The organism is Halalkalicoccus paucihalophilus (assembly GCF_001593955.1).
GTDB classification, from domain to species: domain Archaea; phylum Halobacteriota; class Halobacteria; order Halobacteriales; family Halalkalicoccaceae; genus Halalkalicoccus; species Halalkalicoccus paucihalophilus.
The window spans coordinates 1-54,956 of sequence record NZ_LTAZ01000007.1; the positions used below are offsets into that span (position 1 = coordinate 1).

The 54,956-nt window shown below is 62.6% G+C and carries 59 protein-coding genes, 1 tRNA gene and 3 pseudogenes (1 of these 63 running past the window's edge); 31 read left to right on the forward strand and 32 right to left on the reverse strand.

All coding sequences use genetic code 11. The features are described 5' to 3' along the window. Positions 1-409 (forward strand): annotated as a pseudogene (locus tag HAPAU_RS12810) (hypothetical protein); the annotation flags it as partial. Positions 410-422: 13 nt separating this feature from the next. Further along, complete coding sequence (locus tag HAPAU_RS20945; protein ID WP_157078461.1) at positions 423-773, forward strand: DUF7344 domain-containing protein; 351 nt, start codon at positions 423-425, stop codon at positions 771-773. 47 nt (positions 774-820) lie between these two features. Here HAPAU_RS20945 and HAPAU_RS20950 read toward each other — a convergent pair whose 3' ends face one another. Both HAPAU_RS20950 and HAPAU_RS12820 read right to left on the reverse strand, forming a co-directional pair. Continuing rightward, the gene (locus HAPAU_RS20950; protein WP_157078462.1) at positions 821-1,075 is read right to left on the reverse strand and encodes a HalOD1 output domain-containing protein; all 255 of its coding nucleotides are present in this window, start codon (positions 1,073-1,075) and stop codon (positions 821-823) included. Between the two features lie 1,045 nt (positions 1,076-2,120). Next, entirely contained in the window at positions 2,121-2,909 is a 789-nt protein-coding gene (locus HAPAU_RS12820; RefSeq protein ID WP_157078463.1) for a polysaccharide deacetylase family protein, read from the reverse strand. A gap of 1,156 nt (positions 2,910-4,065) precedes the next feature. On the opposite strand from HAPAU_RS12820, the gene HAPAU_RS19730 reads away from it, so the two are divergent. Then, positions 4,066-4,896, forward strand: a complete 831-nt coding sequence (locus HAPAU_RS19730) for a heptaprenylglyceryl phosphate synthase (RefSeq protein ID WP_245634101.1) — start codon at positions 4,066-4,068, stop codon at positions 4,894-4,896. On the opposite strand, the pseudogene HAPAU_RS23230 reads toward HAPAU_RS19730, so the two are convergent. Continuing rightward, positions 4,890-5,395 (reverse strand): annotated as a pseudogene (locus HAPAU_RS23230) (ABC transporter substrate-binding protein); the annotation flags it as partial. The gene HAPAU_RS19730 and the pseudogene HAPAU_RS23230 overlap by 7 nt on opposite strands. A gap of 363 nt (positions 5,396-5,758) precedes the next feature. On the opposite strand from HAPAU_RS23230, the gene HAPAU_RS12825 reads away from it, so the two are divergent. The 3 genes from HAPAU_RS12825 to HAPAU_RS12835 all read left to right on the forward strand — a co-directional run bounded on the left by HAPAU_RS12825 (position 5,759) and on the right by HAPAU_RS12835 (position 7,915). Beyond that, the gene (locus HAPAU_RS12825) at positions 5,759-6,295 is read left to right on the forward strand and encodes a metal-dependent hydrolase (RefSeq protein ID WP_066383365.1); all 537 of its coding nucleotides are present in this window, start codon (positions 5,759-5,761) and stop codon (positions 6,293-6,295) included. A 318-nt stretch (positions 6,296-6,613) separates the two neighbouring features. Then, positions 6,614-6,928, forward strand: coding sequence for a DUF7268 family protein (locus tag HAPAU_RS12830; protein ID WP_245634102.1), 315 nt, complete (start codon positions 6,614-6,616; stop codon positions 6,926-6,928). 147 nt (positions 6,929-7,075) lie between these two features. Beyond that, positions 7,076-7,915, forward strand: coding sequence for an ABC transporter permease subunit (locus HAPAU_RS12835; RefSeq protein ID WP_066383368.1), 840 nt, complete (start codon positions 7,076-7,078; stop codon positions 7,913-7,915). Positions 7,916-8,083: 168 nt separating this feature from the next. Here the strand turns inward: HAPAU_RS12835 and HAPAU_RS12840 are convergent, their stop codons facing one another. Continuing rightward, on the reverse strand, positions 8,084-8,530 hold the full coding sequence (locus tag HAPAU_RS12840; protein ID WP_066383370.1) for a universal stress protein: 447 nt from the start codon (positions 8,528-8,530) through the stop codon (positions 8,084-8,086). Between the two features lie 156 nt (positions 8,531-8,686). Between HAPAU_RS12840 and HAPAU_RS12845 the strand changes: the two genes are divergently transcribed. After that, the gene (locus tag HAPAU_RS12845; protein ID WP_066383372.1) at positions 8,687-10,096 is read left to right on the forward strand and encodes a GntP family permease; all 1,410 of its coding nucleotides are present in this window, start codon (positions 8,687-8,689) and stop codon (positions 10,094-10,096) included. A 53-nt stretch (positions 10,097-10,149) separates the two neighbouring features. Beyond that, the gene (locus tag HAPAU_RS20960; RefSeq protein WP_157078465.1) at positions 10,150-10,365 is read left to right on the forward strand and encodes a hypothetical protein; all 216 of its coding nucleotides are present in this window, start codon (positions 10,150-10,152) and stop codon (positions 10,363-10,365) included. A gap of 11 nt (positions 10,366-10,376) precedes the next feature. Here HAPAU_RS20960 and HAPAU_RS12850 read toward each other — a convergent pair whose 3' ends face one another. The 3 genes from HAPAU_RS12850 to HAPAU_RS12860 are packed head-to-tail and all read right to left on the reverse strand — an operon-like array spanning position 10,377 to position 12,726. Beyond that, positions 10,377-11,381 (reverse strand): AAA family ATPase, encoded by a 1,005-nt coding sequence (locus HAPAU_RS12850; RefSeq protein ID WP_066383374.1) that lies wholly within the window; start codon positions 11,379-11,381, stop codon positions 10,377-10,379. After that, a complete protein-coding gene (locus tag HAPAU_RS12855) occupies positions 11,374-12,450 on the reverse strand; it encodes a DUF4350 domain-containing protein (RefSeq protein WP_066383376.1) in 1,077 nt (358 codons plus the stop codon). Before HAPAU_RS12855 ends, HAPAU_RS12850 begins: the two co-directional genes overlap by 8 nt. Beyond that, positions 12,451-12,726 carry a hypothetical protein gene (locus HAPAU_RS12860; RefSeq protein ID WP_066383383.1) on the reverse strand — a complete coding sequence of 92 codons (276 nt, stop codon included), beginning with the start codon at positions 12,724-12,726 and terminating at the stop codon, positions 12,451-12,453. A 190-nt stretch (positions 12,727-12,916) separates the two neighbouring features. Here HAPAU_RS12860 and HAPAU_RS22310 point away from each other — a divergent pair, with 190 nt between their 5' ends. Both HAPAU_RS22310 and HAPAU_RS22315 read left to right on the forward strand, forming a co-directional pair. Next, a complete protein-coding gene (locus tag HAPAU_RS22310) occupies positions 12,917-13,078 on the forward strand; it encodes an arginase family protein (protein ID WP_245634103.1) in 162 nt (53 codons plus the stop codon). 86 nt (positions 13,079-13,164) lie between these two features. Continuing rightward, on the forward strand, positions 13,165-13,341 hold the full coding sequence (locus HAPAU_RS22315) for a hypothetical protein (protein WP_157078466.1): 177 nt from the start codon (positions 13,165-13,167) through the stop codon (positions 13,339-13,341). Between the two features lie 159 nt (positions 13,342-13,500). Here HAPAU_RS22315 and HAPAU_RS12870 read toward each other — a convergent pair whose 3' ends face one another. Together HAPAU_RS12870 and HAPAU_RS12875 are read right to left on the reverse strand one after the other, a co-directional pair. Further along, positions 13,501-13,905: a carboxymuconolactone decarboxylase family protein gene (locus HAPAU_RS12870; RefSeq protein WP_066383384.1), complete on the reverse strand. Its 405-nt coding sequence runs from the start codon at positions 13,903-13,905 to the stop codon at positions 13,501-13,503. Between the two features lie 239 nt (positions 13,906-14,144). After that, positions 14,145-14,966 (reverse strand): alpha/beta fold hydrolase, encoded by an 822-nt coding sequence (locus HAPAU_RS12875; RefSeq protein WP_066383385.1) that lies wholly within the window; start codon positions 14,964-14,966, stop codon positions 14,145-14,147. A 315-nt stretch (positions 14,967-15,281) separates the two neighbouring features. Here HAPAU_RS12875 and HAPAU_RS12880 point away from each other — a divergent pair, with 315 nt between their 5' ends. Genes HAPAU_RS12880 through HAPAU_RS12890 form a run of 3 tightly spaced genes read left to right on the forward strand, consistent with a single transcriptional unit; the run spans position 15,282 to position 19,489 of the window. Then, complete coding sequence (locus HAPAU_RS12880) at positions 15,282-16,325, forward strand: hypothetical protein (RefSeq protein WP_066383387.1); 1,044 nt, start codon at positions 15,282-15,284, stop codon at positions 16,323-16,325. Between the two features lie 2 nt (positions 16,326-16,327). Beyond that, positions 16,328-18,046, forward strand: a complete 1,719-nt coding sequence (locus HAPAU_RS12885) for a GMC family oxidoreductase N-terminal domain-containing protein (RefSeq protein WP_066383390.1) — start codon at positions 16,328-16,330, stop codon at positions 18,044-18,046. 15 nt (positions 18,047-18,061) lie between these two features. Continuing rightward, complete coding sequence (locus HAPAU_RS12890) at positions 18,062-19,489, forward strand: tetratricopeptide repeat protein (RefSeq protein WP_066383393.1); 1,428 nt, start codon at positions 18,062-18,064, stop codon at positions 19,487-19,489. 3 nt (positions 19,490-19,492) lie between these two features. Here HAPAU_RS12890 and HAPAU_RS12895 read toward each other — a convergent pair whose 3' ends face one another. Beyond that, positions 19,493-20,152, reverse strand: a complete 660-nt coding sequence (locus HAPAU_RS12895; protein WP_066383396.1) for a helix-turn-helix domain-containing protein — start codon at positions 20,150-20,152, stop codon at positions 19,493-19,495. Positions 20,153-20,400: 248 nt separating this feature from the next. After that, a pseudogene (locus tag HAPAU_RS21725) lies at positions 20,401-20,973 on the reverse strand (GDP-mannose 4,6-dehydratase); the annotation flags it as partial. Between the two features lie 4 nt (positions 20,974-20,977). On the opposite strand from HAPAU_RS21725, the gene HAPAU_RS12905 reads away from it, so the two are divergent. Then, positions 20,978-21,301, forward strand: coding sequence for a glycosyltransferase (locus tag HAPAU_RS12905; RefSeq protein WP_066383398.1), 324 nt, complete (start codon positions 20,978-20,980; stop codon positions 21,299-21,301). Positions 21,302-21,332: 31 nt separating this feature from the next. Here HAPAU_RS12905 and HAPAU_RS21730 read toward each other — a convergent pair whose 3' ends face one another. Beyond that, entirely contained in the window at positions 21,333-21,503 is a 171-nt protein-coding gene (locus HAPAU_RS21730; protein WP_169802657.1) for a hypothetical protein, read from the reverse strand. Between the two features lie 154 nt (positions 21,504-21,657). On the opposite strand from HAPAU_RS21730, the gene HAPAU_RS12910 reads away from it, so the two are divergent. Next, positions 21,658-22,044 (forward strand): thiol-disulfide oxidoreductase DCC family protein, encoded by a 387-nt coding sequence (locus tag HAPAU_RS12910; RefSeq protein ID WP_066383400.1) that lies wholly within the window; start codon positions 21,658-21,660, stop codon positions 22,042-22,044. Positions 22,045-22,056: 12 nt separating this feature from the next. Here HAPAU_RS12910 and HAPAU_RS12915 read toward each other — a convergent pair whose 3' ends face one another. After that, on the reverse strand, positions 22,057-23,526 hold the full coding sequence (locus HAPAU_RS12915; protein WP_066383404.1) for a lipase maturation factor family protein: 1,470 nt from the start codon (positions 23,524-23,526) through the stop codon (positions 22,057-22,059). 141 nt (positions 23,527-23,667) lie between these two features. Between HAPAU_RS12915 and HAPAU_RS12920 the strand changes: the two genes are divergently transcribed. After that, entirely contained in the window at positions 23,668-25,032 is a 1,365-nt protein-coding gene (locus tag HAPAU_RS12920) for an E3 binding domain-containing protein (RefSeq protein WP_066383408.1), read from the forward strand. Positions 25,033-25,044: 12 nt separating this feature from the next. On the opposite strand, the gene HAPAU_RS12925 is transcribed toward HAPAU_RS12920, so the two are convergent. The 5 genes from HAPAU_RS12925 to HAPAU_RS12945 all read right to left on the reverse strand — a co-directional run bounded on the left by HAPAU_RS12925 (position 25,045) and on the right by HAPAU_RS12945 (position 29,731). Continuing rightward, positions 25,045-25,554 (reverse strand): VOC family protein, encoded by a 510-nt coding sequence (locus HAPAU_RS12925; protein ID WP_066383410.1) that lies wholly within the window; start codon positions 25,552-25,554, stop codon positions 25,045-25,047. 70 nt (positions 25,555-25,624) lie between these two features. Beyond that, positions 25,625-26,611 carry an NAD(+)/NADH kinase gene (locus HAPAU_RS12930; RefSeq protein WP_066383411.1) on the reverse strand — a complete coding sequence of 329 codons (987 nt, stop codon included), beginning with the start codon at positions 26,609-26,611 and terminating at the stop codon, positions 25,625-25,627. A gap of 3 nt (positions 26,612-26,614) precedes the next feature. Then, positions 26,615-27,616 carry an alpha-ketoacid dehydrogenase subunit beta gene (locus tag HAPAU_RS12935; protein ID WP_084383725.1) on the reverse strand — a complete coding sequence of 334 codons (1,002 nt, stop codon included), beginning with the start codon at positions 27,614-27,616 and terminating at the stop codon, positions 26,615-26,617. Beyond that, on the reverse strand, positions 27,616-28,662 hold the full coding sequence (locus tag HAPAU_RS12940; protein WP_066383414.1) for a thiamine pyrophosphate-dependent dehydrogenase E1 component subunit alpha: 1,047 nt from the start codon (positions 28,660-28,662) through the stop codon (positions 27,616-27,618). The genes HAPAU_RS12935 and HAPAU_RS12940 overlap by 1 nt, the downstream gene beginning before the upstream one ends. Before the next feature lie 106 nt (positions 28,663-28,768). Then, complete coding sequence (locus HAPAU_RS12945) at positions 28,769-29,731, reverse strand: alpha/beta hydrolase (protein WP_066383415.1); 963 nt, start codon at positions 29,729-29,731, stop codon at positions 28,769-28,771. 516 nt (positions 29,732-30,247) lie between these two features. Here HAPAU_RS12945 and pdhA point away from each other — a divergent pair. Beyond that, on the forward strand, positions 30,248-31,360 hold the full coding sequence (pdhA, locus tag HAPAU_RS12950) for a pyruvate dehydrogenase (acetyl-transferring) E1 component subunit alpha (protein ID WP_066383416.1): 1,113 nt from the start codon (positions 30,248-30,250) through the stop codon (positions 31,358-31,360). Positions 31,361-31,364: 4 nt separating this feature from the next. Here the strand turns inward: pdhA and HAPAU_RS12955 are convergent, their stop codons facing one another. Then, positions 31,365-31,862, reverse strand: coding sequence for a redoxin domain-containing protein (locus HAPAU_RS12955; RefSeq protein WP_066383418.1), 498 nt, complete (start codon positions 31,860-31,862; stop codon positions 31,365-31,367). A gap of 94 nt (positions 31,863-31,956) precedes the next feature. On the opposite strand from HAPAU_RS12955, the gene HAPAU_RS12960 reads away from it, so the two are divergent. Continuing rightward, on the forward strand, positions 31,957-32,946 hold the full coding sequence (locus HAPAU_RS12960) for an LLM class flavin-dependent oxidoreductase (protein ID WP_066383420.1): 990 nt from the start codon (positions 31,957-31,959) through the stop codon (positions 32,944-32,946). Here HAPAU_RS12960 and HAPAU_RS12965 read toward each other — a convergent pair. The 4 genes from HAPAU_RS12965 to HAPAU_RS12980 all read right to left on the reverse strand — a co-directional run bounded on the left by HAPAU_RS12965 (position 32,943) and on the right by HAPAU_RS12980 (position 38,795). Then, positions 32,943-35,078 (reverse strand): acetate--CoA ligase family protein, encoded by a 2,136-nt coding sequence (locus tag HAPAU_RS12965; RefSeq protein WP_066383423.1) that lies wholly within the window; start codon positions 35,076-35,078, stop codon positions 32,943-32,945. The genes HAPAU_RS12960 and HAPAU_RS12965 overlap by 4 nt on opposite strands. A 56-nt stretch (positions 35,079-35,134) precedes the next feature. After that, entirely contained in the window at positions 35,135-36,604 is a 1,470-nt protein-coding gene (locus HAPAU_RS12970) for a hypothetical protein (protein ID WP_066383425.1), read from the reverse strand. Between the two features lie 313 nt (positions 36,605-36,917). Further along, on the reverse strand, positions 36,918-37,442 hold the full coding sequence (locus tag HAPAU_RS12975) for an Lrp/AsnC family transcriptional regulator (protein ID WP_066383427.1): 525 nt from the start codon (positions 37,440-37,442) through the stop codon (positions 36,918-36,920). A 72-nt stretch (positions 37,443-37,514) separates the two neighbouring features. Beyond that, positions 37,515-38,795 carry an MFS transporter gene (locus HAPAU_RS12980; RefSeq protein WP_066383729.1) on the reverse strand — a complete coding sequence of 427 codons (1,281 nt, stop codon included), beginning with the start codon at positions 38,793-38,795 and terminating at the stop codon, positions 37,515-37,517. Positions 38,796-38,906: 111 nt separating this feature from the next. Between HAPAU_RS12980 and HAPAU_RS12985 the strand changes: the two genes are divergently transcribed. The 3 genes from HAPAU_RS12985 to HAPAU_RS12995 all read left to right on the forward strand — a co-directional run bounded on the left by HAPAU_RS12985 (position 38,907) and on the right by HAPAU_RS12995 (position 40,185). Then, positions 38,907-39,413 (forward strand): OsmC family protein, encoded by a 507-nt coding sequence (locus tag HAPAU_RS12985; RefSeq protein WP_066383430.1) that lies wholly within the window; start codon positions 38,907-38,909, stop codon positions 39,411-39,413. 185 nt (positions 39,414-39,598) lie between these two features. Beyond that, positions 39,599-39,865 (forward strand): hypothetical protein, encoded by a 267-nt coding sequence (locus tag HAPAU_RS12990; protein ID WP_066383431.1) that lies wholly within the window; start codon positions 39,599-39,601, stop codon positions 39,863-39,865. Then, positions 39,865-40,185: a hypothetical protein gene (locus HAPAU_RS12995; RefSeq protein WP_245634104.1), complete on the forward strand. Its 321-nt coding sequence runs from the start codon at positions 39,865-39,867 to the stop codon at positions 40,183-40,185. Before HAPAU_RS12990 ends, HAPAU_RS12995 begins: the two co-directional genes overlap by 1 nt. Before the next feature lie 12 nt (positions 40,186-40,197). Here HAPAU_RS12995 and HAPAU_RS13000 read toward each other — a convergent pair whose 3' ends face one another. Beyond that, positions 40,198-41,532 carry an acetyl-CoA carboxylase biotin carboxylase subunit gene (locus tag HAPAU_RS13000; protein ID WP_066383432.1) on the reverse strand — a complete coding sequence of 445 codons (1,335 nt, stop codon included), beginning with the start codon at positions 41,530-41,532 and terminating at the stop codon, positions 40,198-40,200. A gap of 114 nt (positions 41,533-41,646) precedes the next feature. On the opposite strand from HAPAU_RS13000, the gene HAPAU_RS13005 reads away from it, so the two are divergent. Further along, a complete protein-coding gene (locus HAPAU_RS13005; RefSeq protein ID WP_066383434.1) occupies positions 41,647-42,549 on the forward strand; it encodes a 5-oxoprolinase subunit B family protein in 903 nt (300 codons plus the stop codon). Beyond that, entirely contained in the window at positions 42,546-43,517 is a 972-nt protein-coding gene (locus HAPAU_RS13010; protein WP_066383436.1) for a 5-oxoprolinase subunit C family protein, read from the forward strand. Before HAPAU_RS13005 ends, HAPAU_RS13010 begins: the two co-directional genes overlap by 4 nt. A 5-nt stretch (positions 43,518-43,522) precedes the next feature. On the opposite strand, the gene HAPAU_RS13015 is transcribed toward HAPAU_RS13010, so the two are convergent. Next, positions 43,523-44,284: a LamB/YcsF family protein gene (locus HAPAU_RS13015; RefSeq protein ID WP_066383440.1), complete on the reverse strand. Its 762-nt coding sequence runs from the start codon at positions 44,282-44,284 to the stop codon at positions 43,523-43,525. Positions 44,285-44,407: 123 nt separating this feature from the next. Here HAPAU_RS13015 and HAPAU_RS13020 point away from each other — a divergent pair, with 123 nt between their 5' ends. After that, a complete protein-coding gene (locus tag HAPAU_RS13020) occupies positions 44,408-45,910 on the forward strand; it encodes an amidase (protein WP_066383443.1) in 1,503 nt (500 codons plus the stop codon). Positions 45,911-45,942: 32 nt separating this feature from the next. On the opposite strand, the gene HAPAU_RS13025 is transcribed toward HAPAU_RS13020, so the two are convergent. The 4 genes from HAPAU_RS13025 to HAPAU_RS13040 all read right to left on the reverse strand — a co-directional run bounded on the left by HAPAU_RS13025 (position 45,943) and on the right by HAPAU_RS13040 (position 48,323). Further along, positions 45,943-46,191 (reverse strand): acetyl-CoA carboxylase, encoded by a 249-nt coding sequence (locus HAPAU_RS13025; RefSeq protein ID WP_066383444.1) that lies wholly within the window; start codon positions 46,189-46,191, stop codon positions 45,943-45,945. A gap of 357 nt (positions 46,192-46,548) precedes the next feature. After that, the gene (locus tag HAPAU_RS13030) at positions 46,549-47,148 is read right to left on the reverse strand and encodes a class I SAM-dependent methyltransferase (protein ID WP_066383445.1); all 600 of its coding nucleotides are present in this window, start codon (positions 47,146-47,148) and stop codon (positions 46,549-46,551) included. A gap of 77 nt (positions 47,149-47,225) precedes the next feature. Beyond that, positions 47,226-47,432 carry a hypothetical protein gene (locus HAPAU_RS13035; protein WP_245634105.1) on the reverse strand — a complete coding sequence of 69 codons (207 nt, stop codon included), beginning with the start codon at positions 47,430-47,432 and terminating at the stop codon, positions 47,226-47,228. Positions 47,433-47,555: 123 nt separating this feature from the next. After that, positions 47,556-48,323: a creatininase family protein gene (locus HAPAU_RS13040; protein WP_066383450.1), complete on the reverse strand. Its 768-nt coding sequence runs from the start codon at positions 48,321-48,323 to the stop codon at positions 47,556-47,558. A gap of 98 nt (positions 48,324-48,421) precedes the next feature. On the opposite strand from HAPAU_RS13040, the gene HAPAU_RS13045 reads away from it, so the two are divergent. Beyond that, entirely contained in the window at positions 48,422-48,625 is a 204-nt protein-coding gene (locus tag HAPAU_RS13045) for a DUF1328 family protein (RefSeq protein ID WP_066383451.1), read from the forward strand. A gap of 38 nt (positions 48,626-48,663) precedes the next feature. Further along, a complete protein-coding gene (locus tag HAPAU_RS13050) occupies positions 48,664-49,290 on the forward strand; it encodes a pyroglutamyl-peptidase I family protein (protein ID WP_066383454.1) in 627 nt (208 codons plus the stop codon). A 424-nt stretch (positions 49,291-49,714) separates the two neighbouring features. Here HAPAU_RS13050 and HAPAU_RS13055 read toward each other — a convergent pair. The 3 genes from HAPAU_RS13055 to HAPAU_RS13065 form a co-directional block, all read right to left on the reverse strand. After that, positions 49,715-49,788: transfer RNA gene (locus HAPAU_RS13055), tRNA-Ile, on the reverse strand. A gap of 50 nt (positions 49,789-49,838) precedes the next feature. Continuing rightward, positions 49,839-50,333, reverse strand: coding sequence for an FxsA family protein (locus HAPAU_RS13060; RefSeq protein WP_066383457.1), 495 nt, complete (start codon positions 50,331-50,333; stop codon positions 49,839-49,841). Between the two features lie 67 nt (positions 50,334-50,400). After that, on the reverse strand, positions 50,401-50,655 hold the full coding sequence (locus tag HAPAU_RS13065) for a hypothetical protein (protein ID WP_245634106.1): 255 nt from the start codon (positions 50,653-50,655) through the stop codon (positions 50,401-50,403). A gap of 126 nt (positions 50,656-50,781) precedes the next feature. Here HAPAU_RS13065 and HAPAU_RS13070 point away from each other — a divergent pair, with 126 nt between their 5' ends. The 5 genes from HAPAU_RS13070 to HAPAU_RS13090 all read left to right on the forward strand — a co-directional run. Then, positions 50,782-52,380 carry a DUF255 domain-containing protein gene (locus HAPAU_RS13070; RefSeq protein WP_066383460.1) on the forward strand — a complete coding sequence of 533 codons (1,599 nt, stop codon included), beginning with the start codon at positions 50,782-50,784 and terminating at the stop codon, positions 52,378-52,380. 59 nt (positions 52,381-52,439) lie between these two features. After that, a complete protein-coding gene (locus HAPAU_RS13075; protein ID WP_066383461.1) occupies positions 52,440-53,243 on the forward strand; it encodes a TrmB family transcriptional regulator in 804 nt (267 codons plus the stop codon). 22 nt (positions 53,244-53,265) lie between these two features. Further along, complete coding sequence (locus HAPAU_RS13080; protein WP_066383462.1) at positions 53,266-53,448, forward strand: DUF7576 family protein; 183 nt, start codon at positions 53,266-53,268, stop codon at positions 53,446-53,448. Positions 53,449-53,485: 37 nt separating this feature from the next. Next, entirely contained in the window at positions 53,486-54,490 is a 1,005-nt protein-coding gene (locus HAPAU_RS13085; protein WP_066383464.1) for an AAA family ATPase, read from the forward strand. A 159-nt stretch (positions 54,491-54,649) separates the two neighbouring features. After that, positions 54,650-54,956: the beginning of a short-chain fatty acid transporter gene (locus tag HAPAU_RS13090; protein ID WP_066383467.1), read on the forward strand. 1,109 nt of this gene lie beyond the right edge of the window; the window shows 307 of its 1,416 coding nt (coding positions 1-307); it begins with the start codon at positions 54,650-54,652; its stop codon lies off the right edge, out of view.

The window sequence follows — 54,956 nt, forward strand, 5'->3', positions numbered from 1 at the left end:
GAACGGGGATGAAGGGAATTTGACGGCGGGTGATCGGGTGGAAGTCCGGCGGTGTACGTTTGCGTTCACGCACAATATCGATGGGCAGAACGCCCAAGCGATCGTGTTCCGGGGGTATCCGGAAGACGAGTATGTAACGGAGAACAACCGGTTCATGCATGAGATCGATGGGGCGGAGCCGGTGGCGAACGTCGCCAACGAGGGGTATGAGCCGGTGCCGTATCGGCAGGTGAACGTGGGTACTGAGTGGGTGGATTGGACGTTCGCGAACAATCAGTACGGGGTAGGTGAGCCACACGAGCCGGGGGTGGGTGCGCCGGTGAATTTGGATGCGCCATTGGCGGGCAAGCCGTTGGTGGATGCGGAGCGTCGGCGGGGGTTGCGCATCGCCCTTCGACCGCTCGAATAAAAGGAGGGAAATAATGACAAACACAATTAAAGACACAGAGCTTGACAATGTGCTACGAGTGCTGACATCGCACTACCGACGATGGATTCTCCATCTATTGATAGAACAAAAGGCAACCACGATTGATGAGCTAGTTATAGAGCTCTGTACTCTCGGTGAAGGGGTCGATGAAGACATAACAGAAGGAGGAATATCGACACGACTCCATCATGTCGATCTCCCAAAACTCGTCGATATAGGCGTTATTAACTATGATTCGGAAAGAGAGAAAATTGTGTTGATAGAATACCATGAGGAGTTACAAGATCTGTTAGCAACAACCAAAAAGTGGGAAGATCCTGTTGTCCAAAGTCAACTGCCATGAAATACTGAACGATTACAGACAGAAATCGACCGACCCCGACCGATGACTTACAACAGTGACGAGGTGAGTTCAACCGTCCCATCACCAGTCACCGTAATCTCGTGTCCATCAATTGAAAAGCAAACCATGACGTTAGATGGTCCTGATTCAATCAATCTATCAAGGGCTTCGAGATCGATTATAGGAAAAAGAGGTGGGAAATCACGGGGATCGGTGTTCTCTGCAGCAGCGAGCTGTTCAACCACTTCTATACTCACACTATTAATGTTGTCAGAACTGTAGTCATCTTCGAAATTCCCCATTACTGAATTATATACCAACACGATACAATTCTAAATAAATCTTTGGTAGGAAGTGACCGACTCACACGGTCTCAATCAATGTCCGCGGTCGTTTTCTATTCAATTGATATAGTAACGATAAGTGCAGAATAGTCGTCGCACTGGATGACTCATGGTCATCCAGTATCTCAATTATCTATTAGATACTACGAAGAAGTTATAATTTGCAGTAACATTATTCTTAACCAAAGTATAAATACTAAGAAATTATAATGGTATATGACGGCCATGTACGAATGTAATCAGTGTGGGAAGGTGTTTCTCACAGCTTGCGCCGAGTACGGTCATCGATCAATGTGTCCTAATAACTCTGAACAGTCGGTTCGAAACGATCAAGATCAGAACAAAATATATAATTAAACTATTATTCAAATTATAAATTCTATTTAATATCTAATATTTTCATTAATTGTCAGTGATTTTATTCCTCAGAAGTAATTTATGTCTGTTGGTAATAAGAGACGCTAATAACAAAGTTAACAATCTCCAAGGCGAAGTAAATGTTTGTTATGGCGGAGTGTGCACTATGTGGGAAGAAATTTCTGACCAGACAGGCGGTATATGGCCACCAAGCAATGTGTCCTAAAAACACTGATCGCAAAATTCCCGATGAATGGGCACCAGCTACTCACGGCCGTTGGGGGCCAGATGAAGACCGTATACAAGACGAAAATCAGACATGAGAAGGATAGCGCTTCGCTTAGTATCGATTAAATAAGAAGACATCTGACTTCGAAGGATCGGATGTAGATGCGTTATGGGAGTCGAACAGGGCAGCGGACTAACCGATTTCATGTGGAAGAATAACTTCGATCTCATCGTGACGTTCACGTTGGGCTATGTACTCGCAGATCGCTCGAAAATCATGTTCTGTGATCTCTCTATCAGGCCCCGCAGTATGCCAGTAGGCGGTATATGCTGCTCCGTAGTCGATAGCCCGGTCAATCATTACTTTTCCTTCCTCAAATATAGAGGGCCGTGAACGATTAATGAACCGTGGTGACTCCTACAGGGTAACCGAGGGAGCTATCCCCTTATATGGGCTTGTGAATGCAAGAAATCCATATTGGTTATTCTCGGCAGCTACTTCAAGTGTCGCTCGATCGCATTGCCCACCAGGATACATGATCGACTTCGGATCAAACCCCTGATCGCGCAAGATTTCGTTCGCCGTCCCAATCGTGTCCCGCTGATCGGCTTTAGATAGGCCATGTAACGTTGATAAGCCGTGAGTGTGATTGTCAATGCTCCAGCCAGCTTCAGCGAGCTCGTCTATTTTCGTAAGTGTGAGGCGTCCAGATTCGCCAATTTGGTCAGTAATTATTGCGTCTGAGCCAGAGGAACCAAATTCTCTCATAATTGGGTAAAAAGTCTCGTACACATCTCGTGTATTATCGTCAAATGTGAACGAGAACTGGGCCGTATTACTGGTCCGTTGTGGAAATCGGAGGTCGTCAAGCCAATACAATGGCGCTTTATCACCGCCATCAAGACTGATGAGAATATTCTCGATCGACGAGAGATCTGCCTCAGCCTCCGCAACGGATAACGTAAACGTGAGCCATCCAGTGGGATGAAGATCTCGATGATATTCACTCACGAGTGATAGCGTCTCGCCATCGGTATCGGTAAGTCTCATACGGAGATTCGTCCGTTGAGGCTGATCAATCCGGGCGACAATCGAAATATCCCGCATCGAGAGATCGAAATTCGGGTCAATAGTCATCTCGATCGATCCGGGATTGCCGCTAATACGTGCAATTGCCCCCGACTCGTAGTACGTCTCAATACTCACATTACCGTGTGTCGACCACTGATTGACAGTCTGGAATGTCGCAACATCAGTTCCAAGTGGTTCATAGATGTCCTTTTCGTTATCACCATCAGAGTCTTCACTTGGAAGTCCAGGGGAGAACTATTGCCCGACTCATCACTGCTATGGGTTAAACAGCCAGCTACCGTTCCGAGCACCCCCGTGCTCATCATCTTACAGAGCACTCGTCGATTGATCGGCTGGTAAGACGAGGCATCATCATCCAAGTGAAGTGTCACAGCCAGTATTAGTCAGAGGGTATTAAGAATCCGATCATATACAATGGATAATAGATATGAAAGAGATGATTGCTATAAAAAATAGAAGTATAGAGTTATCTCGATTAGAAGAAAATCAACGATAACGATTGACGTCCAATACGATATAGGGATCATCCAATCGAATCGTCAAGCGTGATTCCCAGCCGCCATTACGGGTATCGTAGATGACGAGGCGACCTTGATAATTCTGGGAAAGTATCTCATCAGGTGGTCCTGGTGCATCAGCGGGGACTTCAATGTCATCAAGACTCATGGTTCGAAAGAAAGCTCTGATGAGATCGTTGGTTAATCAGCAAGTCACTCTGGCGATAGTGGAGGCAGGCCGCCTGACAAACCGGTGACAGAGTGTCGTGTTTCTGGAAGGGTTGTGGAGCCAAGATAGGGCGATCATCCCAGAGTAGCAATATGTTGTTCTGAATAGCTGACCACTTGGCGTTAAATCGCTTATGACTTACCACCACATTTCTATTCCTTATTATCTATTAAATCTTTTTCTAGATTAGTTAGGTAAAATAAACCTGTTCTATACTCAAACCTAATGCACCCTCACGGAATCACGGGCTATTGAACCCAGCTAAGATGGTGCTAAATGTAATATTATTAACTTTTCTCGCATTACTTGGCGCACTCATCGTTGCGAGAACAATAATATGATTTTATTGGCAAAAAGACAGATATTGAACACAGCAGAAAGCTAGATCCTACATTCGATTACCCTCTATCTGGATTTGGAACTGGAGTTACTCTACTGATTTTTAATCAATTATATATCATGAATGGGCCTCCTCCTGTTAGCTATTGAAAGAATAGAATGGAGTTTTTGACTGAAGAGACAAATATGATTTCGTCGTCAATAAATGTTCTATATTGGTAATTTAATATTCTTAGGAAATTACTACTCAGCAATATATAATATGCTACAGAATAAACAAGATCACATGAATATTAATTGGAAGACGACTAACCATATAACTAAAATCGATCCTGCAAAGTCGTTTCCGACAGATATTGGGGTCTTAGAAGACACGGATTTAGTGATTATTGGCGGTTCTGATGGCGTCACACGGGCGGATACAGAGACAACCATCCAGCAAATAAGAGAATCGTTTCCAGACCTCCCACTCGTTCAAGAACCCTATGCACCAGTCCAAATTTCGAGTGAGACGACTGCCAACGTTGATTGGATCATCGTGCCGGTGGTTTTTAATGGTGATCGCGATCATTTCGTCGGCAATCACGTGCGGATGCTTTCACAACTCGGTTCGGATCTTGAAGGACTGCTTGGGCAAGATATCTCGGTTATGGATGTGGTCGAAAAGCTTGTCCCAGTAGGTTATGTAATCCAGAACATAAATTCGAAAGCAGCAACTATCGCTGGAGTTTCTGAGCCACTCTCGGTAGCACAGGTTCGGGGAGCGGCACTCGCAACCGAAATCCTCTATGATTTTCCTGTATTCTATGTAGATTATGCAGAACGATTTGGAGGGACGGCAGATACCGTAGCAGCTGCCACCTATTTTGAAGATACTGCACTACTCTATAGTGGAGGAATCGATTCCGCACAGAAAGCAACAGATGTACTGGCTGCTGGCGCTGATGGGGTAATTGTTGATAAGTGCTTTCATGAGGATGTCGAGGCATTCACCCGAACCACACGTATATCACCATCACAGAGAACCCTTGAATAATCAGCGTAGTCGTGCCAGTCGTACACCCGTAAGAAGATCGAGTTCCCGAAGAAGGGTGTGACGTTTCTTCGATCTCAGCGACGTCGTTTTGGGTCCACTGAAGGCGGTTTACCATGAAATCCGGATCGATAACGTGAACCTCGACATCTGGTTCGTAGTAGATCTCCTTCTAGTGTCGTCCTGGTAGAATTTGGTAAGTTCGCCTTGTCAACGGAGACGTTCGGTAGTTCGTCGTATAGATAGGGGCCGAAGCGAGCGCGGGCGCCGATAGCCGAGAGCCCCTCACTTTGGCCGCGACGCTCATGTCCGCGTAATCACCCGTCTATGGAAACCATGTCCCGGGGACTGAGTCAAACTCGACGGTCCCGACCGGCCCCATCATCACCGAGCACGCGCTCTCACCAGATCCGTCATCATCCCCGAATCAACGGTTCAAATTCGTTCTTGCCGGTACAGCCCTCAAGCAATCCCCGCCGACGACTGCCCCGCTGTATTTCATATACTTGCGTCACGTCGGGCCCGCCCCTTTATCCGATCGTGGTCACCTACGTTTACGCCCGTCTAAATATACAAAGATATATTCGATATTAGATTACCTTAAACAGGGAAGTGGCAATAGAGACTACATAGCGCAGGTCTGCCAGAGGGTCGGAGCAAGGCCCTACGCCAGCAGAAACTTCGAGAGAGGACCATGCCAGCAGGCGGTGGTTCCTCGTGGAAGCTCCTACGGGCGATGCGAACGTCCCGTTAGGTGATCGGAGATCCGCATGAAATCAGGCGCATCACCTGTAGGAGTTGATATTATATCATATCACATCATATCATGCAAATAGATAATATAGGTAGAACGATAGCGAGGTGTATGGTTGATGTATTGGGTCATCTCGGAATGGCGCTCATCTGGCTTGCGCCCGTGTGGTTCTTCACTGATCGGCCGAAAGCTGCGCTGGCGACCGTTTTTACCGGGTTCTGGTTTGGAATGCTCCCCGACGTGGATCTGGTGATCTCGAACCACGTGGTGGGTATCCATCACCACGGCGTGTTTCATACCGTTCTCGTAGTAGTGGTCTTCGCGGCGATCATCGGGCCGCTCTGGGGGCTCGTCGTGAGTAGACTGCTTGGGGGGACGACGTGGTTCTCACGGGAGGCCGAAAAGCGAGCGACAACAATCGGCTTTATTGTCGTGTTCGTTACCGGCCTCTCGCACCTCTTTGCGGACATGCTTTCCGCACCGGACGTTTCGACGCGTATCGAGCCGTTCTGGCCGATATACGACGGCCCGATCGTCCTTATCGACGTGCTGTGGTACCAGTCGGTGTGGGCGACGTGGGCGCTGTTTCTGCCCGGTCTCGCGCTTAATGGAGTCCTGTGGTATCGTGCCAGAACGCGATCCCACTAGTACCGGAGCAGACGAACTATCTCAACAGCCGACGCTCCTCTCGAGTTTTCGTGAGTGTCACTGGAGAGTCAACCGTGACAGAGACTGTATCCGATCATGATAATAACCGATATCCGTGTCGAACGTACCGAAAGGCCACCGTATTCTATTCAGAATGAACTTCAATTAATGTATATTAATATTAATTTTAATTAAAATTATCCAGATAAATATTTGATATAGGAGTGTTGTCTCTATATCATTGACTGTAAATAAGTATTGAAGCTGACTAGTGTCTTAATTGTTACAAGTGCCTCTCTCACGGGCTGTCTCGGCCAATTGTGCTCCGATGATAGTTCGAACGGTTCGACGGGGTCCGGACGACCGTCCGACAACGAGACGGCCGGGACGGAAGACGGTGAAGACGACCCCGAACCCGAACTCGCGTTCTCGCTCGCCGCGCTCGTTTTCGGTTTCGGCTTGACCGTCTGGGCCGGCACACTCCTGCTCGGCGAGTCGCTTGCGGGCATGCACGCCATGCTCGACCGTGACTGGAGCGCCGCCGACACGCGTCGGGCGATGGCGATACTCACCGTCGTCGGCGCGGCCGGGATGGTGAGTGCGTCAGTTACGACGATACTCCTCGGTGGATAACTGCGTAGATCTTTACGCGAGAAAAGTGACACTGAGACGTCTATGTTCCCGTTGATCGAATGGAGGGTTCACTGGGTAGACAACAGGACCAGTATAGAGTGGATTTATATCGCATCCTGAAAAATTCCATCTAAGTGGTGACTCCGTGTGAGCCTGCTCGTCCTCTCTAAGAAAGAATTCCTCGATACGGTTCGTTCGAACACGCTGCTCGTGATGAGCCTGACGTTCGTTCTGTGGGCAGGCTTTCTCGCTGCCATCCAGCACGTTCCCAACGTATACGCAGGCAGCGAACTCCCGAGAAGCACCATGGCACTAATGAACAGCATGCAGCAGTCGGCGGTGTTTTTCGTTCCCCTGATTGGGCTCGGGCTCGGCTACAACGCTATCGGTGGGGAACGGGAACGCGGGAGTCTCAAGTTCCTGCTTGGATTGCCTCACACGCGAGGCGATGTCGTGGCCGGGAAGTTCCTCGGCAGAACCGCCGTGATCACCGTCGCGATACTGGTTGGCTACGCCACCGCCGCCGGCGTTTCGATACTCACCACTGACTCGTTCTCGCCCGATATATTCGCCCTCTATACGCTCTTGACCCTTCTCTACGGGGCGGTGTACATCGCGATCGGGATCGGAGCGTCGGCGTTCATGAAATCTAGAAAGACCGCGTTCGGGGTTGCGGTCGGACTCTACATGCTTTTCTTGCTGTTCTGGGACGTCTTTTTGGTACTGCTACAGTTCGTTTCCGTCGGGCAAGAACTCCCCGAGAGCGGACTACCCGAGTGGATCCAGTTCGTCGGACTCCTCAACCCGGCGACGGCGTCGGGCTACGCCGCGAGAGCACTGATCCCCGAGTTTCACGCGCTCACGCTGTTTCCCGAGTCCGACGCACTCTACCTGCAAAACTGGGTCGGACTCGTCGTCCTCGTCCTGTGGGTCGTCGTCCCGCTCGGAGTGGGATACGCGCGGTTCGAGAGGATGGACCTGCAGTGATCACGGTCGATGACGACCCGCCCGTCCTACCGTAAATGGGAATCGCGAGCGCCACCACGAGACGACGGCGAATGCGGGATCAGGAATGAGAAAGGCAACCACTGTGAGCGTCCGTCCGCGACCCTGTCCGAAGAACCCGAACGGCGAGTCCGACGGACCGCCCCGGTTTCAGGTCGTCACGACGGTGACCGGCCCATCGTGCTCCAGGAGGACCCGTTGGGTGGTGTCTCGAAAGAGGGCTTTGCCCGTCGGTGATCGCTTGCGGCCCGAGAGGAACACGTGATCACAGTCGTACTCCTCGGCAGCCTCTAAAGTCACATCGCCTTTGTTCCCGACGAAGCCGGCTGTTTCGTACCGAACGTCGAATGCCGTCAGGACCTCCTCGGCGATATCACGGGCGAACTGTGCTGCGCCTTCGCGGGCGTCGTCGGCGGTATAGGAGTCCGCCGGACTCGCGATCGAGGCCATCGCCTGTCTTCGGCCGGCGTACTCCTCGTCGGTCGTCGCGTGAATCAGGACGATATCCGAGTCGACCCCTTCGGCGAGCGATCCGGCCTCTCGAACGAGTTCCTTTGCGTCTTCCGTCGGTTCGGCAACGACGAGTGCTCGATCCATGTATACGAGTACGTGTGCGAACGGATAAAATCTCGTCGAATAGATAGTATATGGTGATATAAATGACTGAGTGGATTATTTTTGATTATAATATTTTAAATACAGCGATTAGAAATAGACTGATTTTTAAACGCCGGCTAGAGATCCAGAACTCGTATGGTACTACCGCTACAGGCTACCGCGTTCTCACAGAGCCCGTTAGTAACGTTTCTGTTCGGGCTTTTCGTCGTTATCGCACTGCTCGTCTGGCTCGACTTTCCCGCGTTCATGGGGCTAATCCTCGCTGCGTTCTCCGTCGGGGTGGTCAATGCCGTGTTCGTCCCGGAGTTCACGCCGGCCGAAGCCGGAACGGCGGTCGCGGAGGCGTTCGGGTCCAACATGGCGGGCATCGGTATTCCGATCCTCGCCGCGGCCGTTATCGGCAAGTCCATGCTGGAGAGTGGCGCCGCACAGCGGGTCGTGCGCGGGTTCCAGAACGTTCTGGGGGAGGAAAACTCCGATATCGCGCTGCTCGGGAGTAGCTCCGTCCTCGCAGTACCGGTGTTCTTCGACAGCGTGTTCTATCTGATGGCCCCACTCGCTCGATCGATGCGCGCTCGCGTCGGGCGGGATTACACGCTGTTCATCGTGGTCGTCGGGGCAGGTGCGGCGAGCGCTCACGTGTTCGTCCCGCCGACACCGGGGCCGCTCGCGGTCGCAGCGGAGATCGGCAGTAATCTGGGCGTGACGATCCTCATAGGCGTGGTGACCGCCGTACCGGCGGCCGTCCTCGCCGGACTCGTCTACGGCCGGTGGATCAACACTCGTCTCGACATCCCGCTGCGCGACACCATGTCGACGACGACCGACGAACTCCAGGAGGTCGCCGACCGCCCGACCAGCACGCTCCCCGGGATGCTCGAGTCGCTCGCGCCCATCCTCGTCGCTGTCGGCCTCATCGGTTCGTTCACTATCGTGGATACCGCCCAGGGCCTGTATCCCTCACTGGGAACGATCGAGCCGGTGGTCGTCGTTCTGGGCAACAAGAACGTTGCGCTGATGATCGCCGCCGTCGTCGCCGCGTATTCGTTCTACAGACACAACGCGCTGACGCAGACCGAGTGGAGCGAGGAGTTGACGGAAGCGCTGAAAAGCGGTGGCAACATCGCCGCGATCACGGCCGCCGGTGGTGCCTTCGGGGCGATGCTCGCGGCGTCGGGAATCGGGGAGTACCTCGGAAGCGCTCTGGCGGAGGTCGGCATTGGACTGTTGGTCACGGCGTGGCTCATCGCGGCGATCGTACGGATCGCACAGGGGTCGGCAACCGCCGCGATGTTGACCTCGGCCGGAATCATGGCCCCGCTCGTCGGCCAACTCGCGGTCCATCCGGCGTACCTGGTCATGGCTATCGGGGCCGGCGGCAACATCTTCTCCTGGTACAACGACTCGGGCTTCTGGCTCGTCAAGGAGATCGGGGGGCTCACGCAGGCAGAAACCCTCAAAACGTGGACCGTCCTCACGACGATCATCTCGGTGTCGGGGCTGCTCACGACGCTCCTTGTCTCCTCGGTGTTCCCGCTCGTGTAGGAATTGCGTTCGTGGCGTAGCCATACCTGTCGTTTTGACCAGCGAGGGGACAAATGTACAGCTCAGTCCTCATCGTCAAGTCCGGTCGGATCGAGCCGCGTTCGCAACGCCTGCTTCTCAAACTTTCCGGTCGTGGTTTTCGGAATGGTCCGGACTTCCTTGATTTCGTCGGGGATCCACCACACGGGCTGATCGAGGGTCTCCTCGAGATGGGTTCGGAGGGTACCCGTATCGCCATTGCTGCTTGCGTCGGTGACGACACAGGCTAACGGCCGCTCCCTTACTCGCTCATTCTCGTCGCGCCACCGTCCGAAACCGCACTCTCGCGCTCGCGTTCGGCATCGCTGCCCGGCGGCTGGACCGTTGCCATGATCTCCTCGAGGGCCTCATCGGCCGTAACGCCACCGAGTTCGGCGTCGGTCGAGAGCACGAGCCGGTGGGTGAAGGTCGGTCGTACGAGGGTTTTAACGTCGTCGGGGATGGCATAGTCCCGTCCGTGGATCGCCGCGCGGGCTTTCGCGGCGTCGAGCAATGCGAGCGACGCCCGCGGGGATGTCCCGTGAGCGATGTCGCCGTGATTCCGCGTCGCATCGACGAGATCCAGAATGTAACCCTTGACGCGCTCGTCGACGTGGACAGCCGAGGCAACCTGCCGAGCTTCAAGGATCTGTGCCGGACTGACGACCTGCTCGATCGCCTCGGGGCCCAACCCTGGCGCCGAATCGAACCGATCGAGCAGCGCCGATTCGTCCTCGCGGTTCGGGAGGTCGACGGTGAGTCTGAACAAGAAGCGGTCGCGCTGGGCTTCGGGAAGCTCGAAAGTCCCCTCCATCTCGATGGGGTTCTGGGTCGCGACCACGATGAACGGCTCCGGGAGGTCGAGCGTCTGGCCCTCGATCGTGGCGGTCCGCTCCTGCATCGCTTCCAAGAGCGCACTCTGTGTTTTAGGCGTCGCGCGGTTGATCTCGTCGGCGACGACGAAGTTCGCGAAGATCGGGCCCCGCTGGAGCGAGAACTCGCCGGTCTGGTCGTGATAGACGTGGGTGCCCGTCACGTCGGCCGGCAGGACGTCGGGCGTCATCTGGATCCGGTTGTACTCAAGGCCCGAGGCACGGGCAAAGAGGTTCGCCATTGTCGTCTTCGCGACCCCCGGAACGCCCTCCAGCAGGACGTGCCCGTTCGACAACAGCGCGACCGTCAACTGTTCGATGATCGCCTCGTTACCGATGAGCACGGTCCCCATCTCCTCGCGGAGACGCTCGTACACCGTGGCGGGGTCAGTCATTATCGCCACCTTTTTTCCGACCATTCATAATTGTTTGTATGATACGTTCACGTCGATCCGAATCCCAGTCAGGATACTGGGCAGTGAGGATCGCCCGCAGGTCGGACGCCTCGAGATCTGGGTCGGCGCGGTCGGGACGTGCGGACTGGCCGAATCGGCGTCCGATTCCCTGTATCCAGCCCGGTCGCGTGTCCACGAATGCAATCGCACCGACGAGACCTGCAACGAGTGCCAGTTGCAGAACGGCGGACTCACGAAGCGCCAGCAGCGCGATTGCGAGCGGCGGCAGCCCGTCGGATCGAGATTGATCGATCAGCACCCGATCGTGGGCGTCGAACAGCGCACTGACGAACGCCCGATTGCCGGGGCGTTCGAGCATGGCGTTGATCAGCGCGCTCGAGTCGCTGATCACGACGAGCTCACCCTGCCCGACGGACTCGGTCGTCATAACTGGCCGAGGACCGAGCGTCTCGTTCTCGTCGAACGCCCCGTTAGAAGTGGTGTCGAGATACGCGTACTCCGAGGAGGTGACCAACACCTCGGCACCGTTGGGTTCGAGCGCCGTCCCGTAGTTCAGCGTAAATGAATCGCTGTCGTTGACGTAGGGATGGTTGGACGTCTCGGTCGCGACGGGCAGAGCCGGCGAGCGGTAGTACTCACGTTCGTCACGCAACAGAGCGCCGTCGATACGAGTGCTCGCACCCAGTTCCTGGAGGAGTTGGTTCGTCTGTCCGATATCGTCGGCAATGACCAGCGTGCCCCCGCGCCTGACGAAGTCATTGAGGCGCGCGCGGTCCTCGGGGCCGTAGGAGCCCTCGGCAGCGATCGCGATCGCGACGGTGCCGTTGGCCTCGACATCCTCGTACTCGGTTGTATCAGTCACGACAATCGTCTCGACACCCACGGCCTGTGCCTCTGATCGAAGCTCCGAGGTCCCCTCCCAGGAGTGGGTATAAGTGCCAAAGGCCACACCGGAGGTACTCGCCCCGATGACCAGTCCGATCCCGAGCGCAAGTGCCAACGCGTACAGCAACAGTCGCGGGTACGACCAGTCCTGGAAGCGGGGCATCTACAGCACCCCCGAGGGGAGGATCTCGAGGATCCGCCGAACGACGATGACGCCGAAAGCGAGCAGGCCGAGCGCGATGATCCACTTGAGGCGTTTCCGCCAGCGCGGAGTGACGGCAAACGGTGCGGTCAGTTCGGTGACGACGAGGAAGCCGATCAGCGAGAGAACGAAAAAGAGCTCAACGGTAAGCGCCTCGAGCAGCGCGAGCGCGAGGACCGACGCGAGCATCCAGGCCGTCTGCCCGTGGATAAATCGGCGGCGGCGATGGGTCGGCATTCAGTTCTGATTTCACCTCCATCGTTACGAATCTAACGATTCGAGAAACCGAAGAGAACTCGAAGGGAAGGCCCTATAGATCGGGACATGGACTGATAAGTCGGCTCTCGGGCCAAAAGCGGTGTAGTGTCGCCGCCACAACGGCCACTCGTGTTCCCGCGGCCGGTCCGAGGATCGTCATGGGCATGAATTGGTCCACCGTCATGGAGTCGCCGAGTACGACCTGAGCGACATCATCGCTGACGCCGTCAAGCGCGCGACCGACAGTACCGACGCGGTGTGGATCTCCTTCAACATTGAGGTCATGAAGCCGGCCTACTGTCCCAGTACCGGACGGACTCGTCCCCTGTGAAGCCATCAGGATGGTCCGGGATGCCGTCCCCCAGCTCGATCCTGAGCACTTCGGATTTGACATCGTCGAGGTCGTCCCCAGTACGCGTGAACAACACGAACACTTACAACGCCAGCATCATCTCCGAGTTCGTGAACCGTCTGATCATCGAGGTGCTGGGTAGTATGGCGCTCGCCGAGCGCGGTCTCAGCGAGGGCTCGCCGATCAAGCCGAAGGAACCGCTTGGTCCCCAGCCCGATCTCAAAGCGTCAGCCGACGACTGATTCCAACGCGGATCGGAAGCGTACCGACCGTCGGGTCGTACCACTATCATCACCAACCAACGATCCTCAACCGCAAACGCAACGCTCGGCAGGCGGATGTCGATTCTGATGAGACGGGCGCATAAACGGATAGAAGGATCGAGGATGGTCGTGGTCCGGTCAGTCGGCACCGGCCGGAGCGGCCCGTTGATTCTCGATGTACTCGACGATCTCGGCCGTCTCGGCGGTGAACTCCTCGATGTCGACCTCCGATCCATGCAGCACCGTCGAGAAGTACTGCGTGTTACTGGCGAGGTTGACGGCCTCGGCGAGTTCCTCGTCCGTGACGTCCTCCATCCGGGCTTCCGCCTTGTGGAAGTCAGTACAGTACGGACACTTGATCGCAGCGGCTACCCCGACGCCGATGAGCGCCTTCTCCCGGGCGGTCAGTTCGGTCTCCCCGAACTCGAGGTCCCGGACGAGCCCCCAGCTGTGATCGCTCGCCGGTTCCGCGAGGCTATCGATCCAACTCGGCACATGGCCGAGGTGATCTTCGATCTCGTTTCGCGCGTGATTTGATACCATTGTCGTCCCCGGATCCCGTGAGTGACTCTCGCCACCTCCCGTTCGGCCTGCAGACAGAGCCGCTCCGAAATCCACAGTCGAGTAGTTCGTGAACGACGATGAAGGTATCATATACGGCCGGTCGGGAGTTCTTATACGGTTAGCAGCTTTCGAACTGAAGGGGACGTGGTTCTCGAAGGCCGGTGATCGAGACGGGCTTGAGAGGGGTTGTCAGTGTCCGTTCTGTGGACTACCGACGCTCAAAAGCCGATATCGTCGACGAACTCCCGTAGCGCCTGCGTGAAGAACACGGGGTTGTCGAGGTTGGAGGCATGGCCTGCATCCGGAACCGCGCGGATCGAGACGTCCGACAGTTCGATACCCAGCTTCGATACGTGCCGACGGATGAACGGCGGCTCGTTTTCCCCGTACAACACGAGCGTTGGCACCGTGATCGAGGGGAGGTCGAGTATCGTCTCGTGGAACCTCGCGACCGCCCGGATCACCTTGGCGAATTCCTCGGTCTCCATGCGCGGTCCTTCGGCCCGGAGGCGCTCGATCTCCCCATAGTCGCCGCTGACGCCCGATCCCGAGAGCCGTTCTTGGAGCCACACCAGCGCTTTCTCCACGCGCTCGTAGCCGACGAGTCGAACCGGCGGGACGGTAGCTCGCAACAGGAGCGACCGCTGGATCCACTCGCTTCGCGTCAGCAGTTCAGGGGTGAACGTATCGGCGAGCACGAGGCCGGCCAATCGATCCGGATGCCTGGCGGCGTACACCTGCGCGATACACCCACCCATCGAGAGCCCACAGAGGACGGGCCGGTCGAGATCCAACACGGTAACGAGCGCGTCGAGATCGTCCACGAACAACCCGATCGAGTACGCGGTTCTCGCCGACCCACCGGTCCGTCCGTGCCCCCGGACGTCGTAGGCGATCGTCGTGTAGTCGTCGCTCAGGGCGTCTATCTGGGCCGTCCACTGGCTGTGATCGAGGATCGCCCCGTGAACGAAGACGATGGGGCGACCGGAGCCCCGTCGCTCGTAGTACGTTTCGATGTCGTTCGTCCGAACAGTCGGCATACCACTCGCTACGCCTCCATTAGAGATAACGCTCTCAGTAGTCCCTTTCCGACTCGTTTCCCCCAGAGGTCGCGTCGAACCGAGCTGTCCCGACAGGGACGACGACCAGTCATGTCGTCAGCCCTCACTGACAGCCGCCGGTGCGCACCGATCGATTGAGAGGCTCTGGCTCCAGGTCGTCGACGGATCAAACCCGGATCCGACGTATCGACACAGTGTTTGTTTATTAACATTATTATTTGATATAATATTTAATAAGCCGAATTGATTCGGGATAATTCACTAACTCTGCTAATTGTTATCAGTCATCGTCAGATGAAACGACCCAAGGAGGACGGAACGGGGATACAGAGACGGCCGGTGATTCGGGCGATGGCCGGGTTCGCCGCTGCAGGGGCGGTCGGAACCGCCTCAGTCGGGACGGCGGCCGGCCAGATCGAGCGCGGAGCGACGACCGATCCCCACACGAAAGACACGTATCGTTCGATCGTCGAGGCAGTCGTCCCCGAAACGCCCGAACTAGCCGCCGAACGCGGCGATGAACACCGGGCCGGTGGGTTGGCGATCGACCTCGACGAGTATCTGATCTGGTCGTTTAACAACTTCCAAGAGATCCAACTCGGAGCGTCGTCCACCGCAGGGAGCACGCTCATCAACGTCGAGGATCTGCTCGAGGATTCCGACAGTCTCCTCGGGGGGCTGACTGACGTACTCAGCGATGCGACGCTCGGCGTGCTCGATGTCGACGCCCTCGTCGGGGCCGTCGATTTCGGGGACGTCGAACTCGACCTGGGTCCGCTACAGGAGCTGGCCGTCGGCGTCTCGGATGGGACCTTCGAGCTCGCCAAATCGGTCGAAAGCGAGGTGTACGACCTCGAGTTTCCGACCTATCCCTACTCGGAAGTCACCGCGGTCGTGTTCGATATCGTCGCCGCGGAGTTTCTCGCCCGTGGCATGAATGAGGAATCACCCAGTGTAAACCCGGAGTACCCTGCAGGCGGGATATTTACGCGCCTCGCACCGCGTGACCGCCTCCGAGCAATCGAATCGATGGTCGACGGTGGCCTCATCGATATCGCCGACGAGATCCTCGAGGACCTCATCGTCCACGTGGGCTTTCTCAAGTTCGTCGTCTTCGGCGTCAACGGGTTCGCCCAGTTCGGCTACTATAGCGAGTGGTCGGGCTACGGCGAGACGAAGACCGATCCGCCGACCCAACGTATCTTCGAAGGCGGTGTACAGAGTCACGAACAGACGGACTACCCGGGCCCGGCTGCTGGCTACGCCGAGTTGCGCGAGTTCCCGGGCGACGGCGTCTTCGACTTCGGCGAGGACGGTTTCAAGGAGAACGAGTACTGATCATGTCCGACCACGATGTCGTCGTCATCGGTGCGGGCGGGGACGGCCCCGCTCTCGCGTGGCGACTCGGACGGCACGGCCTCAACGTACTGGTGATCGAAGCGGGACCCTGGCACGGCAACGACCAGTGGCCAACCCCCCACGAAAAGCCCGGCGCGACGCAGAGCGACGACCCGGCGGACCTCGACGGCTCGCTAATGGACGAACAGCTCCACCGGCGAGAACAATCGATGAACGATCCCGTCTCGGGGAAGCTCCGCGTGGGGCCGGCCGACCGCGATCGGGCCCCGTGGTTCCGCAACCAGCCCCAGAACATGTTCATCTGGCAGGTCGCCGGGGTCGGCGGGACGACGCTACATTACTTCGGCAACCACCCGCGCTCGTATCCCCATGCGTTTGAAGAGCAGGACCACTGGGAGATCGACTACGACGATCTCGTCCCCTACTACCAGCTCATGGAAGAAGAGCTCCCGGTGTTGCCGGCGCCAACAACCGAGAAAGAAGACCTCTACTACTACGGCGCCGAGCAGGCTGGCTATGACCTGCTCGATCAGAAGAACGTCACCGAAGAGGGGTATCGCCCCCAGCCCAACGCGATCGCCCATCCCGACGAGCGACTGGCGGGCAACTACGACGGGAACTTCAGCTATCCCGATATCGAGGGCTCGACGCTGTCGGGCCACCACTTCCAGGGCGGATCGCTCCCGCTCGACGCGCCGGTCCGGGAGAAGGCCCGCAAGTCGAGCAACGTCGGGTGGGTGCCCCGTGCGCTCGATACGGGTAACGTCACTATCCGGCCGAACACCTACGTAACGAACGTCAACACCGAAAGCGGGCTACTTGGGACTGATAAACCCACTGCGACTGGCGTGGACATTCGGGATACATGGTCCGGCAAGACCGATACGATCACCGGCGACGTGATTGTGATGGCTGGTGGCTGTATCGAGACGCCCCGCCTCTGGTTGAACTCCGGATTGCCCCAGAACGACTGGGTCGGCAAGGGACTGACCACCCACTGGTTCGACTGGGTCGTCGGCACTTTCGACGAAGAAGATATCCAAGACGCGATCGGCTCGGACACCGTTCGACCGTACGTCGGGCAGAACTCGGCGGCACGGTTCGACAGTCCGGGGCTAGGTGGGCTCGAACTCATCGGGACGAGTCCGGGCTTGACGGCCTTTGCTAACTACTCGTTCAGCCAGGCCGGCTACAACTTCGATACCGTCGTCGATGACGACGCCCCGTGGGACTCCCGAGGACGGATCGTTGACGAGGAGCTCAAGGAGCGAATGGCCGACTATGAACGGACGCTGTCAATCCTCGTCATCACCGACGACCTCCCGCGCCAGAACAACGGTGTCGAGGCCGATCCGGTGTTCGCCGACGAACACGGCCCGGTGCCACAGGTCGAGTGGGAGCCCCATCCCGACGACGACGCCAAACGCGACGAACTCGCCGGGATCGCCGGCGAGATCCTCAGTAGTGCCGGGGCGAACCACGTCCATCGGTCGGACTGGCCGCCGCTACTCTTGCACATGCAGAGCTCGATGGCCCAGGGGAAGGTCGTCGATGATAACTGCGAGGCCTACGACGTCGATCGACTGTTCATCGGAGACCACAGCGCCATGGCCAACGGCGGGGGCAGCCCCAACCCGACCCACACCGGGCAGGCACTGGCCCTTCGCACCGCCGACCGGATCGAGGAGCTGTACTTCTGAGTCGTCGCCCACCTCATGGACCACGCTTTCGACCCCACTGATCGCGCGTTCGATGCCCTCCAGAGCGACGACGCTGAGACGGCCATCGAGCGTCTCTCTCGGTCACTCGAATCGACGCCCGAGGACGGTCGGGCCCTATGCCTTCGCAGTCGGGCGTATCTGGCGACCGGCCAGTCCGAACGCGCCCTCGCGGACGCCGACCGGGCAATCGACCTCGAGCCCGGGAACGCTGAGGCCCACATCGAGCGGGGGAACGCGCTCGTCGAGCAGAGTGAGTACGGAAACGCCATCGGGGCGTACGACCGAGCGATCGAGCTCGATCCTGAAAACGCTCGCGCCTACCACAACCGCGCGAGCGCGTACGTCGTGTTCGGCGACGCAAACCGTGTGATGAGCGACTACGACCGCGCGATCGAGCTCGATCCCGAGGACGCGACCGCTCGCTACAAACGGGGGAGTGCACTGGCGCTGGCCGGCCGCCATGAAGCAGCGATCGAGTCGTTCGGCCGAGCGATCGATCTCGATCCCGATCGCTCACAGGCGTACAACGCACGCGGAATCTCCACAAACGAGGTGAGCGGCCCCGCTACAGCACTCGACGATTATCGCCGAGCGATCCAGTGCAATCGTGAGAACGCGGACGCCTACTACAACCGGGCGATCGCCCATGCACAATTGGGCAACGTCGCGGAGTCGGATGCGGATCTCGACCGTGCGATCGCACTCGAAGACGGGTACGAAAACGCGTATCTCAAGCGAGGGAACGCCTACGCCGAGCAGGGGAGCTACGCGCTGGCGATCCGCGATTTCGAACGCGCGAGCGAACGGAGTCCGAACGATCCGGTTCCTCGGTTCAACGCCGGAAACGCACATCGTGCACGTGGCGATACCGACGCGGCGATCGACGCGTATCACCGCACGCTTGCGAACGCAGCTCGGCTTCCCGATCACGGGTGTCGGGTCCACGGAGCGCTCGCTGACCTGTATTGCGACCGGAACCGTCAGGAGGAGTATGAACGCCACCAGTTCCGCTACGCCGTGCTCTCGGTGCTGCAGGACGACCGGTGGACCGGAATAACGGCGGCCGCACGCCTCCTTGAGACGACGGAGTCGATGACCCCCCGACGACGGAACGCAGCGGCGCTCACCGTGGCCGGGAATCGACTCGGCGACCGGGCCGGGGGATACGCACCGCCGGCAGTCCACCGGTGCGAGGCGACGGCAACCCAGCTACTCGACTCGTGTGATACGCTCTCCGAGGAGAACCGCATTCTGTACGAGATCGCCATGAACGACGGGCCCAACGGTGAACGGACAGGGGGTCGACGGGAAAGGGGTGCCTTCGACCGGGAGAAGGCGATCGATCACGACGACTGGGAGGCGCTCTATGGACTCGCCGTCGACGCGCTCCGCTCAGAGATGCGTGTGTATCGGCGGAAGTAAAACTCAGGGAGTCAACATCGAGAACACCCGTGCTTCGGCCTTTCGGAGGTGTTCGTTGACGGTACTCGCCGCACAGCCGAGTCGCGTCGAGATCTCCTCGTGGTTCGTGCGTCGTGGGACCTCGTAGTAGCCCATCTCGATGGCCGCTTCGATCACCTCGAGCTGGCGTGTCGTCAGCTGTGACCGGAGATACTGGCTGTCGGAGGAGTACTGCCCGACCTGTCGGATCGAAACGCCGACCGACTCGGGCATTTCCTCGATCGCCTGACCCAAGAGATCGTGAGAGCCGATGAGCGTGGTCTGCAGACCACCGTGAGCCGTAAAGACGATCGGCGTGTCGACCATCAGCGCGTACCTCTGAAAGAGCATCATAAGCGAGCCCGCCGGTTCACCGGGTTGAAGGTGGACGTGGACGTGGAACGTTCCCTCGGCTTCGTCTTCGTGGAACACGTCGTGGCTGATGAGTGCCTCGTGGTCGGTCAGCGCCGTGGAAACCGCGTGGCGGTCGCCACGGAGGCTGTACACCATCGTTCCGGTCCCGTCGCTGAACGCGTTGACGTACAACAGTGCCTCGCGTTCGACGCTCGGATCCTTCGCCAACATCCGATCGACGGGGTGAATGCCGCCTTCATCCGGCGTGAGAACGAGGGTGAAATACTTCATCGGTCACCTCGATATACCGGCCGATAGGGGTGGGTATCGATTTCTTGCCACGGTTGTGAAGAGCGATTTGTGCCCCTGTTTGCTTTCCCGAACACGTAGGTAACTGTTTGGTGTTAGGTATCCCTTCACAAAAATATATGCTCCGAATTTCGAACCCGTCGAAGGCAGATCACGAGGGCAAGCGGGACTGCGTTACTCACTCGAACGATCCGAGGACAGGATTCAGGTGAGTTGAGGTCCGACACAGCCTACGAGTTGCGAACCAGCGGATCGTACCACTCCTTATTGGCCCGATACCAGTGGATGAACTCGGAAACCCCCTCACGGATGTCGGTCGTCGGTTCGTACCCCAACAGCTCGTTCGCCTTCGAGATGTCGGCGTGGGTGTGCTCGGCATCGGCGTCGTTTCGCTCGCCGTAGACGAGGTCGAGGTCGGGTGCGAGCTGATTGCGCACCACTTCGGCGAGCGTCTCGATGTCGATGGTGTCCGTACTCCCGACGTTCATGATCTCGCCGTCGGCGACATCAGTATCGAGGAGTCGCTCGTTCGCCCAGAGGACGTCGTCGACGTAGGTGAAATCCCGGGTTTGAGAGCCATCGCCGTAGATCACCGGCGGTTCGTCATGGAGACATCGGGAGACGAAATTCGAGATCGCCATGTTCGGGCGCATCCGGGGGCCGTAGACGGTGAGATACCGCAGTGAAACCGTCGGCAGGCCGTACACTTCGTTGTAGACGCGCGCGTACTGCTCGGCCGCGAGCTTCGAGACGCCGTAGGGGCTGACCGGCGTCGTGGGGTGGTCCTCGTCGGAGGGAAGGTAGTATATGAGCGCTGCCGACGGGTTCGTCCTATCCTCGCATTGGGAGGGATTCGGAATCGTCGTCGCCGAGGCGATGGCGTGTGAACTGCCGGTCGTCTCGACGGCCTGTGGCGGCCCCGAGGAGATCGTCGCCGACGGGGAGACGGGATACCTGAGCGAGGTGAGAGATCCCGATCAACTGGCCGCGAACATGGACACGGTACTGGAGATGGAAGACGGAACGCGTGAGCGAATGGGAACGCGGGGTCGAGAGCGAATCGTTGAGGCGTTCGGGATCGATCGGATCGTCGAACAGTGGCGGGCGATCTATTCGGAGGCAGGCGAATAGCGGGCCCGTCGGATCGGGACGGATGGGTCGGTCAGAGCTCGATCTCGCGGCCGATACCGTAGGTTAATCCCCCGAGTCCAAAGAGAACGAGGACCGCTCCGAGCAGCCACACACCCGAGTACGCGGCTGAAAACGCACCGATCCAGAGGCCACAGAGCAGAACGACGCCACCGCCGACGATGGACTGGACGAACTGCTCCATACACCCTCTTGTGAACGACGGCAGTAAATATCCGGGGTCGCCGGTCCAAGAAATCGGTCCAAAGCCAACGCCATCAGGGCCGAAACCCCGCCCATCACATTCGTCAGCGGACACGGAGAGCAAACGTTAGTGGCGTCGAGCCACTACTAGAGGTATGACCGCAACGCTCGTCTACGACGACGACTGTGGCTTCTGTACGTGGTGGGCCGACTACCTCGCCGATCACTCCGACATTCGGGTGGTCGGGTTCGCCGACCTCACGCCCGAACTGTGCGAGAAAATCCCCGACGAATACGAGAACTGCTCGCACTTCGTCACCGACGACGGGGTCTACTCGTGTGGCGCATCGATCGAGGAGGCGTTCACGCGGACCGAGATCGGACGGCCGGTCCGACCACTCACGAAGTTCCTCCGAAACTTCGAGGACTACGAGCGCCTCCGGGAGCGTTCGTACCGACGGATCGCGGACAACCGGAGCTTCTGGGGACGCCTCCTCTCGAAGACGCCGCCGGCGAGACGGAACTCGGACGACGAGCGCTGAGGGGACGACTGGTCACAGCCTCCGCCGGCCTCGTCTCGATCCGTCACCCCGAAGATCCTTCAGCGACGTCGGCCGCACGTACGTGCCGACGGGTTCACGCTCCCACCACCGGCCCGTCTCCTCGCGTTCGACCGGGGTCGTGTATCGGTAGTGATACCGGGTCGCGCGGACGTACTCGGGCGGGTCGTCGAAGGGGACCGTAGCGAGCAGATCGAGGGTCGCCTCATCACCTTCAAGGAGCTTGGCCAACAGGCGCGGGAACCACGGGCTCCGGTAGGGAGAGGGCGCCATCGCAGCGAACCAGAGTTGCCAGTCGAGTCGAAGGTGGTAAGGAGCGACCTGTGGCGGCCGTCGTGTGGGGTCGGTCGGTTTTCCCTTGAACTCGTAGGCGCGCCACTCGGTCCCGTCGGTGGGTTCTTCGTCGGCAGTCCCTTCGATAACGATCTCGTAACGCTCCCTCGTGATCGAGCCGAACGCGCCGTAGGTGTTGACCAGATGCAACGGGTCGAAGGCGGTGTTCATCACCTGCGACTCCGAGAGCATGTTGACTGCTGGCCGGATGCTCAACGCGAGGACGAGGACGGTCACGAGAACCGCAAGCACCTCGAGATACAGCGGCGTCGCGACCGTGGCTGGCGCCGAAACCGGGAGAATCGCCATGAGAGTGCCGTCGCTGAACGTGGCGATCGCCAGAACGATCGTCAGCGCGTTTAGCCACGCGAAGTTGCCGGTCACCATCAGCCAGCCCTGAAACCCGATCGTCGCCACGCCTGCGAGCGCCGAGAGGGGTTGAGGTGCGAAATACAGGAAGGGGACCGCGAGTTCGACCACGTGATTCCCGAGCGTCTCGAGGCGGTGAAAGCGCTTCGAACGGTGGTGGGCGAACCAGCTCACGGGGTTGGGAATCGGCTGGGTCTCGTAGTGGTACTCCATCGCGCTCAGATCGCGCCAACAGTCGTCGCCGCGGAGTTTGATCAGCCCCGCACCGAACATGTTCCGAAAGAGCACCCACTGGAGCAGAACGAGAACCACGAACGGCGGGGCGACGCTCCCGGCACCGAGGAAGACCGCGAGAAAGCCGGTCTCAAGCAGCATGGACTCCCAACCGTAGCCGTAGAAGGTCTGGCCCGCGTTCACGAACGAGAGGTACAGGAGCCACAGCATCGCCCAGAGGGCCATCGAGGCGGGCGTCGCGTAGGGGTCGGGTAACCAGTAGGGGCCAGCCACGAGTGCGATCAGCGAGAGGCCCACCCCAGCCCACGCCGCAAGCCCGATCGCACGGTCGCTCGGAACGAGATGGAAGAGGCTCGGTCGCTCGCTAACGGAGGTGTGCTCGACGTACCGGCTGATCGGCAACAACCCGTCCTCGCCGGCGAGCGGGCGGAACTGGTTGGCCGCGACGAGAAAGGCGATCAAATAGAGCAGCGCGAGGGCCCGCTGGAAGAGGAGACGAACAAGCCAGTAGTCCGCACCGTCCCACATGTGAAAGGAGTACGGCGGCGGACTGCCAAAGGAATGACGGAGCGGGAGGGTGGACGACCCGTTCGAGCGGCGTTCGCGTCGGTCCCTCGAAACGGATCGAGGAGAGAGGGTTTTTCACTGAGGTCTACGTTGCCTACCAGCATGGGATACGTTGTCAAGATGCCGAAGTTGGGGCTCGAAATGGAACAGGGGACCCTCTTGGAGTGGTATAGCGAAGAAGGCGACCCCGTCGAGGAGGGCGAAGTGCTCGCCGAGATCGAATCCGAGAAGAGCATCGGCGAGATCGAGGCCCGCGAGGGCGGCGTCCTTCGACTCGTCGACATCGACGAGGGCGAGACGGTCCCACCGGGAACGCCCATCGGGATCGTCGCGGACGCCGACGAGGACATAACGGGGTTCGAAGCGGAGTTCGACCAAGCGGCGGCGGATCCTGAGGAGTCGACCGAACCCGTGGACGAACCGGCGGAATCGGCCGAACCGACCGCGGAGGCGGAGACGGCGGCGAGCGCTTCGAGTGCCGAGAGCGCGTCGGCGCAGGTGAAAGCCTCACCACGGGCCGAACGCCGGGCCGAGGAGCTCGACGTCACCCTCAGTACCGTCGACGGAACCGGACCACAGGGCGCGATCACCGAAGAGGACGTCGAGGCCGTCGCGGCGTCCGGCGAAACGGAGGCCGAGACGACGCCAGCACCGGCCGCAGAGCGGGTCAAGGCCTCACCACGGTCGAAACGGCGGGCCGAAGAACTCGGGGTCGATCTCGCCGGTATCGACGGATCGGGACCGGGGGGTGCGATCACCGAGGACGACGTCGAGGCCGCGGCCGAGGAGACGCCGACGGACGCCGTCGAATCTGCGGTCTCTGACGCCGGGCGGGCGGGCGTCGGTCCGGGGCGATATCGCACCGCAACGCTCGTGGTCGACGGGGGGGCGGCCGATACGCTGATCGAGACGACCGAACTGGCGGCGGAGGCGTTCGACATCGAGGTCTCACCGCTCGACACCCTGCTCGTGGCGACCTCGTCGGCGCTCGAGAACCATCCCACGTTCAACGCGACGTTCGAGGACGACACCCACCACCTCCATCGACAACAGGACGTCGCGCTCGCGGCCGAGGCCGATGGCGAACTGCTCACGCCCGTCGTCGAGGGCGTCGAGGGGCGGTCGTTCGCCGACCTCGTCGAGACGCGCCACGTGAAGACCGACGAAGCGGTTGCGAGCGGTGTCTCGGGCACGCGCGCGACGTTCGCGCTCGCGCTCGAAGGGGAGTTCGACGGCGACGGCGAGTCGCTGCTCGCACCGCCGACGGTCGCGGGGCTTCTCGCAGACGCCTCACGACGACGAGCCACACCCGCCGAAAACGGCGTCTCCCTCGATCGGTGCCTCTCGCTGTCGCTGGCTTACGATACCCGTGTCCTCGGCGACGGGGACGCAGAGGAATTCCTCGAAACGCTGCTCGAACGGATCGGAGATCTACCCGAACTCGTGCTGGCAACCTACGGGAAGTAGTCCGGGTTCTGCCTACTCGGGATACGTCCTGTCGGGATCGGGCATCGCCTCGAGGTTCGTCGCCGTCTCGAAGATGACGCCGTTGAGCCGATCCCGCGTGTCGAAGTACCAGTATCGGACCCCAGCGAAGTTCCCGCTCTGAAGCACCCCCATCCCCGTCTCCTCGAACCGCTCGACGACCGCCTCCGTGTCCTCGAACGCGAAACACGCGACGTGGTGGAGCCCCTCGCCGTGTTCTTCCAAGTGGTCGGTGTAGATGTTCTCGCCTTCCAGCGGCTCGATCAATTCGATCATCGTCCCCGCGACCTCGCCAAGGGCAAGTACCATAGAGTAGTCGTGCGGTTCGCCGCGATAGGTCGTCTCCGAGAGACGGGGCGGCTCGAATCGATAGACCTCCCACGGGCCGATACCGAGGATCGAACCGAACCGCTCCATCCCGTCCTCGATGTCCCTGACGACGAACGCGACCTGCGTGATCTGCGGGATCTCGATCCCCACGTCCGGTATATCAGTATTGACCATGATATACAGAAGAGGGACGGTAATCGATTTATACGTTCGTACTGGTCCGGCGAACAGTCAGACGGGAAGATTAGCCGTTCTCGAAGACGCCGGTACCGGCGGCGTCGAAGACCGCCTCGATCGAGACGAGTCGCGGGCCTCGGTCGGCCGCGCGGAACTCGACGGTTTCCCCCACTACTTCGAGTTCGCGCTCGCCGTCGGCCCCGACGACGCCCTCCTCGACGTCGACGGTCATCGACTCCCCGTCGGTCAAGCGATACCCCTCCTCGATACCGATCTCTGCTACCACGCCGGGGGCGACGATCGCCCTGACCGTCCGTGGAGCCGTATCGGGATCAACGAGCCGGAGACCGATCACCCCCGGTTCGTCGGGCGCGAGCGAATCGGTCGCCCCCGCGACGCTGCTGAGGCCGATGTCCGCGGGATTCGCCCGGGAGACGACCCCGCCCGTGAGATCCTCGGGATCAAGCATCGCCCGCGTCCCCACGAACGATCGGTTCGAGAGTTCGACCGACGCCAGCCCGGTGACGGTCTCGTCCGATTTCGTGCGTGCCTCGACCATGTCGTGGCGATACGTGACCGCCGCCGCCTCGACTGCACCCGTCGCGACGAGCGCGGCGGCCGCCCCGGCGACCGTCCCGTCGACGGCGGTGGGTACGACGTTGTTCGTCCCCGTTGAAACGGGGAGAAGGGGAACGTCGCCGCACTCGAGGGCGGTATCGCGGCTCGTCCCGTCGCCACCGAGGACGACGATCGCGTCGGCCTCCTCGCTGAATCGGGCGGCCGCCCGACGGGTGTCGGCAGCGGTTCCATCAGGGGAGCAGTCGAGTAGGTCCGTTTCGACCCCGGAGATCTCCTCGGCGGCACTCGCGGCGATCCCCGCCGTGTCGGGCATCAGGAGTGCCGTCGGCGGATCGGGAACGACCTCCAGCCCTTCGAGGACGCATTCGGCGACGCGTCGCTTCGCGTAGTTGTCGACGACGCTCGCACCGCCGGTCAGCCGCCGGATGTCGCGCCCGGCGGCCGGATTGACGATCAGCCCGATATGAGCGCCCACCGCTCAGACGATCCGTTCGATGGCGTCTCTGACCTCCGCACCGTCGGGAAGGACCTCCCGTTCGAGCGACGGGCTGAAGGGCATGTGCGTATCGGGGACGCCCACCCGCTGGATCGGCGCGTCGAGGCTGTAGAAGGCGTTCTCGACGGCGCGAGCCACCACTTCCGCATGGGTGCCGTAGGAAAGGGGGCTCTCGTCGGCGACCACGAGCCGGCCGGTCTTCTCGAGGCTCTCGACGATGGTGTCGGTGTCGAGCGGGTACAGCGACCGCAGGTCGATCACCTCGACGTCGGTGTCGCCCTCCAGTTCGTCTGCGACTGACAGCGACTCGCCGACGAGCCGCTGGGTCGCGATCACGGTTACATCCGAGCCCTCGCGCTCGACGTGAGCCTCGCCCAGCGGGATCGTGAAGTCCTCGTCGACCGGCACCTCGCCCGACTGCTCGTAGATCATCTTGTTCTCGAAGAAGAAGACGGGGTCGTCCGACCGGATCGCCGATTTGAGCAAGCCTTTGGCTGCCGCGGGCGTGCCGGGGGCGACGGCCATCAGCCCCGGGAAGTGGGCGATCCAGGAGTGGACGGTCCCCGAGTGTTGGCTCGCCGCGCCCATCCCCCCGCCCTCAGTGGTCCGAACGGTGACGGGCATCTCGGTCTTCCCGCCGAACATATAGCGCATCTTCGCCATCTGGTTCATGACCTGTTCCATCGCCACCCCGAGGAAGTCCGAGAACATGATCTCGACGACCGGCCGCGAGCCGGTCGCGGCCGCGCCGGTCGCCGCGCCCATGAACCCCGACTCGCCGATGGGCGTGTCCCGAACGCGGTCCTTACCGAACTGCTCGTGGAGGTCGCCGGTCACGTCGAGGACGCCGCCCATCGTCGCGATGTCCTCGCCCATGAGGAAGACGTCCTCGTCGCGGGCCATCTCCTCGCGCAGCGTCTCGCGGATCGCCTCCCGCACCGTCATCGTCTCGGTCGCCTCGGCTTCGAGTCCCGCGCTCGCCATCAGCGCTCACCCCCGTCGGGGTCGCCCCCGTCCGCACGCACCCGCCGGGCGAACTCCGTGATCTCGGGTACCTCGGCGGCGAACATGTCGTCGTAGGCCTCCTCGGGGGCGGGCTCCTCTGCGCTCTGGGCGTACTCGAGGGCCTCCTCGATGGTCGTCTCGACCTCCGACTGGAGGGCCTCGTACTCCTCGTTGGTGAGTTCGCCCCGGTCGATCAGGCGCTGTGCGAACGTCTCGATGGGGTCGCGGGCCTCCCAGCGCTCGACCTCGTCGTCCTCCCGGTACAGCTCCTCGTCGCCCTCGAAGTGGCCGTGGAACCGATAGGTCTCGGCCTCGATGAACGTCGGGCCGTCTCCGGCGCGGGCCCGTTCGCGGGCCTCCGTCACCGCCTCGTTGACCGCGGTGATGTCCATCCCGTCGACGGTGATCCCCGGGACGTTGTACGCGCCCGCGGTGGCGCTCAGGTTCTCGACGTTGTGCTGTTCCTCGACCGGCGTCCCCTCGCCGTAGTGGTTGTTTTCGACGAGGAAAATTACAGGTAAGTCCCACGTCGCCGCGAGGTTCGCCGCCGAGTGGACCTGCCCCTGCGCGACCGCCCCGTCGCCCAGAAACGACAGCGCAACCCGGTCCTCGCCCTTCCGGTCGATCGTCAGCGCCGCGCCCGTCCCCAGCGGTGGGCCCGCGCCGACGATACCGTTGGCACCGAGCATCCCGGCGTCGACGTCCGCGATGTGCATCGAGCCCCCCTTCCCGTTGCAGTAGCCCTCGCGCTTGCCGTAGAGTTCGGCCATCATGGGTTTTGGGTCGAGCCCCTTCGCGATGCAGTGGCCATGGCCGCGATGGGTGCTCGTGATGTAGTCGTCGTCTTCTAGCGCACTACACGCACCCACTCCCACCGCCTCCTCGCCGATGTAGAGGTGGACGAACCCCGGTATTTCGCCGTCGGCGAAGCGCTCACCCGCCGTCGTGTCGAACTGTCGGATGGTGAGCATCCGCCGAAGGGCCTCTTTGCGTCCCGTTTCGGTCTCCAGATCGATGGTTGGCATCGCCAATGGAAACGTAACGATCGATATTAACTGTTGGGTGCTACCGATGCACAATATCGAGTGGTGGTAGCACCGTCGTCCGGTCATGGCACCCGCGAAGACCGACTCAGTCGTCGAACCCGTCGCGCAGGTCGCCCGCGAGGGCGTCGATGGCCTCGCGGGCACGGTCCCACTCGGGGTCGGCGAGCATCGTGAGAAAGCCGTGGATCATATCGGGATACTCGAGGCGATTCACGGGAACACCGGCGTCCTCGAGGCGGTCGGCGTACGCCCGCCCCTCGTCGCGGAGCGGATCGAACCCACAGGTCAACACGGTCGCCGGAGGGAGGTCGGCGAGGTCGGGCGTCCGAAGCGGCGAGGCGTATGGGTGGTCGCCGTCGAGGTCCGTTTCGAGATACGTCGTCCAGAATCGTTCCATATCCCCCCGCGTCATGAAGTAGCCGCTGGCGTTCTCCGTGTACGAATCGGTGTCGAAGGCGTGGTTCGTCGCGGGGTAGACGAGCAGTTGGCGGGCGATCTCGGGGCCACCACGATCGCGCGCGAGAAGGGAAACCCCCGCTACGAGCGTTCCCCCGGCGCTGTCGCCGCCGACGGCGATCCGGCCGGGGTCGATGCGAACGTCGCCGTTGAGATCGGGATCGCTGGCGAGCCAATCGAGAGCGGCATAACAGTCCTCGAGTGGAGCGGGAAAGGGGAACTCCGGCGCGCGGCGGTAGTCGACGGAGACGACGGGACGACCGGCGGCGTTCGCGAGCGCGCGCGAGGCGAGGTCGTGCGTCTCGAGATCCCCAAGGGCCCAGCCGCCGCCGTGAAAGAAGGCGAGTACCGGTTGGGGCTCCTCGTCGATGGTATCGTGGGGATCGTAGAGACGGATCGGGATCGGCCCGTTCGGGCCCTCGATCTCCGTCTCGTCGACCCGTTCGACCGGTTCAGGGGTCCCCGCCGGAACGGTCAGATCGAGATACGTCTCGCGAGCCTGTGCTATCGACTGTCGATAGAGGGGTGGGACGCCGCTCGCCGAGAGGTCGTGCAGTAGGTCTTCGGCCTGTGGATGGAGTTCCGTCGCCATTGCTCTGGTACCGGTACTTCCGTTCGGTTTGCTATCTATTAACAGTGTGTGGCTGTCGTCGCCGTCGGCCGAACGGGCGGATCGCTACCGAGGATGCAAGGAGCGGCCAACGGATGGACGGGACACAACCGGTGTCGAACTGGAGACGAAATCAACGGGTCCGAAGGGCCCGATAGGGAGAGCCGACGTCGGACCGACGTGACGCAGTGGTTAGCGAGCGATGCGTGGTTGGCGCGCGATACGGTAATTGGCGGACGATACCTGATTACTGTACGATACGGGACTGTCGTGCGGTGGTGTCGTGTGCGTTCGATGTAGTGTGTTGGCGTTTCGAGATGGTTGGTGGACGATACGGACCGTGCGGGTACCCACCGCGTCTCGAACGGGGCGGCGGGTGTATGTGATAGTATACCACACACCATAATAAAACTTTCTGTCAATTGACTATCTAGCGTTCGGACGAATGCCTACCGGGTGTGCGGCTTTATGTCGCTTCTCTCCGAGGTTCACCCATAGATGACACGACCCCTCTTCGACCGGGCACCGGACGACCGGATCGAGGTGCTCGCACCCGACGGGAGCGTCCGCGCACCCGAACTCGTCCCGGACCTCTCGCCCGAGCAACTGACGGCGATGTATCGGGACATGTGCTTTTCCCGGCGGTTCGACGAGCGCATGATCAGCCTCCAGCGACAGGGACGAATGGGGACCTATTCGTCGCTTTCGGGCCAGGAGGGGTCCCAAATCGGCAGCACCTACGCGCTGGCGGACGGGGACATGATCTCGTATCAGTACCGCGAGCACGGCTCGCTCGCAGCCCGCGGGATGCCCTGGGAGTACTTGCTGTACTGGATGGGTCACGAGGCGGGTAACGCCCGTCTCGCGGACATCGAGGTGTTTCCACTGAACATCACCATCGGCGACCACCTCCCGCACGCGGTGGGCTACGCGTGGGCCGCAAAACTCGCCGGCGACGACCTCGCGACCGTCGCGCACTTCGGGGACGGCGCGACCAGCGAGGGGGACTTCCACGAGGCGCTGAACTTCGCCGGTGTGTTCGACACCCCGTCGGTCTTCGTCTGTAACAACAACCAGTGGGCGATCTCGGTCCCCAGGGAACGACAGACCGCAAGCGAGACGCTGGCGGTCAAGGCGCGCGCCTACGGCTTCGAGGGCGTCCAGGTCAACGGGATGGACCCGCTGGCGATGTACGCCGTGACGAAGGCCGCCCGGGAGAAGGCGCTCGATCCCGAAGGAGACGAGCCCCGTCCGACGCTGATCGAGGCGATCCAGTACCGCTACGGCGCCCACACCACCGCCGACGATCCATCGAACTACCGCGACGACGCGGAGGTCGAGGAGTGGAAGGAGAAGGACCCCATCGACCGGTTCGAGGCGTATCTCCGCGGGGAGGGGGTCATCGACGACGACCGGATCGCGGAACTAGACGAGGGGATCGAGGAGTCGATCACCGACCTCGTCGACCGGGCCGAGGGATACGAGGCCGACCCGAGCGAGATGTTCGAGCACGCGTTCGCGGAGCCGACCCCGCGGCTCGCCGATCAGCGCGAGTACCTCCAGCACTTGCGCGAGGAACACGGCGACGGGGCGTTGCTGGCCGACGAGTGATCAGTCAATCGGCCGCGAGCGTCTCGACGGTCTCGCGGATCTCTTCGACGAGCGCGGGAAAGTCCCGCTCGTCGCCGGTTTCGGCCCATCGGTAGACGATCTCTCCATCGTCGTCAATGACGAAGACCGAGCGCTCGGCGACGAACATCACGTCGTAGAACCCCTCGCGGACGACGTCGTAGGCACGGATCGCTTCGTGCTCGAAGTCGCTCAGTAGGGGGAAAGTAAGGCCTTCCTGGCGGATGAACTCGTTCTGGGCGAACGGGAGGTCGGTGCTGATCCCGTAGACGCTCGAATCGACCGCTTCGAAGGCGTTCAGGGAGTCCCGGAAGGTGCACATCTCCTCGGTACAGCCGCTGGTAAACGCCGCGGGGAAGAACGCGAGGACGACCGGGCCCTCACTCAAGTGCTCCGAGAGGGTGAACTCGCCGACGTCGTTGTAGGCTTCACCGCGGGCGATCGGGACCGTGAAGTCGGGCGCTGACTCGCCTGTGTCGATCATGGTATACGGTCCGCGGGCCGGCTATTAGGAGTGATGGTGGAGGCAGCCCGACGCGTCTCAGAACGCTTAAGCGGCGAGCGAGGGATTCCGTGCCATGAAATTCGGAATCTACGTCAACCCACAGACCGCCGCGAGCGAGACGGGTCGGGAGCTTCGGGAGGGGATGCTTCGGATCGCGAAGACCGCCGAGGAGGCCGGCTTCGATCAGGTGATGGCGGGCCAGCACTACCTCTCGGATTTCACGCAGTTGCAGCTGTTGCCATTCCTCGCGCGCCTCACCGGCGAATGCGAAAACATGGAGATCGCGACGGGGATCATCCTCCTGCCCTTCTACCACCCCGTCGAGATCGCAGAGCAGATCGCGACCATCGACGCGCTCCACGACGGCCCGACGGCGTTTGGCGTCGGTGCGGGCTACCGCGACGCCGAGTTCGAGGCCTTCGGGATCCCGAAGGCCGAACGCGTCCCCCGACTGATCGAGGGTCTGCAACTCACCCGGCGACTGCTGACCGAGGAGGGTGTCACCCATGACGGGGAGTTCTACTCGGTCGATGAGGCCACGATCCCCGTTCAGCCCGAGGATTCCATACCCATTTGGCTCGCCGCGAACGCCGACCGGGCCGTCGAGCGGGCCGCCCGTCTCGCCGACGCGTGGCTTGTCAACCCCCACGCGACGGTCGGAGAGATCGAAGAGCAGAAATCGCGGTGTTACGACCCGGTTCGCGAGGAGCGCGGGGAGGGTTCGGAGGTGCCGGTGATCCGCGAGGCATTCGTCGCGCCGACCCACGAGGAGGCCGTTTCGGTCGCCCGCGAGCATTTGGAGGAGAAGTACCGGCGCTACGTCTCGTGGGGTCAGGACGAGGCGATGGAGGACACCGAGGACCTCCACCGCCCCTTCGAAGAACTCGCCGAGGACCGGTTCGTCCTCGGCACCCCGGCAGAGGTCTGTGCGGAGCTCGAACGCTACGAGGAGGAACTCGACGCGAGCCACGTCGCCGTGCGCTCACACTGGCCCGGCCTCCCCTACGATCGGGCCTGCGAGTCGATCGAACTGATGGGAGAGGAGGTACTTCCGAACCTCTAGGCCCCGGTTCGGACGAGGATGTCGACGACCGAGACGCCCTCACCCTCGGGATGGACGAGCACGGGATTCAAGTCGAGTTCGTCGATTCTCGGTGCCTGTGCGCCGACCGCGAGGTCGCCGACCCGGGCGACGAGGTCGGCCAGCGCGTCGAAATCGCCCGGCGGTCGGCCGCGATACCCGCTCAGAAGGTCGCCCAGCGGCGTGTCCGTGATCGCCGCGCGGACCTCGGCGGGCTCGACCGGGGAAAGTAGCGTCACGCCGGCATCGGGGCCGAACAGCTCGACGAGTTCGCCGCCCGGGGCGACGGTGAGAACCGGCCCGAAACTCTCGTCATGTGAGACGCCCACCAGGACTTCGGTGGTCGAATCGAGATCCGCCTGCTCCTGAACCAGAACCCCCTCGATAGTCGTCTCGCTCCTCTCGTTCTTCATGTACTGCCGGGCGTTCCCCACGACCTCTTCGTACCGCTCGGCCGCGTTTTCGGGGGCGACGCCGACGGCGACCGCACCCGCGTCGCTGCGATGAGGGAGCGCCCGGGCGTCGACCTTCAGGACGACCGGCCCGCCCATCGCTTCCGCGTACTCGGTCGCCTCTTCCGGGGATCCCGCGAGGCGGGTCTCGGCGGGCTCGATACCGCCCGATTCGAGCAATCGCGATCCTTCGTCCCACGTCAGCACTCGCTCGGCGGGAAGCGCCGGTGTCTCGATGTTCGGGAGGTCGGTCAGCGACCGCGCTGGCTTCCTCCCCGCTCGCTCGCCGAAGCCGACCAGCGAGGAAAGCGCGTCGAGACACCGACTGGGGTCGTAGTACAGCGGCGTCTCCCGGCGCACCCGCTCGTAGGGAAGCGGCGAGTCGCCCCTGTCACTTTCCTTGCGTCCGGTCCAGAGGAAGAGCACGGGATCGTCGGCCATTTCTCTGACCCGAAGCATGGCGTCAGCGATCCCCTCGGCGCGCTCGCCGACCGCGGGCAGTCCGACCGCGAAGACGTAGGCATCGAAGGCGTCGTCCGCGAACAGCGTCTCCGCGATCTCGGGGAGGACGTCCGCACCATACCCCCTGATGTCGGCGGGGTTGTGCATCGCGCCGAACGTGAGGAGATCCTCCATGTCGAGGAGCCGTTGCTCGGTCTCGCCGTCCAATGGGGGCAACGAGAGGTCGCGCTCGGCGGCCATGTCGGCCAGTAGGCTCGCGAGCCCGCCGCTGGTCGAGGCGAGACAGACGTTCGCACTCTCGGGCGGGTCGAACGCCGTGTGGACCCGCGATCTACCGAGCAGATCGGGGATGTCGGGGACGCGCTCGACGCCCGCGCGCTCGAAGGCGGCGTCCCACGCGGCGGCGTCGCCGGTCACGGACCCCGTATGCGAGAGCGAGGCCTGTTCGGCGACGGCGGATCGGCCGACCTTCGTCGCGAGGACGGGGGTCCCGTCGCGGACCGCCGTTCCCGCACTCTCGACGAACCGGCGGGGGTCGTCGACCCCCTCGATGTACGCACAGATCGCCTCGACGCGTTCGGAATCGGCCATGAACTCGACGTAGTCCGTAATCGAGAGGGCGGCCTCGTTGCCGGTCGCGACGATGTAGGCGAAGTCGATGTCCTCGTCGGCCGCCCGCTCGTAGAAGGTGGTAAACGCGAGCGCGCCCGACTGGCTCACCAACCCGATGGAGCCTTTTCCGGGCTTTCGCGAACAGGTCGAAGTGACGACCGTCTCGTCGTGGGTGTTCGCCAGCCCGATGGTGTTGGGCCCGCAGATCGCCATCCCGTACTCCTCGGCCAGTTCGCCCAACTCCGCTTCGAGTTTCGCGCCCTCGTCGTCGGCCTCGGCGAACCCGGCGGTGATGACCAGCGCGCTCGGGACGTCCATGCCGCCGGCGTCCTCGACGACCCCGAGGACGTGCTCGCGGGGGACGCTCACGACGACGAGATCGACCGTCGCCGGCACGTCGGTGATCGAGTCGTGACACGGCTGGCCCCACGCCTCCTCGCGGCCCGGATTCACGTAGTAGACCTCGCCGTCGTAGCCGTACGCGTCCAGGTTCTCGATCAGGTTCGAGGCGTACCACGAGTCGGGGCTCGCGCCGACGACCGCGATCGAGTCGGGCGCGAGCAGCGCGTCCATCCGCTCGGCGTTCATACTCGACCGTCCGAACCCGCCCACATAACTCCTCTCCTCGCCCCCACCGGCGCGGGCTACTCTAACCATGTAATGAAGGGCTCGCCGGTCGCCGCCCGCCGGATGTACTCCCGCTGTGTGTCCTCGATCGCGGTCCCGAGATTCGCACCGTCGGCGAGGCGCTCGCGGACCCGCGTGCGCTTCCAGACGCTCGGCGTCGTCCGCTCGGTCCAGCGTCCCTCAACGGGCGCGAGCAGCGCGTCGATCCGGTCGGGGGCGAGCCCACGGGCCCGAAGCCCCTCACGGGCGAGCGTGAACAGGTCGTCGTAGATCCGCCGGGGATCGCCAGTCGGTTCCCCCTCGCGGGTGAGCCACGCCAGTCGGGCGTCGATCCCGTCGTCGACCGCAGCGTAGAAGGCGTCCCGCGCATCGGCCCACGGGAGCGCCGAAAGCGGGTGCTCGCCGTCGACGATCCCGAACAGCAGACCGGCGACGAGCGCCTGAAACCCGACCGTATCGGCGGCCGTCGGCTGGGCGGCCAACGGCCGATACTCGATGCGCAACCCCTCGGGGCCGAAGATCGGGCGGATCCACCGCCAGTAAGTCCCCTGCTTGTGGAGCAGTTCCCAGTACTCGGCCCCGAACCCCTCGCGTCCCTCGAACCACTCGGACAGACACGGGACACAGCGCCGATCCGCGAGCAGTCGGTCGAGGACGTCCCCCGGACCGTCGACGTCGCGCGGGAATCGCACCTTCCCCGGCTCGCGGACGTTCATCGCCTCGAAGACCGGAACCCGGAGTTCGGCCGGCCCATTGAGGACGACGGCGGGATCGGGCTCCGTATAGAGGTCGGCGGGCAGGAAGGGGGCGTTCGTCGCCAGCGCCACCACCGGTCCGGCGGTCCGCAGCGCCGCGTTGTAGTAGCTGGCGAACTCGGCCGTGGGGACCTGCAGGTGGACCTGCATCGAGGTCGCGAGCGACTCGACGAGGATCGTCGGAAACCGTCGAGAACAGCCCGGAACGGTCAGGTCGACCGGGCCGTCGGCGGTGATGTCGGCGTCGAGCGCGTGGTAGCGGGCTTTCGGCGCGATGTTCGGCGAGACCGAATGGCCGTCCTCATCGTGGCGGGCACTCAAGTACGTGTTTGCGCCTTCTGGTGGCGGGATCGTCCACATTCCGTCGGTGACGAACCCCAGACGGGTCTCGGCGAGCGCCCGCCGGAGGCCGAAGAGACGCTCCTCGAGAGCGACGAACTGGGCGTCGATTCCGGCGGCCGTAAACGCCGTCGGCGGGGTGTTCAGCTCCGCGTTGTGCCGGCCGAGTTCGCGCTCGCAGATCGACCCGAAGACCCCGTCGGGGACGGGGGCGAGGCGACCCTCGGCGTCGACGGCGTACCCCTCCAGTTCGAGTCCGAGCGAGAAACCGGGATCAAACGCACCCGAGACGAACGCCTGCCGGAGCGTTGTCGCCTGCGCTTCAACCCGGCGGTCGAACTCGACACCGGTCCCCTCGCGTCGCGTCCGGTCGACGAGCGCCGTCGGTTCCATACCTCCCCTCCGTCCCCCGCGCTCATGAGTATTGGTAACATGGATATTCGAAGGGGCTATCCGCTAGGAGCGAAGACAGGTTAGTTCCACCGGGATCAGGCAGGATCGTACTCGTCGGGCCGCCCGTTTACGGGAGCGATCCCCGAGTACGCCCGACCAGAAGCGGAAGGGACCGGCGTCAGAGGCACTACTTCGTATTCCCCGACCCTTCCTACCCACCGAACGGACCCCAAGAGTATAAGCGTTGTTGATACCGCACAGCTAGTTGCGGATTACACACTAATACGGGAGTAGGGAGATTATTTAGCACTATTTACTCGTCATATATCTCGTTCGACGGGGCCTGTTCAGTTACATCCGAATCCGATTTGAAGTAGTTGAACGGCTGGTTGTACGAGCCGGTGACGATGTCGGACGTATGGATCGTCATTTCCAGGTCGTTGAGCGTCTCGGTGATGGTCCCGAGGTCGCGCGTCCCGGTGGCGACGACCTCGACCACGAGGTTCCGTTCGCCGGTGAGCGTCTCGCGGACGCTCACGACGCCGTTGACCGTTAGGGCCTCCCGTGCCCGTTGGCTTCGTTCGGAGGCCGAAACGGTGCAGACGAACTGGACGTGAAGCGGGAAACCCGCGCGTTCGTAGTCGATCTGAGGCATGTACCCCTCGATGATCCCGGCGTCTTCGAGCTGTCCGATCCGGTTGCGGACGGTGCTCGGCGAGACGCCGACGGCCGCGCTGATCTCGTCGTGGGTCGTGGTGCGCGCGTTCTCCTGGAGCATGTACAAGATTCCGCGGTCGACCTCGTCGAGGAGGAGCCGTTCGTCCGTCTCCCTGACCATACCTGTCGATGGGGACGAATGGTCAAGGCTGTTTGGTGGCCGTCCGGTTGGCCGGTCTACGGTCGCACGGATCTACGCAGGCGTCGGCTTTCGGGCCAGCAGCCACAGCGAACACAGGAAGGCGATCGCAACCGCGCCGGCGATGATGGCGAAGGCGACCCGGTAGCCGAACTCGGTGTAGACGACCGTTCCGCCGACGACGTCGCCCGTTCTGTAGGCGTCGAGCGCCACGCCCATCGCCGTCGGAAAGACCGTCGCTCCGACGAACCCTGCGGTGTTGACGGTCGCGGTGGCGACGCCGCTGGCCTCGGGCGGGTACCGCTCCTTGACGACCGAGAGGGCGAGCACCGCCGACCCGACGAGAAAGCCACAGAGAAGGTAGACGCCAGCGACGACGGAAAGCGGCGGTCGTCCGACGATCGGAACGACCCCGAGCGCGAGTGCGAACAGCGCGAGGCCGACACTCATGGGCAGGAGTCGGCGTTCGATCCGATCCGAAAGCCAGCCGATCGCCGGCGGCCCGACCAGCAGGCCGACCGACCCCAGCAGGGTGTAGTACGAGGCGGTCGTCACGTCGAGACCGTAGACGACCACGAGGTACGGCACGCCCCACAGCCCGATGAGCGTCAGGATCGTCCCCATGCCCGAAAAGAAGACGATCGAGAGGAGCCACTGGTCGAGGTCGGTCGCGAGCGCACGCAGGTAGGCGGCGGTCCCCGAGAGCGATACCGAGGGCTGTTCGGGCACGCCCTCGATCGGGTCGAGACCGGCGTCGGCGGGCGAACTCCGCGCGAGAACGTAGACCGCGATAGCGGCGAGCAGGCCGACGGCCGCGAGCCCCAACACTGTCCGTCGCCAGCCGATCCTCGCGGCCGCGAGCGCGAGCGGCGTCGTCGCCAGTATCGCCCCGAGGCCGGCGACGCCGGCGGTCAGCCCCGTCATCGTCCCGAACTCGTCGGTCCGGAACCAGTTCGCACAGAACCGGAGGATCGAGACGAAGATCACGCCGCTTCCCAGCCCGACGAGTCCCCGCGAGAGCAGCGCCACGAGGTAGCCGTCGCTCAGCGCGAACCCGACCGCGCCGACGCTCAGGACGGCCGCGCCGGCCGACCCGACGTGGCGGGGGCCGACCCGGTCGGCGAGCACTCCGGTCGGGATCTGGACGAGGGCGTAGACGAGGAAAAACGAGGCGTGCAGCGTCCCGAGTTGGGCGGCCGTCAGGGAGAAATCGGCGCTCAGGCGTCCCGAGAGGACCGCCGTCGAGAGCCGGTGGAGGTTTACCAGCAGGAAGACCGTCGCGAGCGCTCCCCACGCGAGCCACCGGCGTTTCGTGGGGTCCGAGAGGGGAGTCACGTCCGACACTCCCCCGGACCGCTCCTAAGCGTTGTGAAGGGGGTGACGAACGCCGGTTTCGAGCGCGCCGTCGCCAGCGACTAAGTAGTATCGCGACATAGACGAAAAAGCATGGCAGACAGTACCTTACAGGAGGAGCAGGCACCGCTGAAGGAGGAGTACACCGAAAACCCCGAGGCCGCGAAGATCACGCTTTCGGCGACCGGCAGCGAGCAGGCGGACGTCCGCTCGTGTGACGTCGACATCGGGCGGGCGGTCTACGAGGCCGAACTCCATGAGGGCGCGGCGGGACCGGGGACCGGTGCGTGCTCGGGAGACCTGCTTCTGGGGGCGCTCGCGGCCTGTTCCCAACTCACCGCGCAGGCGGTCGCCGACGCGTTCGGCCTCGACGTCTCGATCGAAACCGAGGTCAGCGGCGATCTGGACCTGCGGGGCACGATGGGGATCGACGAGGACGTGCCGGTAGGGTTCGAGGAGATCCGCCTCGATATCGCCGTCGACGGGGACGTAGAGGCCGAAACGGCCGCCTCGCTCCAGCGGGCGACCGAGAAGTACTGCGTGGTGTATCAGACGCTCGCGAACGCGCCGGCGATGGAGACGAACTGGCGCTTCGAGTGAGCGGGACGAACCGCCCTCGGTGGCGTGCGAGAAGTTTCCACCCGGTATCCGGTTAGGACAACTGGCCGGGTCGTACATACAGCTATTTGATACCCCATAACGAAGGATCAACGAACCGTATCGAACGGTCGGTATCCTATGGACAAACTCACCGATCTCCTCTCGACAGACGGCTCCTACCGGTGGTGTCGGTGGCCATCGCCGTCGCCGTCCCGGTCTTTCTCGGGCTGCTCTACTACTCGGTTCTTCCGATCGATCCCGCGAACCGCTTCGTGCTCTGGCGTGCCGGTTTCGAAGCCGTGTATCGCGATTCGGGGCTGCTCGGACAGGGGATCGTCGGGACGCGGGAGGCGATCGCGCCGTATCTCCCCGATGGCGCCGGCGGCTACACCTCGCACAACTCCTATTTCTCGATCTCCATCCGCACCGGTCTAGTGGGCGGGCTCGCCTAATGCGTGCTCGTGCTCGGCCCGCTCGTCCACGGGGCGGTGGGCTACGAGCGCGTGAACGCCGGAATGCTCGCGCTCGCGGTCGCTTTGCCGTCCACCAGCTGTTCGAAGGCTACACGCTCTTCCAGTTCGGGCCAGGCTCCGTCCTCGGGGCGCTCGCGGTCGGCTACACCATTTCGAGCCTCGCACCCAGGACACGAAGCGAGGCCGATAGTGCCGCGACTGCAGGCGATTCCGGGAGCGATTCGACCGCACGGACCGACGCCTTCGGCTACGGCCGGGAGGTGCGATATCGGACCGAACGCCACGACGAGCGGTCGTAGCCGGCCGACGGGTCAGAACAGTCCGTCGACGTACGTCGTCGTGTGGTCGTTCGCGCGAACGACCTCGTCGGCGAGCATCTCGCGGTGGAACGGGATCGTCGTCGGAACCCCCTCGATTTCGGCCTCGCGCAGAACGCGTTGTCCCCGCCGGATCGCCTTCTCGCGATCCGCGCCGGTGGCGACGAACTTCGCGATCATCGAGTCGTAGTACGGGCTGATGGCGTCGCCCTGATCCACGCCGTCGTCGACGCGGACGCCGAAGCCACGCGGCGGGCGGTACGTCTCCAAGGTTCCGGGCATCGGCGCGAACGACTCCGCTGGGTTCTCGGCGTTGATACGGAACTCGATGGCCACACCCCGAGGATCGATGTCGTCCTGCGTGTAGGGCAGTTTCTCGCCGGCGGCGACCCGCAGTTGACAGCCGACCAGGTCGATCCCCGTGACGGCCTCGGTGATGGTGTGTTCGACCTGGATCCGGGCGTTGACTTCGAGGAAGTAGAAGTCGCCGTCTTGATAGAGGAACTCGACGGTACCGGCGTTGACGTAGTCGTTCTCGGCGATACCGCGGCGGGCGGCCTCACAGATCGCCGTTCGCTCCTCGTCGCTCAACCCGGGCGCGGGCGTCTCCTCCATGAGCTTCTGCTGGCGGCGCTGGAGGGTGCAGTCGCGCTCGCCGAGGTGGATCGCGTTGCCGTGGGTGTCGGCGAGCACCTGCACCTCGATGTGGCGTGCGTCGTCGAGATACCGCTCGACGTAGACGTTCGGGTTGTCGAAGTACTCCTTGCCCTCGCGACGGGCCTCCTCGAAGGCCGCGTCGATTTCGTCAGGACTGCGAACGACCTTCAATCCCCGCCCGCCGCCCCCGCCCTCGGCCTTGATCGCGACCGGATAGCCGTGTTCCTCGCCGAACGCTCGCACTTCCTCGGCGTCGGGGACCGGGTCGGTCGTCCCGGGGACGATCGGCACGTCGGCCCGCGCCATGAGCGTACGCGCGCGGGTCTTCTCGCCGAAGTCGGCCATCACGTCGCTGGGCGGGCCGATCCAGGCGAACTCGCTGTCCTCGACGGCGGCGGCGAAGGCGGCGTTCTCGGCGAGGAAGCCGTAGCCGGGGTGGATCGCGTCGACGTCCGCCTCCTGGGCGGCCGCGAGGATCGCCTCCCGGTCGAGGTAGCTCTCGCGGGCGACCGAAGCGCCGATGTGGTGGGCTTCGGCCGCGAGCCGGACGTGTTTCGCCGTTTCGTCGGTGTCGCTGTAGACGGCGACCGGCGTCACGCCGGCGTCGTAACACGCCTGAATCACCCGCACGGCGATCTCTCCCCGGTTCGCGATCAGCACCCGGTCGAACATACCGCCCCGTAGGCGGACCGGCGATATAAGCGCGCAGTTGTGGTCCGGCGATATGCCGGAAACCCGGACGGTCGAGGAGAGTATATAGCCCCGCCGCCGAAACCGGTTCGGTGTATGCCAGCAGAAACCATTGGGCGGACGGAGCTCACCGACGTCCGCTACGAACACGGCGGCGACGACCACGTGTTCGTCGAGTTGGCCGAAGAGATGAGTTTCGACGCCAACTTCAGGGCGATGGCGATCACCCAGCAGATCCGCGAGCGCAATCTCGACGGCATCAACGAGATCTGTCCGGCGAACGCCTCGTATCTGATCCAGTTCGATCCCGAAACCCTCCATCCCGACGCACTGATCGAGGAGCTACGGGAACTAGAAGAATCGGTCGAACTGACCGACTACCGCTGGGACACCCGCGTGATCGAGATCCCCGTCCTCTACGAGGACCCGTGGACCGAGGAGGCGCTGATGGACTTCCGGGAACGCCATCAAGATCCCGATTCGACCGACCTCGAGTACTCCGCGCGGATCAACGGCTACGAGAGCGTCGAGGCGTTCATCGAGGCCCATTCGGGCCAGCCACACATGGTGACGATGATGGGGTTCGTCCCGGGGCTCCCTTTCGCGTTCCAGATGGTGCCCCGCGACCGGCAGATCGAGGTGCCCAAATACGTCGCCCCGCGGACCCATACCCCGAGCCGGGCGATCGGCTATGGTGGGGCGTTTACGGCGATCTACCCTGTCCCGGGGGCCGGCGGCTATCAGCTGTTCGGGCGCACCCCCGTGGAAGTGCTCGACGTCGAGCAGGAACTGCCGGGCTTCGAGGAGTCGCTGGTCTTTCTCGATCCGGGCGACATCATCAAATTCCGTCAAATCGACCGCGAGGAGTACGACGCCATCAGGGAGCGCGTCGAGGCGGGGACCTACGAGTACACGTACGAGCAAACGGAGTTCGTCCCGGGCGAGTTCTTCGAGCGACCCTACGAGTACAACCGCGAGCTCGTGGAGGCCCTCGAATGAGCATCGAGATCCGCGATGGCGGCCTCTCGACCACGGTCCAGGACACCGGACGCTTTGGCCAGTACCACATCGGGATGCCGCCCTCCGGCGCGATGGACGGGTTCGCGCACGACGTGGCGAACGCCCTCGTCGGCAACCCCGAGGGAGCGGCGACCCTCGAATGCACCTATCAGGGGCCGACGGTCGAGTTCCGAGACAGTCGGGTGATCGCGGTCACCGGGCCGGACATGTCCCCGGAGCTCAACGGGGAGCCGATCCCCCTGTGGGAGGCGGTCGCCGTCGAGGCGGGCGACGAACTGGCATTCGGGTTCGCGACCGAAGGCACACGGACCTATCTCGCCGTCTCTGGCGGGGTCGACGTCCCCGAGATCATGGGGAGTCGCTCGACCTACACCTTGATCGGGCTGGGCGGCCACGAGGGCCGGGCGCTCGAAGCGGGCGATTCGCTCGCACTCGGGGAGAGCGGGGACCGGAGCGGCCGGGCCGGGAGCGCCGTCGAGGGGAGTCATCGACCGAGTTATGGCGAGGACGACCCGATCCGGATCGTGATGGGGCTGTGTGACTACCGGCTCACCGAGGAGTGCAAGAGCGCGTTTCTAGACGCCGAGTGGAAAGTCGGCGCGGAGGCCGACCGCGTCGGCTACCGGCTCACCGACGGAATCGATATCGAGTTCGTCGAGCGCGAACAGCCCTTCGGCGCCGGACCGGACCCCTCGAACGTCGTCGACCTGGGCTACCCCGTCGGCTCGATCCAAGTCCCCGACGAGCCGATCGTGGTCATGCGCGATGCGGTGACCGGCGGGGGCTACGCGACGGTCGCCACGGTCATCAGCCCCGACCGGGACCGCCTCGCCCAGCGCCCGACCCACGGCACCGTCTCGTTCGAGTCCGTAACGGTCGAGGAGGCACTGGCGGCGAGGGAGGAACGAAGCGAGCGGTTGGCGACGATTCGAAAGGCCTTGGAGTAGGCGACTCAGACAATCTCCGAGAGGGGAGCGAGTTCGATGTCGTGGGCCGCGATCCGCTCGTGGATCGCTTCGAGGATCTCGACGGAGTTGGGCGTATCGCCGTGAATACAGATGCTTTCGGCGGGCACGTCGATAATCTTGCCGTCTGCGGCTTCGACCTCGCCATCGAGGGCGATGCTCACGAAGCGATCCGCGACGAGTTCGGGGTCGAGCGACTCCTTCTTCCGTTCGACGATGAGGCTGCGATCCGCACGATAGGTGAGGTCGACGTAGCCCTCGAAGACCGCCCGCAGTGAGTCGAACTCCCGGGCGACCTCGTAGATGTTCGTATCCGTCGCGAGATAGACGATTTCGGGATCGACCTCGAGGATCCCCTCCATGACTGCGCGGGCGTGGTCGGGACTTTCTGAGAGCATCGAGTACATCGCGCCGTGGGGTTTGACGTGCTGGATGGTCGCGCCGTTGGCCCGCGCGAAGGCGTCGAGTGCGCCCAGCTGGTAGACGACGTAGTCGGTCATCTCCTCGGGCGTGAGGTCCATCTTCCGCCGGCCGAAACCCATCTTGTCGGGGAGGCCGGGGTGGATGCCGATCCCTACGTCGTGTTCGCGGGCGAGGGCGACGGTCCGGTCCATCACGTGGGGGTCCCCGGCGTGGTAGCCGCCCGCGACGTTCGCCGAGGTGATGTAGGACATCACCTCCTCGTCGCGTCCCATCTCCCAGTTCCCGAAGCTCTCACCCATGTCACAGTTGATATCGACCCGCACCATGTGGAGGGTTGACGGGCGGGTGCACTATAGCTTTCGTCCGCAGCAATCGAAGAGAGGGTCTATCTGCTGGTTTCCGCACAATACGCTTAATCGGACCGCCGAGGACTAGGGGTACGAGAATCGATGACAGGGAAATTCGAGATCACCGAAGCGACGATAGAAGAGGTTCACGACGCCTACGAGTTGGGGACGCTCACGTGTCGCGAACTCGTCGAGCAGTACGTCGAACGGATCGAGGCGTACGACCGAAACGGCCCGGAGCTCAACGCGATCGTCACGGTGAACCCACACGCGACCGAACGGGCCGAGGAACTCGACGCCGCCTTCGAGTCGGAGGAGCTCGTCGGCCCGCTCCACGGGATCCCGATGGCGATCAAGGATCAGGTCGAGACGGCCGAGGTACGCACGACCTTCGGCTCCGAGGCGTTCTCCGAGTATCAGCCGAGTGCCGACGCAACGCTGGTCGAGAAGCTACGAGAAGCGGGAGCGGTCGTCCTCGCGAAGACGAACCTCCCGGACTGGGCGACCTCGTGGTTCGGCTACTCGTCAGTGCTGGGCCGGACCAAAAACCCCTACGCGCTGGAGCGCGACCCCGGCGGGTCGAGCAGCGGAACCGGCGCTGCCGTCGCCGCGAACCTCGCGACCGTCGGCATCGGCGAGGATACGGGTGGATCGATCCGTCTTCCTGCAGCGTACACCAACCTCTTCGGGATCCGCGTCACTCCCGGCCTCCTCAGCCGGACGGGGATGTCGCCGCTCGTCGTCTCGCAGGACACTCCGGGGCCGATGACGCGGACGGTCGCGGACCTCGCGACCGTGCTCGACGTTGCTGTCGGCTACGACCCGGCCGACGAGTACACCGCCGTCACCGAGTTCGTCGAGGGGGTCTCCTACACCGACGCGCTCGATGCTAGTTCTTTAGAGGGCGCGCGGATCGGCGTCCTACGAGGCGCGTTCGGCGATTCCGACGACCCCGACAGCGGCCCCGTCACCCGACTCGTCGACGAGGCCATCGGGACGATGGCGGAGGCCGGAGCCGCGATCATCGATCCCGTCGAGATCCCCTCGCTTGACGAACACATAGAGCGGACCTCGTTGTATATCGTCCAGTCGAAACGCGATCTCAACCAGTTCTTCGCCGCTCGCGAGGACGCCCCGGTCGACTCGGTCGAAGAACTGTACGAGTCGGGTCAGTACCACGAGATCCTCGATCTCCTGATCGGGATCGCCGAAGACGGTCCCGAAGACCCCGAGAGCGACCCCGAGTACTGGGAGCGGGTCGCCGCCCAAATGTCGTTCCAGCGCGCGGTGCTTACCGTCTACGCCGACCACGACCTCGACGTACTGCTGTGTCCCGACGTGCAGGTCGTCCCGCCGACGGCGGCCTCCATCGAGGCGGGCGAACTCGACACGCTGACGTTCCCGACGAACACCGTCATCGCCTCCCAGTCGGGCTGTTGTGCCGTCTCCATGCCGGCCGGCCTCACCGACGAGGGCCTCCCCGTGGGCGTCGAACTCATCGGTAAGCCCTACGACGAATCGGCGCTGGTTGGGCTCGCGTACGCCTACGAGCAGAAAGCGACTCCCCGTCGACCGCCCGAAACCGCACCGGCGCTCGAAGACTGAGTGCGTAGAGGTCGATAACTGGGTTCGAAACCCTACTCGACCTCGATGACGGCGAGGTCGTCGCCGGCTTTGATCTCGGCTTCGTTCTCGACGAGAAACTCGCGGACGGTCCCCGAGACGTCCGTCGTGACGTCGTTGAAGTTCTTCATCACGCCGATGAGCGCGATCGTCTCGCCTGCCTCGACCCTATCACCGGGTTCGGCGAAGGGTGGGTCGTCGGGATCGGAGCGGCGGTAGAACACGCCCGGCATCGGCGCTTGGATCGTTGTCGTCTCGGTCATTGCGACGACGAGGACTGCCCAGGAAGTATAGCTTTCTCTTCGTATCGGCTCGGGAACCGTTCGGCGGACGTCTCCTCGATGGTTCGCTTCCGAATTCGGACCGGTCGGCGAGTCAGTCGATCGCGTACTCGGGCGGGTGTCCCGAACGCTGGCAGTTCAGACACGGCCGGAAACGGAGGGGTTCGCCACAGGAGCGGCAGTGGCCTTCTGGATGGGTCGTCATGGTACTGTTCACCCGTCCATAGGGACTCTATTTATTTAATAATTTGTAATATTAAATTATTTAATACATTGTGCTATCCCTTCTAGTGCGACGAGCGATAGACGGGATCCAAGAGCCGTCCGTAGAGAAGCGATTTACGTGGCTCGAAAGGCCCGGAAGGTGTCCCGTTTCAGGGTCTCCGATTCGATCTCGCGGAATCCGAGATCGGTAAACACCGTCTCCCAGTCCCGATAGTACAGCGGGAACTCGTCGTTGACGTAGTTCACTGCCTCCTCGCCGTTTCCCTCGTTCTCGACCGTAACGAGGAGTGTGTTCGTGACGCGGGCCAGTTCCTCGAACACCCAGGCGTTGTCCGGGTGGATGTGCTGGAGGGTTTCGACCGAGTAGACGGCGTCGAACCGGTCATCCTCGAACTCAGGGAGGGTGTTCTCGATGGTATCGATGTGGAAGGTTCCGTGGCTGGCCAACTCGGGGTAGGCCTCCTCCATCACGTCGATGGCCTCGTCGTTGATCTCGATCCCGGAGAGGTCCCTGTAGCCGTGGTCGTACAGATGCGCGAGATGGCGACCCGAACTACAACCGAGTTCGAGGACCGCCCGCTGCGGTCCGGAACGCGAATCGAGCGTGCGATGGATCCGCTCGCTCGTCCCGTTCGGGCCGTAGTAGGCGTAGTACTCCGGGGAGTACTCCCCCGATCGTTCCGCCCACTGGCGTTGGACCTCGTCTGCGTTCACACGTCCGCTACGGGATGACCACCTAAAGCCACGGCGACTTCGGCCGTCCGTCGGCGCGCTCGGGCAGAAGGCGTCGATTACCCGAGGATTGCCTCGTCGAGGACGACGTGGGACCACCGCGCCGCCTCGGGACCCAGATCCGTGACGACGGCGAGGACCTCGCCGTCCCGGGAGACGGTCCCCGTATACGACATCAGGTCGTCGTTGATCCGCACCCGAAACGCGTCCCCGTCGTGGGTGAACTCCCGCGAGTGTGTGTAACAGTTCGATGCGTCCTCGTTCACGCTCACATCAATTATTAGTATAGTTTGAAAATATGTAAATTTTGTTATCATTTGTGATCGATAGGACGCTACGAGGCGAGTTCGGGTGACGGTCCAGCGCGGGAGCCGCTGGGTACGGGCGTGTCAGACGTGTGGTTTCGCGACGAGGTCCTCGAAGGGCTGTTCGTTGAGCCACAGACAGAGTTCACGGAGCTGGTCGGCCGCAGCCTCGAACAGCCGTTCGCCCTTTTCGGCGGTCGCATCCGTCTGGTCGCCGAACACCCCATTGGGGGAGTTGTCGATGCAGTCGTAGAAGACGCGCGCACCGTTCCGATGTGAGTCGTCGGTCGGGAAGGTCACCCCACCCTCGTGGGCCTCCTCCAGTCGGTCCTCGCGGACCAGATCGCCCGCCAGGTGTTGGATCATCGCGGTCTCTTTGGGGCCGCCGTGGGGGCCGTTCTGCTCGAAGAGGTCCGAAACGAGGGTCGGAATGCTCTCGTCCCACATCCACTCGATCGCGAAGGCCTCCCCGCGGTCGTGAAGCCGCCGTCCGACCTCCCGGAGGTGGGCGACGTTACCACCATGAGCGTTGACGAAGACCACCCGGTCGATCCCGTGATAGGTGAGGTTCGAGACGAGGCTCTCCATGTAATCGCGGAAGACGGGCGCGTCGACCCACATCGTCCCGTGGAACTGGCGGTGGTGCGGGCTGACGCCGATGGTGATCGTAGGCGTACAGAGGAATCCCGAACTGGTGGCCGCGGCCCGAGCGAGCGACTCGGCGATGATGTGGTCGGTCCCTTCGGGGAGGTGGGGACCGTGCTGTTCGGTGCTGCCGACGGGGACGAGCGCGAGCGACTCCGTCTCGAAATACGATCCGAGATCGGGCCACGTCTGGGCGGCGAGTTCCATACACTCCGTTTCGGTGAGAGTGCCTTGAACGTACTCACTCGGCGTTCACGGGGTGATCCGCCACCACCGATATAAGGCCCGGAGGAATACGGAGGGGCATGGTCCAACTCAATACCGTGATGGACGCCCTGGTACCGCTGCAGTTCTCGGGGGAGTTCCTCCAGTACGCGATCGTGTTCTTCGTCCTCGCGATCATCGCCGCCGCGGTCGGCGCACGCGGCGTCGCGGGGATCTCGATGGAGATCGCGCGCATCTTCATCATCGTCTTTATCATCCTCGCGATCGTCTCGCTGCTGCTCTGATCGCAAGCACCATCACTGCCTGCTCCGTCGCGGGGAGCATGACGGTGCTTCTCACCGGCTACGAGCCCTTCGGCGAGCACGAGACCAACCCCAGCGAGCGCCTCGCGGCCCGTTTCGACGGACGAACGATCGATGGAGAGGCCGTAATCGGCCGCGTCCTGCCCGTCGAGTTCGATCGCATCGAAGGCGAACTCCTCGGAATGATCGACGAGGTGCGTCCTGATCGAGCGCTCTCGATGGGGCTCGCCGCCGGCCGGAGCGCGATCAGTATCGAACGCGTCGCGATCAACGTCGCCGATGCGGGCGAGACACCCGACAACGACGGGACACGCCCGCACGACGAGCGGATCGATCCCGACGGCCCCGACGCGTATTTCGCGACCGTTCCGGTCGTCGACTGCGTCGAGACCCTCCTCAACGCCGGGATCCCCGCACGGGTGTCCAACACCGCCGGTACGCACTGTTGTAATCGCGCCCTCTACGCCGCTCGCCATCACACCGACCTCCCGTCGGGGTTCGTCCACCTCCCACGGACCCCCGAGCAGGCGGCGAGAAACGGAATAGAAGGCGCGGCGACGAGCGGCGGGGTGGTCCCCCCGAGTATGGATCTCGACCGGCAGGAACGGGCGATCGAACTGCTGATTGCTCGTATCGGTGTCTCGTAGCGGGGAGCGTCTCGAAGCCGTCGATCGATCGGGAAGTGCCTCCGGTCGGAAAGATCCGAACAGAAGACCCCGGAAATTGCCCACCACCGGAGGGTCAATGCCGTACTACGATTCAGACGTGAGTTCGATAATGACAACACGACATATTTTATTTTCAATCAACCAGTCAACAGATCTTCACGATAATAGTTATAGTACCGGGGGGAGAACGGAGGATGCCGGGAGTGAGTCAGAGGCACTCAATGGAACGGGCACTCCGGAGCGGTCTTCGGTTTTTCGACGCTCGGTCGCGGGAACGCCGTCCGATCGGATAGAAACACGTCCGGAGGGATGTCGCTGGTGAGTTCAGGAAACGGCAGAGATTGGTTGGCTGGGGAGGTGAGGTCCCGAAAGCCCCTCGGCCAAAAGCCGGTGGGTATCGAGATGGGCCGACACGGATTTGAACCGCGGACCTCCCGGTTATCAGCCGAGCGCTCAACCTGACTGAGCTATCGGCCCGAACGCACCTACACGTATTTCGGTGTGCTGTTTAAGGGTTTCTCTTTCGTCTACGATCCCTCGCCCTCGTGGACGTCATAGTCGTCCGCACCGAGGTTGACGGTGGTCCCCGACTCGTCGTCATCGTTCGGAAACCCGTAGGTGTAGACGTTCCCGCTGACGAACCCACCCGTCTTCTTCTCGACGTAGGGCGTGATCACGAACCGTTTCAACAGTCCCCGCAAGGCGTATCGGCTCGGCGGCAGGACGAACAGGAAGCCGATGGCGTCCGTGACGAGGCCGGGGGTGAGCAACAGCGCGCCCGCGGCGATCAGAAAGCCACCATCGAGCAGTTCGTCGGTCGGAGCACGCCCCTCCGAGAGCGCCCGCTGGAACCGTCTGATCGTGTGGCGACCCTCCGCGCGGACGAACAGCGTCCCCAACAGCGCCGTCAGCACGACGAGCAACACCGTCACCGGCCACGAGAGCCAGTCGGCGACCACGATCAGGAAGATCGCGTCGACGAGGGGGACGATCAGCAACACCGCCAAGAGGCGCTTCCACATACCCTTCACTACCGGACGCGCGCCCAAAACGCTTTACATTGTTCGGACCCCACCCGGAGCGGACCGCTCAGGTGTGGGCCGACTGCGACGTCTCGAGTTCCGTCGCCAGCATGATGTTCGCGAACGCCCACGCTTCGCGGCGCCACGAGTCGGATATCTGTGGTGTGTGTGCGAGCACGGCACCGCTTTCGCCACGGTCGACGGCGAACGACGCCGTCCGACCGGTAGGGTCCGCAACGGTGATCGACGAGAGCGACCCGTTCCGTCGAGTGACGTTGTAGACGTGCATATAGCCCTTGCAGGTGCCTGCACGCCGAACCATATCAATATGTCGATTAGTCAGTGTTCGGGAAAGATACGCCGACCGTAAACGTGAACAGACCGGTGAGAGCGGGGCGGCGAGCAGGCCGACCGGAGGGCCTTAACACGCGTCGGTCCTACCGGTGTCATGGACGATTCCGTGAGCGAGATCGACTGGTACGGCTGGGAAACGGGGTTGGCGGCCGCTCGCGAGCGCGACGACCCGGTCATGCTCTTCCTCTCGGCGGCGTGGTGTGTGGACTGTGCGGAGATGGAACGAACCACCCTCTCGAACCCACAGATCCGCGCCAACCTCGAGGAATTCATCCCGATCAGGGTCGACGCGGATCGGCGCCCACGCGTCCGCGACCGGTACAACATGGGTGGCTTCCCCTCGACGGTGTTCTGCACCCCTGACGGGCGGATCCTCACCGGCACGACCCAGTTGGGTATCGAGGGGCTCCGGAGCGTCCTCGGGCGCGTCCGGGAGGTCTGGGACGACCGGGGTGCGGACGCCGGGCGAATCCCGCGGGCGCTTCGAGCGGACGAACCGCCAGCAGGCGAGGTCAGCGAGGGGATAGAAGGGCAGCTGGTCGGCCGGCTGGAGAGCGCCTTCGACACCCAGTACGGCGGGTGGAGCGACGCCCCCAAGTTCCCGCTGGCCCGAACGATCGAGTTCGCGCTCAAGCGCGACCGCGAGGCCGCCCGCAGGACCCTCGAAGCGGTCCAAACGCACCTGCAGGACGACTACGAGGGCGGCTTTTTCAGGTACGCCGCGAACCGCGACTGGAGCGACATCTCCCACGAGAAGCTGACCGACGAGAACGCCGCGCTGCTGCGGACCTTCGCCAACGCGTATCTCGCGACCGGCGAGGAGGCCTACCGGGAGACCGCCGCCCGCACCGTCGAGTACCTGACGACGACCCTCTGGACCGGGGAGGCCTTCGCCGCGAGCCAGGCGCCCGGCCCCGACGACTCGTATCGTGCCCCCGAGGAGCGCACCGACCCGCCGGTCGACGGTACAGTGTACGCCGGGGCGAACGCGCTGGCGATCGACGCGCTGTTGGCCTACCACGCGTACACCGACGACGAGGACGCAAAGCGCTTCGCACAGCGGGCCCGGTCCCACCTTGAAGGGCTGATCGATGGGGGACGCGTTGCCCACTACGCGGGCGGCGATCGGGGGCTGTTGAGCGATCAGGCGCGCGTCCTCCGGGCGTTCACGACGGCTCGTGAAGTGCTCGGGGACGAGGGGTCGCTTTCGAGCGCCCGGTCGGTCGCGGACCACACCATCGAGACGCTCCGGGTCGAGGACGGCCGGTTCCGGGACGGCCCCGTCGAGGGTGCGGGCCTGCTCTCGTACCCGCTGTACCCACTGGATACGACCGCCGAACTCGCCGACGGCCTGCTCGATCTGGCCCTCATCACGGGCGAGAACCGGTACCGCTCGGTCGCCCACGACGCGCTCGCGGCGTTCGCGGGCGCGAGCGACCGGTTGGGCCCGCAGCTCGCGGAATACGGGACGGCCGTCTCGCGGTTGGTCGGCGAACCGTTGGTGATCCGGGTGGGCGCGCCCGCCGGCTCGGATCTCCACCGGGCCGCCCTGCGGATCGCGGATCACGAGGCCGTGGTCGTACCCGGGGCGGACTGTGAGGGAGCACTCGCGAGTGCCGGCGAGCGAACGGCCCAGCCGGCGGCGAGCCCGGCCGAGTTGGAACGGGCGGTGAGCGCTCTCTTTGCGGACTGATCGACAACCGAACCGACAACGGCCGGTGCGTTTATGCGGATCGAATCGTGAAACGGGGTATGGCCAGCCTGAAGGATCTCGGTCTCTCGGAGTACGAGACCCGCGTCTATCGCGCGTTGCTGCATACGGGACCGACAACTGCAAAAGAGTTGTCACGGACGAGCGAGGTCCCGATGGGCCGGATCTACGACGTGTTGAACAGTATCGAGCGCCACAGTCTGATCCGGAGCCAGACGGCGAGCCGACCGAAGAAGTACGTCGCCGTCGAGCCGGAGACGGCCCTCAAACGCCTGCTGGAGGACAAGCGCCGCGAGGCCGAAGAGACCATCGGGAGATACGAGGAGATCGTTGAGACGCTGAGCGGGGAGCTCGAATCCGCGGAACCGGTCGAAGAGCAGTTCTGGACGGCCGCAGTCGGCGACGGTGAGACGCTCGAACTCCTCCTCGAACGGCTTGCGGCCGCCGACGAGAGCATCGTCATGGTGGTCGCGAACCGCTCGCCGCAGTTCGACTTCGGCGAGATCGGCGATGTCGTCACCGAACGCCTCGAGGACGCCGTCGACCGGGGCGTCGACGTCTCCGTACTGATGACCCCGGAAGTCGTCGAGAGCCTGCCCGAGAGCGTCGGCGAGCGCTATCGAAGCCGACTGTCGAACGACCCCTCGTTTTCGGTCCGCACCACGGAGAACCTCGACGGGACGTTCAACCTCGTCGACCACATCGAGGTCGTCCTGCAGGTGTCGAACCCCCTCAGGCCGGGCGAAGTCTTCGCCGTGATCGACCTGAAGGACCCCGCGTTTGCGACGGAGGTCCACGAGGAGTTCGCCCCGCGCTGGGAGGAGGCGAACCCGCTGTCGTTTTGAGGGGTGCACGCCAATCGGGCGTATGGAAGAGCCGAGCGACACGACGCCGAATCCGAGCAACGAGACCACCCGAGAAGTCTGCGAGCACTGCGGCGAGGTACTCGATCCGATGGAGTGGACGACTCTCGAGGACGAACCGGGCTACGAGTCGGCGCTGCATTTCTGTGACGAGGAGTGTCTCGACGCGTGGGGCGCGAGCGCGTAGCGACGCCTTTGTATCCGCGCCGCCAGAAGGGTCGGTAATGGACGCGCCGCTGTGGACCGAGACGCACGCCCCGACGCTCGCGGAACTTCCACAGGAGGGGGTCAGGGAGTACCTCACGCGGGCGAGCGAGGAGCCCATCAACCTCGTCCTGTACGGCCCGAAAGGGGCCGGAAAGACCGCCGCCGTTCGGGCACTGGCCCGCGAGGCCCACGACTCCGAGAACGACCTCGTCGAGATCAACGTCGCCGACTTCTTCGGGATGACGAAAAAGGAGCTCTCGGAGGACCCCCGCTTTTCCTCGTTTATCACGCCCAAGCGGCGCCGCGAGACCTCGAAGGCGGGGTTGATAAACCACGTGTTGAAGGAATCGGCGAGCTACCCGCCCGTCTCGGGCGACTACAAGACGATCCTGCTCGACAACGCCGAGGCGATCCGTGAGGACTTCCAGCAAGCATTGAGAAGAGTGATGGAGCGCAACCACGAGGCCGCCCAGTTCGTCATCACGACCCGTCAGCCCTCTGCACTGATCGCGCCCATCGTCTCGCGGTGTTTCCCCGTGCCCGTGCGTGCGCCAACGACCGCCGAGACCGTGGAGGTACTCGAGGGGATCGTCGTCGAGGAGGGCGTCGAGTACGACCGCGAGGGTCTGGAGTACGTCGCGAGCTACGCCGACGGCGACCTCCGGACGGCCGTGCTAGGTGCTCAGACCGTCGCCGAAAACGGGGAGGGGATCACGATGGAGACGGCCTACGAGGCGCTCGGCGACGTGGGCGTCGACGACCGAATCGAGGACATGCTCGTCAACGCCGAAAACGGCGCGTTTATCGACGCTCGCAAGCTCCTCGACGAGCTGTTGATCGACGAGGGCTACGACGGCGGCGAGGTCCTCGAAGACCTACTGGCGACGTCGCGTTCGCGGTACAACGGCGAGGACCTCGTCGCCCTGTACCGGCGGGCGGGTGAGATCGACATGGACCTGACCGAGGGGACGAGCGACCGGATCCAGTTGGGCCAGCTTCTCGCTGACCTCGGTGCCGACTGAGCGACGACCGGCGGCCCGACGTGACACGCTGCAAGCAGGATCTTTAACCGATTCCGTTCGTCACGTATGACTGTGTATGATTGTCACTGAAGGATATCGCCGGGTATCCAGTAGCGGTTATTATACCGACCGACGGTTCCCGGATCGGGACGACGGCCGATGAGCACGAAGCTCACCCGGAGGGTCAGCGACTCTTTCACTGCATTGGGCGCCGGTGCCAGTCAAGTGGTCCAGCGGTACCTGCCCAACGCGTTCATCTTCGCGTTGCTTCTGACGTTCGTGACGATGGTGCTCGCGGTGGCACTCACGCCAAGCGGACCCGTCGAGGTCACGGCACAGTGGGGCGAGGGGTTCTGGTACGTCATCACGTTCTCGATGCAGGCCTCGCTCGCGCTGCTGACCGGCTGGGCGCTCGCCGATTCGCCGCCGGTCAAACGCGTCTTAGGTAGCCTCGCGACGGTCCCGA

Bases quoted from the DNA above. Each gene is read 5' to 3' on its own strand.
- HAPAU_RS13020 (WP_066383443.1), top strand. From the start codon at position 44,408: ATGACAGGGAAATTCGAGATCACCGAAGCGACGATAGAAGAGGTTCAC.
- HAPAU_RS12845 (WP_066383372.1), top strand. From the start codon at position 8,687: ATGGTACTACCGCTACAGGCTACCGCGTTCTCACAGAGCCCGTTAGTA.
- HAPAU_RS13000 (WP_066383432.1), bottom strand. From the start codon at position 41,532: ATGTTCGACCGGGTGCTGATCGCGAACCGGGGAGAGATCGCCGTGCGG.
- HAPAU_RS13010 (WP_066383436.1), top strand. From the start codon at position 42,546: ATGAGCATCGAGATCCGCGATGGCGGCCTCTCGACCACGGTCCAGGAC.
- HAPAU_RS13070 (WP_066383460.1), top strand. From the start codon at position 50,782: ATGGACGATTCCGTGAGCGAGATCGACTGGTACGGCTGGGAAACGGGG.
- HAPAU_RS13065 (WP_245634106.1), bottom strand. From the start codon at position 50,655: ATGGTTCGGCGTGCAGGCACCTGCAAGGGCTATATGCACGTCTACAAC.
- HAPAU_RS12945 (WP_066383415.1), bottom strand. From the start codon at position 29,731: ATGGCGACGGAACTCCATCCACAGGCCGAAGACCTACTGCACGACCTC.
- HAPAU_RS12970 (WP_066383425.1), bottom strand. From the start codon at position 36,604: ATGGAACCGACGGCGCTCGTCGACCGGACGCGACGCGAGGGGACCGGT.
- HAPAU_RS13040 (WP_066383450.1), bottom strand. From the start codon at position 48,323: ATGGAACTCGCCGCCCAGACGTGGCCCGATCTCGGATCGTATTTCGAG.
- HAPAU_RS13050 (WP_066383454.1), top strand. From the start codon at position 48,664: ATGACGGTGCTTCTCACCGGCTACGAGCCCTTCGGCGAGCACGAGACC.
- HAPAU_RS12880 (WP_066383387.1), top strand. From the start codon at position 15,282: ATGAAACGACCCAAGGAGGACGGAACGGGGATACAGAGACGGCCGGTG.
- HAPAU_RS21730 (WP_169802657.1), bottom strand. From the start codon at position 21,503: ATGGAGCAGTTCGTCCAGTCCATCGTCGGCGGTGGCGTCGTTCTGCTC.
- HAPAU_RS12840 (WP_066383370.1), bottom strand. From the start codon at position 8,530: ATGGATCGAGCACTCGTCGTTGCCGAACCGACGGAAGACGCAAAGGAA.
- HAPAU_RS12855 (WP_066383376.1), bottom strand. From the start codon at position 12,450: ATGCCCCGCTTCCAGGACTGGTCGTACCCGCGACTGTTGCTGTACGCG.
- HAPAU_RS12985 (WP_066383430.1), top strand. From the start codon at position 38,907: ATGGCAGACAGTACCTTACAGGAGGAGCAGGCACCGCTGAAGGAGGAG.
- HAPAU_RS12850 (WP_066383374.1), bottom strand. From the start codon at position 11,381: ATGACTGACCCCGCCACGGTGTACGAGCGTCTCCGCGAGGAGATGGGG.
- HAPAU_RS13015 (WP_066383440.1), bottom strand. From the start codon at position 44,284: ATGGTGCGGGTCGATATCAACTGTGACATGGGTGAGAGCTTCGGGAAC.
- HAPAU_RS12925 (WP_066383410.1), bottom strand. From the start codon at position 25,554: ATGGTCAATACTGATATACCGGACGTGGGGATCGAGATCCCGCAGATC.
- HAPAU_RS20960 (WP_157078465.1), top strand. From the start codon at position 10,150: ATGTACAGCTCAGTCCTCATCGTCAAGTCCGGTCGGATCGAGCCGCGT.
- HAPAU_RS12915 (WP_066383404.1), bottom strand. From the start codon at position 23,526: ATGTGGGACGGTGCGGACTACTGGCTTGTTCGTCTCCTCTTCCAGCGG.
- HAPAU_RS12885 (WP_066383390.1), top strand. From the start codon at position 16,328: ATGTCCGACCACGATGTCGTCGTCATCGGTGCGGGCGGGGACGGCCCC.
- HAPAU_RS12905 (WP_066383398.1), top strand. From the start codon at position 20,978: ATGAGCGCTGCCGACGGGTTCGTCCTATCCTCGCATTGGGAGGGATTC.
- HAPAU_RS12875 (WP_066383385.1), bottom strand. From the start codon at position 14,966: ATGCCGACTGTTCGGACGAACGACATCGAAACGTACTACGAGCGACGG.
- HAPAU_RS19730 (WP_245634101.1), top strand. From the start codon at position 4,066: ATGTTCTATATTGGTAATTTAATATTCTTAGGAAATTACTACTCAGCA.
- HAPAU_RS12940 (WP_066383414.1), bottom strand. From the start codon at position 28,662: ATGCCAACCATCGATCTGGAGACCGAAACGGGACGCAAAGAGGCCCTT.
- HAPAU_RS13060 (WP_066383457.1), bottom strand. From the start codon at position 50,333: ATGTGGAAGCGCCTCTTGGCGGTGTTGCTGATCGTCCCCCTCGTCGAC.
- HAPAU_RS13005 (WP_066383434.1), top strand. From the start codon at position 41,647: ATGCCAGCAGAAACCATTGGGCGGACGGAGCTCACCGACGTCCGCTAC.
- HAPAU_RS13075 (WP_066383461.1), top strand. From the start codon at position 52,440: ATGGCCAGCCTGAAGGATCTCGGTCTCTCGGAGTACGAGACCCGCGTC.
- HAPAU_RS12860 (WP_066383383.1), bottom strand. From the start codon at position 12,726: ATGCCGACCCATCGCCGCCGCCGATTTATCCACGGGCAGACGGCCTGG.
- HAPAU_RS20950 (WP_157078462.1), bottom strand. From the start codon at position 1,075: ATGGGGAATTTCGAAGATGACTACAGTTCTGACAACATTAATAGTGTG.
- HAPAU_RS13045 (WP_066383451.1), top strand. From the start codon at position 48,422: ATGGTCCAACTCAATACCGTGATGGACGCCCTGGTACCGCTGCAGTTC.
- HAPAU_RS12995 (WP_245634104.1), top strand. From the start codon at position 39,865: ATGCGTGCTCGTGCTCGGCCCGCTCGTCCACGGGGCGGTGGGCTACGA.
- HAPAU_RS13025 (WP_066383444.1), bottom strand. From the start codon at position 46,191: ATGACCGAGACGACAACGATCCAAGCGCCGATGCCGGGCGTGTTCTAC.
- HAPAU_RS12825 (WP_066383365.1), top strand. From the start codon at position 5,759: ATGGTTGATGTATTGGGTCATCTCGGAATGGCGCTCATCTGGCTTGCG.
- HAPAU_RS12955 (WP_066383418.1), bottom strand. From the start codon at position 31,862: ATGATCGACACAGGCGAGTCAGCGCCCGACTTCACGGTCCCGATCGCC.
- HAPAU_RS13085 (WP_066383464.1), top strand. From the start codon at position 53,486: ATGGACGCGCCGCTGTGGACCGAGACGCACGCCCCGACGCTCGCGGAA.
- HAPAU_RS12890 (WP_066383393.1), top strand. From the start codon at position 18,062: ATGGACCACGCTTTCGACCCCACTGATCGCGCGTTCGATGCCCTCCAG.
- HAPAU_RS12895 (WP_066383396.1), bottom strand. From the start codon at position 20,152: ATGAAGTATTTCACCCTCGTTCTCACGCCGGATGAAGGCGGCATTCAC.
- pdhA (WP_066383416.1), top strand. From the start codon at position 30,248: ATGACACGACCCCTCTTCGACCGGGCACCGGACGACCGGATCGAGGTG.
- HAPAU_RS12975 (WP_066383427.1), bottom strand. From the start codon at position 37,442: ATGGTCAGGGAGACGGACGAACGGCTCCTCCTCGACGAGGTCGACCGC.
- HAPAU_RS13080 (WP_066383462.1), top strand. From the start codon at position 53,266: ATGGAAGAGCCGAGCGACACGACGCCGAATCCGAGCAACGAGACCACC.
- HAPAU_RS20945 (WP_157078461.1), top strand. From the start codon at position 423: ATGACAAACACAATTAAAGACACAGAGCTTGACAATGTGCTACGAGTG.
- HAPAU_RS12920 (WP_066383408.1), top strand. From the start codon at position 23,668: ATGGGATACGTTGTCAAGATGCCGAAGTTGGGGCTCGAAATGGAACAG.
- HAPAU_RS12965 (WP_066383423.1), bottom strand. From the start codon at position 35,078: ATGAACGCCGAGCGGATGGACGCGCTGCTCGCGCCCGACTCGATCGCG.
- HAPAU_RS12870 (WP_066383384.1), bottom strand. From the start codon at position 13,905: ATGGTATCAAATCACGCGCGAAACGAGATCGAAGATCACCTCGGCCAT.
- HAPAU_RS12935 (WP_084383725.1), bottom strand. From the start codon at position 27,616: ATGGCGAGCGCGGGACTCGAAGCCGAGGCGACCGAGACGATGACGGTG.
- HAPAU_RS12960 (WP_066383420.1), top strand. From the start codon at position 31,957: ATGAAATTCGGAATCTACGTCAACCCACAGACCGCCGCGAGCGAGACG.
- HAPAU_RS12910 (WP_066383400.1), top strand. From the start codon at position 21,658: ATGACCGCAACGCTCGTCTACGACGACGACTGTGGCTTCTGTACGTGG.